50 protein-coding genes and 1 pseudogene (1 of these 51 only partly in view) are annotated in these 55595 nt (G+C 72.3%); 22 read left to right on the top strand and 29 right to left on the bottom strand.

Annotated elements, in window-relative coordinates:
• Positions 1-115 precede the first annotated feature (115 nt).
• Genes ABGB11_RS17905 through ABGB11_RS17885 form a run of 5 tightly spaced genes read left to right on the top strand, consistent with a single transcriptional unit; the run spans position 116 to position 5691 of the window.
• Positions 116-1417 (top strand): extracellular solute-binding protein, encoded by a 1302-nt coding sequence (locus ABGB11_RS17905; protein WP_347634094.1) that lies wholly within the window; start codon positions 116-118, stop codon positions 1415-1417.
• On the top strand, positions 1414-2385 hold the full coding sequence (locus ABGB11_RS17900) for a sugar ABC transporter permease (protein WP_347634092.1): 972 nt from the start codon (positions 1414-1416) through the stop codon (positions 2383-2385). Before ABGB11_RS17905 ends, ABGB11_RS17900 begins: the two co-directional genes overlap by 4 nt.
• The gene (locus ABGB11_RS17895; protein WP_347634090.1) at positions 2382-3263 is read left to right on the top strand and encodes a carbohydrate ABC transporter permease; all 882 of its coding nucleotides are present in this window, start codon (positions 2382-2384) and stop codon (positions 3261-3263) included. Before ABGB11_RS17900 ends, ABGB11_RS17895 begins: the two co-directional genes overlap by 4 nt.
• A 38-nt stretch (positions 3264-3301) precedes the next feature.
• Positions 3302-4702, top strand: a complete 1401-nt coding sequence (locus ABGB11_RS17890; protein ID WP_347634088.1) for a GH1 family beta-glucosidase — start codon at positions 3302-3304, stop codon at positions 4700-4702.
• On the top strand, positions 4699-5691 hold the full coding sequence (locus ABGB11_RS17885; protein ID WP_347634086.1) for a LacI family DNA-binding transcriptional regulator: 993 nt from the start codon (positions 4699-4701) through the stop codon (positions 5689-5691). The genes ABGB11_RS17890 and ABGB11_RS17885 overlap by 4 nt, the downstream gene beginning before the upstream one ends.
• 17 nt (positions 5692-5708) lie before the next feature.
• Here ABGB11_RS17885 and ABGB11_RS17880 read toward each other — a convergent pair whose 3' ends face one another.
• Positions 5709-6710, bottom strand: a complete 1002-nt coding sequence (locus tag ABGB11_RS17880; RefSeq protein WP_347634084.1) for a hypothetical protein — start codon at positions 6708-6710, stop codon at positions 5709-5711.
• Positions 6711-6806: 96 nt separating this feature from the next.
• Here ABGB11_RS17880 and ABGB11_RS17875 point away from each other — a divergent pair, with 96 nt between their 5' ends.
• A complete protein-coding gene (locus tag ABGB11_RS17875) occupies positions 6807-7448 on the top strand; it encodes a TetR/AcrR family transcriptional regulator (RefSeq protein WP_347634082.1) in 642 nt (213 codons plus the stop codon).
• A gap of 12 nt (positions 7449-7460) precedes the next feature.
• On the opposite strand, the gene ABGB11_RS17870 is transcribed toward ABGB11_RS17875, so the two are convergent.
• Positions 7461-8480: a LacI family DNA-binding transcriptional regulator gene (locus tag ABGB11_RS17870; RefSeq protein WP_347634080.1), complete on the bottom strand. Its 1020-nt coding sequence runs from the start codon at positions 8478-8480 to the stop codon at positions 7461-7463.
• Between the two features lie 129 nt (positions 8481-8609).
• Here ABGB11_RS17870 and ABGB11_RS17865 point away from each other — a divergent pair, with 129 nt between their 5' ends.
• Entirely contained in the window at positions 8610-11861 is a 3252-nt protein-coding gene (locus tag ABGB11_RS17865) for a GH92 family glycosyl hydrolase (RefSeq protein ID WP_347634078.1), read from the top strand.
• An 89-nt stretch (positions 11862-11950) separates the two neighbouring features.
• Here the strand turns inward: ABGB11_RS17865 and ABGB11_RS17860 are convergent, their stop codons facing one another.
• A complete protein-coding gene (locus ABGB11_RS17860; protein ID WP_347634076.1) occupies positions 11951-12865 on the bottom strand; it encodes an ROK family protein in 915 nt (304 codons plus the stop codon).
• A gap of 36 nt (positions 12866-12901) precedes the next feature.
• A complete protein-coding gene (locus tag ABGB11_RS17855) occupies positions 12902-14143 on the bottom strand; it encodes an ROK family transcriptional regulator (protein ID WP_347634074.1) in 1242 nt (413 codons plus the stop codon).
• Between the two features lie 271 nt (positions 14144-14414).
• On the opposite strand from ABGB11_RS17855, the gene mmsA reads away from it, so the two are divergent.
• The 4 genes from mmsA to ABGB11_RS17835 all read left to right on the top strand — a co-directional run bounded on the left by mmsA (position 14415) and on the right by ABGB11_RS17835 (position 19405).
• Positions 14415-15998 carry a multiple monosaccharide ABC transporter ATP-binding protein gene (mmsA, locus tag ABGB11_RS17850; RefSeq protein ID WP_347634072.1) on the top strand — a complete coding sequence of 528 codons (1584 nt, stop codon included), beginning with the start codon at positions 14415-14417 and terminating at the stop codon, positions 15996-15998.
• A complete protein-coding gene (gene mmsB, locus ABGB11_RS17845; RefSeq protein WP_347634070.1) occupies positions 15995-17314 on the top strand; it encodes a multiple monosaccharide ABC transporter permease in 1320 nt (439 codons plus the stop codon). Before mmsA ends, mmsB begins: the two co-directional genes overlap by 4 nt.
• Before the next feature lie 86 nt (positions 17315-17400).
• Positions 17401-18504 (top strand): sugar-binding protein, encoded by a 1104-nt coding sequence (locus tag ABGB11_RS17840; protein ID WP_347634068.1) that lies wholly within the window; start codon positions 17401-17403, stop codon positions 18502-18504.
• Positions 18505-18637: 133 nt separating this feature from the next.
• A complete protein-coding gene (locus ABGB11_RS17835) occupies positions 18638-19405 on the top strand; it encodes an AfsR/SARP family transcriptional regulator (protein WP_347634066.1) in 768 nt (255 codons plus the stop codon).
• 27 nt (positions 19406-19432) lie between these two features.
• Here the strand turns inward: ABGB11_RS17835 and ABGB11_RS17830 are convergent, their stop codons facing one another.
• Genes ABGB11_RS17830 through ABGB11_RS17795 form a run of 8 tightly spaced genes read right to left on the bottom strand, consistent with a single transcriptional unit; the run spans position 19433 to position 26547 of the window.
• Positions 19433-20059, bottom strand: a complete 627-nt coding sequence (locus ABGB11_RS17830) for a TenA family protein (RefSeq protein WP_347634064.1) — start codon at positions 20057-20059, stop codon at positions 19433-19435.
• The gene (locus tag ABGB11_RS17825; protein WP_347634062.1) at positions 20056-20802 is read right to left on the bottom strand and encodes a glutamine amidotransferase; all 747 of its coding nucleotides are present in this window, start codon (positions 20800-20802) and stop codon (positions 20056-20058) included. Before ABGB11_RS17825 ends, ABGB11_RS17830 begins: the two co-directional genes overlap by 4 nt.
• Before the next feature lie 60 nt (positions 20803-20862).
• Positions 20863-21939, bottom strand: a complete 1077-nt coding sequence (locus ABGB11_RS17820) for a phosphotriesterase-related protein (RefSeq protein WP_347634060.1) — start codon at positions 21937-21939, stop codon at positions 20863-20865.
• On the bottom strand, positions 21936-22952 hold the full coding sequence (locus ABGB11_RS17815) for an ABC transporter permease (RefSeq protein ID WP_347634058.1): 1017 nt from the start codon (positions 22950-22952) through the stop codon (positions 21936-21938). The genes ABGB11_RS17820 and ABGB11_RS17815 overlap by 4 nt, the downstream gene beginning before the upstream one ends.
• Before the next feature lie 2 nt (positions 22953-22954).
• Entirely contained in the window at positions 22955-23710 is a 756-nt protein-coding gene (locus tag ABGB11_RS17810; protein WP_347634055.1) for an ATP-binding cassette domain-containing protein, read from the bottom strand.
• A complete protein-coding gene (locus ABGB11_RS17805) occupies positions 23710-24720 on the bottom strand; it encodes a substrate-binding domain-containing protein (RefSeq protein ID WP_347634053.1) in 1011 nt (336 codons plus the stop codon). Before ABGB11_RS17805 ends, ABGB11_RS17810 begins: the two co-directional genes overlap by 1 nt.
• A 1-nt stretch (position 24721) precedes the next feature.
• Positions 24722-25675: a carbohydrate kinase family protein gene (locus ABGB11_RS17800; RefSeq protein ID WP_347634051.1), complete on the bottom strand. Its 954-nt coding sequence runs from the start codon at positions 25673-25675 to the stop codon at positions 24722-24724.
• A complete protein-coding gene (locus ABGB11_RS17795) occupies positions 25672-26547 on the bottom strand; it encodes a BtpA/SgcQ family protein (RefSeq protein ID WP_347634049.1) in 876 nt (291 codons plus the stop codon). The genes ABGB11_RS17800 and ABGB11_RS17795 overlap by 4 nt, the downstream gene beginning before the upstream one ends.
• Positions 26548-26687: 140 nt before the next feature.
• On the opposite strand from ABGB11_RS17795, the gene ABGB11_RS17790 reads away from it, so the two are divergent.
• Both ABGB11_RS17790 and ABGB11_RS17785 read left to right on the top strand, forming a co-directional pair.
• Positions 26688-27722 carry a LacI family DNA-binding transcriptional regulator gene (locus ABGB11_RS17790; RefSeq protein WP_347634047.1) on the top strand — a complete coding sequence of 345 codons (1035 nt, stop codon included), beginning with the start codon at positions 26688-26690 and terminating at the stop codon, positions 27720-27722.
• 50 nt (positions 27723-27772) lie between these two features.
• Positions 27773-28879, top strand: a complete 1107-nt coding sequence (locus ABGB11_RS17785) for a M20 family metallopeptidase (RefSeq protein WP_347634045.1) — start codon at positions 27773-27775, stop codon at positions 28877-28879.
• Between the two features lie 663 nt (positions 28880-29542).
• On the opposite strand, the gene ABGB11_RS17780 is transcribed toward ABGB11_RS17785, so the two are convergent.
• From ABGB11_RS17780 to ABGB11_RS17760, 5 genes are all read right to left on the bottom strand, one after another.
• On the bottom strand, positions 29543-30778 hold the full coding sequence (locus ABGB11_RS17780; RefSeq protein WP_347634042.1) for a cytochrome P450: 1236 nt from the start codon (positions 30776-30778) through the stop codon (positions 29543-29545).
• Positions 30775-31416: an ATP/GTP-binding protein gene (locus tag ABGB11_RS17775; RefSeq protein WP_347634040.1), complete on the bottom strand. Its 642-nt coding sequence runs from the start codon at positions 31414-31416 to the stop codon at positions 30775-30777. The genes ABGB11_RS17780 and ABGB11_RS17775 overlap by 4 nt, the downstream gene beginning before the upstream one ends.
• Positions 31397-31759, bottom strand: coding sequence for a DUF742 domain-containing protein (locus ABGB11_RS17770; RefSeq protein ID WP_347634038.1), 363 nt, complete (start codon positions 31757-31759; stop codon positions 31397-31399). The genes ABGB11_RS17775 and ABGB11_RS17770 overlap by 20 nt, the downstream gene beginning before the upstream one ends.
• Positions 31756-32160, bottom strand: a complete 405-nt coding sequence (locus ABGB11_RS17765) for a roadblock/LC7 domain-containing protein (protein ID WP_347634036.1) — start codon at positions 32158-32160, stop codon at positions 31756-31758. The genes ABGB11_RS17770 and ABGB11_RS17765 overlap by 4 nt, the downstream gene beginning before the upstream one ends.
• Positions 32161-32293: 133 nt before the next feature.
• The gene (locus ABGB11_RS17760) at positions 32294-33931 is read right to left on the bottom strand and encodes an ATP-binding protein (protein WP_347634034.1); all 1638 of its coding nucleotides are present in this window, start codon (positions 33929-33931) and stop codon (positions 32294-32296) included.
• A 552-nt stretch (positions 33932-34483) separates the two neighbouring features.
• Here ABGB11_RS17760 and ABGB11_RS17755 point away from each other — a divergent pair.
• Positions 34484-35371, top strand: coding sequence for a lytic polysaccharide monooxygenase (locus ABGB11_RS17755; protein ID WP_347634032.1), 888 nt, complete (start codon positions 34484-34486; stop codon positions 35369-35371).
• A 21-nt stretch (positions 35372-35392) separates the two neighbouring features.
• Here the strand turns inward: ABGB11_RS17755 and ABGB11_RS17750 are convergent, their stop codons facing one another.
• On the bottom strand, positions 35393-36127 hold the full coding sequence (locus tag ABGB11_RS17750; RefSeq protein WP_347634030.1) for a glucose 1-dehydrogenase: 735 nt from the start codon (positions 36125-36127) through the stop codon (positions 35393-35395).
• 27 nt (positions 36128-36154) lie between these two features.
• Entirely contained in the window at positions 36155-37240 is a 1086-nt protein-coding gene (locus ABGB11_RS17745; protein WP_347634028.1) for a dihydrodipicolinate reductase, read from the bottom strand.
• A 123-nt stretch (positions 37241-37363) separates the two neighbouring features.
• Between ABGB11_RS17745 and ABGB11_RS17740 the strand changes: the two genes are divergently transcribed.
• Positions 37364-38629, top strand: coding sequence for a hypothetical protein (locus tag ABGB11_RS17740; RefSeq protein WP_347634026.1), 1266 nt, complete (start codon positions 37364-37366; stop codon positions 38627-38629).
• Positions 38630-38651: 22 nt separating this feature from the next.
• On the opposite strand, the gene ABGB11_RS17735 is transcribed toward ABGB11_RS17740, so the two are convergent.
• On the bottom strand, positions 38652-39791 hold the full coding sequence (locus tag ABGB11_RS17735; protein ID WP_347634024.1) for an FAD-binding oxidoreductase: 1140 nt from the start codon (positions 39789-39791) through the stop codon (positions 38652-38654).
• A gap of 105 nt (positions 39792-39896) precedes the next feature.
• On the opposite strand from ABGB11_RS17735, the gene ABGB11_RS17730 reads away from it, so the two are divergent.
• Complete coding sequence (locus tag ABGB11_RS17730) at positions 39897-40274, top strand: helix-turn-helix transcriptional regulator (RefSeq protein WP_347634022.1); 378 nt, start codon at positions 39897-39899, stop codon at positions 40272-40274.
• 8 nt (positions 40275-40282) lie between these two features.
• Here ABGB11_RS17730 and ABGB11_RS17725 read toward each other — a convergent pair whose 3' ends face one another.
• Both ABGB11_RS17725 and ABGB11_RS17720 read right to left on the bottom strand, forming a co-directional pair.
• On the bottom strand, positions 40283-40885 hold the full coding sequence (locus tag ABGB11_RS17725; protein ID WP_347634019.1) for an ATP-dependent Clp protease proteolytic subunit: 603 nt from the start codon (positions 40883-40885) through the stop codon (positions 40283-40285).
• Positions 40882-41511: an ATP-dependent Clp protease proteolytic subunit gene (locus ABGB11_RS17720; RefSeq protein ID WP_347634017.1), complete on the bottom strand. Its 630-nt coding sequence runs from the start codon at positions 41509-41511 to the stop codon at positions 40882-40884. Before ABGB11_RS17720 ends, ABGB11_RS17725 begins: the two co-directional genes overlap by 4 nt.
• An 89-nt stretch (positions 41512-41600) precedes the next feature.
• Between ABGB11_RS17720 and ABGB11_RS17715 the strand changes: the two genes are divergently transcribed.
• Positions 41601-42080: a DUF4279 domain-containing protein gene (locus ABGB11_RS17715; protein WP_347634015.1), complete on the top strand. Its 480-nt coding sequence runs from the start codon at positions 41601-41603 to the stop codon at positions 42078-42080.
• Positions 42081-42153: 73 nt separating this feature from the next.
• Here the strand turns inward: ABGB11_RS17715 and ABGB11_RS17710 are convergent, their stop codons facing one another.
• The 6 genes and pseudogenes from ABGB11_RS17710 to ABGB11_RS17685 form a co-directional block, all read right to left on the bottom strand.
• The gene (locus ABGB11_RS17710) at positions 42154-42843 is read right to left on the bottom strand and encodes a polysaccharide deacetylase family protein (RefSeq protein WP_347634012.1); all 690 of its coding nucleotides are present in this window, start codon (positions 42841-42843) and stop codon (positions 42154-42156) included.
• Between the two features lie 21 nt (positions 42844-42864).
• A pseudogene (locus tag ABGB11_RS17705) lies at positions 42865-43554 on the bottom strand (glycoside hydrolase family 11 protein); the annotation flags it as partial.
• Positions 43555-43882: 328 nt separating this feature from the next.
• On the bottom strand, positions 43883-45562 hold the full coding sequence (locus tag ABGB11_RS17700) for a TerD family protein (protein WP_347634010.1): 1680 nt from the start codon (positions 45560-45562) through the stop codon (positions 43883-43885).
• A gap of 6 nt (positions 45563-45568) precedes the next feature.
• Entirely contained in the window at positions 45569-46138 is a 570-nt protein-coding gene (locus tag ABGB11_RS17695) for a TerD family protein (RefSeq protein WP_347634008.1), read from the bottom strand.
• 116 nt (positions 46139-46254) lie between these two features.
• On the bottom strand, positions 46255-46800 hold the full coding sequence (locus ABGB11_RS17690) for a G5 domain-containing protein (RefSeq protein ID WP_347634006.1): 546 nt from the start codon (positions 46798-46800) through the stop codon (positions 46255-46257).
• 138 nt (positions 46801-46938) lie between these two features.
• Positions 46939-48258, bottom strand: a complete 1320-nt coding sequence (locus ABGB11_RS17685; protein WP_347634004.1) for a S1 family peptidase — start codon at positions 48256-48258, stop codon at positions 46939-46941.
• Between the two features lie 180 nt (positions 48259-48438).
• On the opposite strand from ABGB11_RS17685, the gene ABGB11_RS17680 reads away from it, so the two are divergent.
• The 3 genes from ABGB11_RS17680 (at position 48439) to ABGB11_RS17670 (ending at position 52359) form a co-directional block, all read left to right on the top strand.
• Positions 48439-48945 carry a beta-1,3-glucanase family protein gene (locus tag ABGB11_RS17680; RefSeq protein ID WP_347634002.1) on the top strand — a complete coding sequence of 169 codons (507 nt, stop codon included), beginning with the start codon at positions 48439-48441 and terminating at the stop codon, positions 48943-48945.
• Positions 48946-49414: 469 nt separating this feature from the next.
• On the top strand, positions 49415-50719 hold the full coding sequence (locus tag ABGB11_RS17675) for an alpha-glucosidase/alpha-galactosidase (RefSeq protein ID WP_347634000.1): 1305 nt from the start codon (positions 49415-49417) through the stop codon (positions 50717-50719).
• The gene (locus ABGB11_RS17670; protein ID WP_347633998.1) at positions 50716-52359 is read left to right on the top strand and encodes a hypothetical protein; all 1644 of its coding nucleotides are present in this window, start codon (positions 50716-50718) and stop codon (positions 52357-52359) included. The genes ABGB11_RS17675 and ABGB11_RS17670 overlap by 4 nt, the downstream gene beginning before the upstream one ends.
• A gap of 1 nt (position 52360) precedes the next feature.
• Here ABGB11_RS17670 and ABGB11_RS17665 read toward each other — a convergent pair whose 3' ends face one another.
• Entirely contained in the window at positions 52361-53413 is a 1053-nt protein-coding gene (locus tag ABGB11_RS17665) for an amidohydrolase family protein (protein WP_347633996.1), read from the bottom strand.
• Between the two features lie 99 nt (positions 53414-53512).
• Between ABGB11_RS17665 and ABGB11_RS17660 the strand changes: the two genes are divergently transcribed.
• On the top strand, positions 53513-54802 hold the full coding sequence (locus ABGB11_RS17660) for an ABC transporter substrate-binding protein (protein WP_347633994.1): 1290 nt from the start codon (positions 53513-53515) through the stop codon (positions 54800-54802).
• A gap of 1 nt (position 54803) precedes the next feature.
• Positions 54804-55595 carry the 5' portion of a sugar ABC transporter permease gene (locus ABGB11_RS17655; RefSeq protein ID WP_347633992.1) on the top strand. It continues 156 nt past the right edge of the window, so 792 of the gene's 948 nt are visible here — the first part of the coding sequence; it begins with the start codon at positions 54804-54806; the stop codon falls past the right edge of the window.

The raw sequence follows: 55595 nt of genomic DNA, 5'->3' as shown, positions 1-55595 counted from the left end.
CCGAGCTGGGCGAGAGAGTCGCTCTCTTGACAGTCCTCCCTGGTGAAGCCATTCTCTGCGAGAGCGCTCTCTCAACCGATCCCGGTTGACCCCCACACCACCCCCGAGGACAGCCATGCGCAGATCCCACCGCCGCCTCGCGTCCGGCCTCGTCTCCGTCGCCGTCCTGGCGCTCGGCCTTTCCGCCTGCGGGAACGCGGACTCCGGAACCGGCTCGGACGGCTCGGTCACGCTGACCGTCGACACCTTCAGCACCTTCGGCTACGAGGAGCTGTTCAAGCAGTACGAGGCCTCCCACCCCGGCATCACGATCAAGCACCGCAACGTGGTGCAGCTCGACGAGTACCTGCCCCGCCTGGAGCAGTGGATCGCCGCGGGCAGCGGCGCCGGCGACGTCGTCGCCATCGAGGAGGGGATCCTCACCAAGTTCATGGCCAGTCCCGACAAGTTCGTGAACCTGCTCGACCATGGGGCGGGCTCGCTCAAGGACGGTTTCCTCGACTGGAAGTGGAAGCAGGCGCTCAGCCCCGACGGGAAGTACCTCGTCGGCCTCGGCACCGACATCGGCGGCCTGGCCATGTGCTACCGCACCGACCTGTTCAAGAAGGCGGGCCTGCCGACCGGCCGCGAGGAGGTCGGCAAGCTCTGGCCGACCTGGGACGCCTACATCGCCACCGGCCAGAAGTACGCCGCCAAGGCGAAGGACTCCAAGTTCGTCGACGGCTCGGTGAACCTCTACAACACGATCCTCGCCCAGACCGCGAGCCAGAGCGTCGGCCACACGTTCTTCGACCCCTCCGGCAAGCTCGTGGCCGGGAGCAACCCCGCGGTCCGGAGCGCGTGGGACACGACCCTGAAGATCCAGCAGGCCGGGCTGTCGGCCGGGCTGAAGTCGTTCGAGCCGAGCTGGGGCTCCGGCTTCAAGCAGGCCAAGTTCGCGACCATCGCCTGCCCGTCCTGGATGCTCGGCGTCATCAAGGAGAACGCCGGCGCGGAGGCGTCCGGCAAGTGGGACGTCGCGGCGATCCCGGGCGGCTCGGGCAGCCGCGGCGGCTCGTTCCTCGCCGTGCCCAAGCAGAGCCGGCACGCCAAGGAGGCGGCCGAGCTGGTCAAGTACCTCACCAGCACGAAGAGCCAGATCGCCGCGTTCAAGGCGCGCAACAACCTTCCCTCGTCCCCGCAAGCACTGGACGACCCCGCGGTGACGTCGTTCAAGAACGAGTACTTCAGCGACGCCCCGGTCGGGCAGATCTACGCCCGCGGCGCGAAGGCGATCAAGCCGCTTCACCTGGGCGCCGACACCAACCCGGTGCAGCAGCGCTTCGAGGACGCGCTTCTCGCGCTGGAGCAGGGCCGGCTCTCCCCCGACGCGGCGTGGAAGAAGGCCCTCGACGACGCCGAACGCGAGGCTCGATGACGGTCTCCATCGGTTCCCGCGCGGAGTCCCGGGCGGCGCTGCCGCCCGGGACCCCGCCCCGGCGCCGCGGGGCGCGCACCATGCTCGCCAGGTGGGACGTGAAGCTCTCGCCCTACCTGTTCATCTCCCCGTACTTCCTGCTCTTCTTCCTCTTCGGGCTCTTCCCGATGGGCTACACGGTCTGGGTGGCCCTGCACGACTGGGAACTGCTCGGCACGCACGAGTTCGTGGGGCTGGAGAACTTCGAGCTCGTCCTGACCGACCCGCAGTTCTGGAACGCGGTCCGCAACACCGTCGGCATGTTCGTCCTCGCCACCGTCCCGCAACTGCTGCTCGCGCTGGTGCTCGCGAACGCGCTCAACCAGCGGATGCGCGCGCGGACGCTGGTGCGGATGGGCGTGCTCGTCCCGATGGTCACCTCGATCGCCGCGGTGGCCATCGTCTTCGGCCAGCTCTTCAGCCGGGACTTCGGCATGGTCAACTGGGTGCTCGGCTGGTTCGGGGTGGACCATCTCGACTGGGCCGCGCGGCGCTCGACGGCCTGGATCGCGGTCTCGGTGATGGTCGACTGGCGGTGGACGGGCTACAACGCGCTGATCTACCTCGCCGCGATGCAGTCGATCCCGCGCGACCTGTACGAGGCCGCGGCGATCGACGGGGCGTCCCGCGCCCGGCAGTTCTGGTCGATCACGCTGCCGATGCTGCGGCCGACCATCATCTTCACCGCGATCGTCTCCACGATCGGCGGGTTCCAGCTGTTCACCGAGCCGCTGCTGTTCGGCAACGGCGACATGGCCGGGGGATCGCTGCGGCAGTTCCAGACGGTCACCATGTACATGTTCGAGAACGCGTTCCGGCGGTTCGACTACGGCTACGCGTCCGCCGTCTCCTGGATGCTCTTCATGCTCATCCTCGTCGGATCCCTCCTCAACTTCGTGTGGCTGCGCCGGGTGGGAGGGACGAAATGATGATCCAGAGGACGCCCGGCAGGCCGCGGGCGAAGCGCGGCGGTACCGTCGCGGCGCTGTGGGACGCCGGCCCGCTCACCCGCATCACGCTGCTGGCGACGATCGTGCTGTCGGTGTTCCCGCTCTACTGGATGCTCGTCGTCGCGACCCGCACCAACGACGTCGTCGGGTCGACGCCGCCGCCGCTCCTCCCGGGCGGCGAGCTGGGCCGCAACCTGTCCCGGCTGTTCGGCAACGAGCAGGCGCACTTCACCCTCGGGCTGGTCAACTCCGCCATCGCGGCCACGGCGGTGACCGTCTCCACGCTGCTGTTCGCCTCGCTCGCCGGGTTCGCCTTCGCCAAGCTGCGCTTCCGCGGCCGCGGTGCGCTGCTGCTGGTCATGCTGGCGACCATGATGGTGCCGGTGCAGATGGGCATCATCCCGCTGTACATGCTGATGGCCGAGATCGGCTGGACGGGCAAGCTCCAGGCCGTCATCGTGCCGTTCCTGGTCACCGGCTTCGGCGTGTTCATGATGCGGCAGTACACGATGCAGGCCGTCCCGGACGAGCTCATCGAGGCCGCCCGCATCGACGGCTGCTCGACCTTCCGCATCTACTGGAGCGTGGTCCTGCCCGTCCTGCGGCCCGCCATGGCCGTCCTCGGCCTGTTCACCTTCATGCAGACCTGGAACGAGTTCATCTGGCCGCTGGCCGTGCTCAACCCCGACAACCCCACCGTCCAGTACTCGCTCAACCTGCTGAACGGCGCCTACTACACCGACTACTCGCTGATGTTCACCGGCACCGCGGTGGCGACGCTGCCGCTGCTCGCCGTCTTCGTGCTGTTCGGCCGGCAGATCATCAGCGGGATCATGGACGGCGCTCTCAAGGCATGACGACCCACCCCTCACCAGCGGAGAGAACAGCCAGGACGATGACGGCCACCACGCTCCAGACCGACCACCGGCCCCTCACCTTCCCGCCCGGCTTCGTCTGGGGGGCCGCCACCGCGGCGTACCAGATCGAGGGCGCGGCGCGGGACGACGGCCGCGGCCCGTCGATCTGGGACACCTTCAGCCGCGTCCCCGGCAAGGTCGCGAACGGGCACACCGGCGACGTCGCGTGCGACCACTACCACCGGTTCCGCGACGACGTCGGCCTGATGGCCGGCCTGGGGCTGAGCGTCTACCGCTTCTCGGTGGCCTGGCCGCGGGTGCAGCCCGACGGCTCCGGCCCGGTCAACCCCCGCGGCATCGGCTTCTACGACCGGCTGGTCGACGAGCTGCTCCAGGCCGGGATCACCCCGTACGCCACCCTCTACCACTGGGACCTGCCGCAGACGCTGGAGGACCTCGGCGGGTGGACGGCCCGCGACACCGCCCTGCGGTTCGCGGACTACGCCGGCCTCGTGCACGACCGCCTCGCCGACCGCGTCGACACCTGGACGACGATCAACGAGCCGTGGGTGGCCGCGTACCTCGGCTACGGCGCGGGCGTGCACGCCCCCGGCCGGACCAGCGCCGCCGACGCCTTCCGCGCCGCGCACCACCTGCTCGTGGCGCACGGCCTGGCGACCCGGCGGCTGCGCGCCGGCGGGGCCGCGCGGATCTCGCTGACCCTCAACCTCGCCCCGATCGTCGCCGCCGGGGGCTCCGAGCCGGACGCGGCCGCCGCCGACCTGGTCGACGCGCTGCTCAACCGGCAGTTCCTCGACCCGGTGCTGCGCGGCGCGTACTGCGAGCCGGTGCTGGCGGTGGCGTCCCGCGACGGCGGGCTCGACCACGTCCGCGGCGACGACCTGGCCGTGATCGCCGAGCCGATCGACTCGGTCGGCATCAACTACTACAACCCGACCTACGTGGCGGCCGTCCCCGGCACCCCGCCGAACCCCGCCTACCCCGGGTCCGAGGGCATCGCGTTCCCGCCGGCCGGGCCGCCGCTCACGGCGATGGGCTGGCCCATCGTGCCGGACGGCCTGGGCGACCTGCTGGTCCGGCTCAGCCGCGACTACCCGGGCGTGCCCCTCGTCGTCACCGAGAACGGCGCCGCGTTCGACGACGTCCCCGACGAGGACGGGCGGGTGCGCGACGACGCCCGCATCCGCTACCTGGACGGGCATCTGCGCGCCGCGCACGCCGCGCTGACCGCCGGTGCGGACCTGCGGGGGTATCTCGTATGGTCGCTTCTGGACAATTTCGAATGGGCCGAGGGCTACGGCAAGCGGTTCGGGATCGTCTACGTCGACTACGCCGACCAGCGCCGCCTGCCCAAGGACAGCGCGGGGTGGTTCCGCGACGTCATCGCCCGTAACGGACTCGGGGGAAAGCCTGTATGAAACGTCCCACGCTGGAGGCCGTGGCGGCCAGGGCCGGGGTCTCCCGCGCCACGGTGTCGCGCGTGGTCAACGGGGCGGACACCGTGAACCCCGACATCCGCACGGCCGTACTGCGGGCGGTGGAGGAACTCGGCTACGTCCCGAACTCGGCGGCCCGCAGCCTGGTCACCCAGCGGACGGGGTCGATCGGGCTGGTGGTCTCCGAGCCCCCCGCCCGCGTCTTCTCCGACGACCCCTTCTTCTCCCAGGTGATCCGCACGGTGAGCCAGGAGCTGGAGGCCGCCGACCGGCAGGCCGTGCTCATGATGCCGTCCTCGCCGGGAGGGCAGGCCAGGGTCGAGCGGTACGTCGCGGGCGGCCACGTGGACGGCGTCATCCTGCTGTCCCTGCACGGCGCGGACCCCCTGCCCGCGGCGCTCCTGCGGACCGGCGTGCCGGTGGTGTCGCACGGCCGCCCGGTGTCCACGGCCCGGCCCCCGTACTGCGACGCCGACAACGTCGGAGGCGCGCGGGCCGCCGTGCAGCACCTGCTGTCCCGGGGGCGGCGGCGCATCGCCACCATCACCGGCCCGCCCGACATGTCCGCGGGGCTGGACCGGCTGGCCGGCTACCGCGACGTCCTCTCCGGCACCGCCCGCCGGTCGCTGGTCGCCATCGGCGACTTCACCCGCGAGTCGGGGGCGGCCGCGATGACCCAGCTCCTGGAGGACGATCCCGACCTCGACGCGGTGTTCGCCGCGAGCGACCTGATGGCGACCGGCGCCCTTTACGCGCTGCGGAAGGCGGGCCGCCGCGTCCCCGACGACGTCGCCGTGGTCGGCTTCGACGACATCGACGCCGCCCGCTTCACCGATCCTCCGCTGACCACCGTCCGCCAGCCGATCGCCGAGGTCGCCCGGACCATCGTCCAGATGCTGCTGGACGGGGTGGCCCCGAAGGCCGACCCGGTGATCTTCCCCGTCGAGCTCATCGTCCGCGACTCCACCTGACGTCCCCCAGCGGCGGCTCAAGGGGTGCCGAGCAGGCTGGGGACGAAGATGTCCTCGGAGGTGAGCAGCGGCTTGGACAGGCCCTGCTCGTAGTGGTAGCGCAGGAAGGTGTCGACGGCTTTGCGGTTGGCGTCGACACCGTAGGGCCACCAGTCCTCGCCCAGCAGCGCGCGGTTCTCGGCGAACAGCCTGCTGAACCAGGGAGTGATCACGGCCATGTGCTGCTTCGCCGCGATGGCTCGGTAGTGCTCCTGCACGAGCTCCTTGGCCTGGGAGAACGCCCGGTAGACCGACTCCGCCAGGCCGGGCACCCCGGCCAGCTCCCGGCGGATCGCGACGAGGTGCATCATCGGGAAGATGCCGGTGCGACGGTAGTAGTCCCGTTCGACCGCTTCGTAGTCGACGAAAAGCCGCCGGATCTTCTTCGTCGAGCCGTCGATCAGGCTTTGCGGCACGTCGACGGACAGCAGGGCGTCGATCTCACCCGTTTCGAGCAGGGCGCTCAGGGTCTGGGCATCGTCGAGGTGGCGGACGCGAACGCCGTCCGGGACGGGCTGAGGGATCCAGTCGAACGGCGGGACGGGGTGGTCGGTGCCGCCGATCACCCACTCCATCTGGTCGGGCGTCACGCCGTACTCATCGGCCAGGACGCCCTTCATCCATACACCCGGATCGTGGCCGTACAGCGCGAACTCGCCGACCGTCCTGCCCGCCAGATCCTCAGGCCGCTCGATCCCGCTGTCGGCGTTCACGAACAGCGCCGAGTGGCGGAAGTTGCGGTTCGGGAAGATCGGCAGGGCCAGGAAGGGCGGATCGGCCGGATCGAACATGCGCAGGAAGTAGGTCAGCCCGAACTCGGCGACGTCCAACCCCCCCTGGGCCATGCGGCGGAAGATGTCGGAGATCAGCGGTGAGGTCTCCAGGGTGGCGTCGACGCCGTCCATCGTGACCCGCCCGTCGAACAGCGGCTCGGTGTGCTCGTACCGGTAGACGCCCACCTTGAGCTTCGGATCGGCCATGACAGGGCCTCCTCTCGTCACGGCGCTTCCGTGAATGACCTTTCACTTTAATAGTATCGCGAATGACCGTTCATTCACGGAGAAAGGGTGTGCCCCGTGCCGCGCATCACCGACGACCGCCGGGCGGCGAACCGGGCGCGGATCGTGGCGGCGGCCCGTCGCCGCTTCTCGCGGGACGGCTTCCATCGGACCTCGATGCCCGACATCGCCCGTGAAGCGGGCGTGTCGGTCGGCGCCCCCTACCGCTACTTCGCCGGCAAGGAGGAGATCATCGTCGAGATAGCGAGCGGCGCCTTCCGGGTGATGTTCGATCCCGTCGAGCGGCTCGTCGACACCGCCGGCGACGTGACGGTCGGCAATCTGGTCGCGGCGGCGATCGAGCCGGTGAGCGGTGAGGTCGCCGTGGACGGGACGGGTGAGGCCGTGCCCGTTGACGAGCTTCTGCGCTGCGCCGTCCAGGCATGGGGCGAACTGCTGCGGAACCCGGGGCTCCGGCAGCAGGCCGAAGCGGGCTTCGAGCACGTGCGCAGACGCATCGCGGACGCTCTCCGCAATGGCCAACGGGCAGGCAGCGTGCCGGCCGACCTTGATCCCGATCGCGGAGCGCGGGTGGTGATGGCGCTGCTGCACGGCTTCGTCCTGCAGTACACGACGTTCGGACTCGACGACACCGCCGGCTTCACCCGCGACGTCCGCATCGCGCTCAACGACGCCGGCCTACTCCGCGATCACCGCTGAGAGAGGGGCGGATCAGGCCGGCTCGCGGGGGATCTCTCCCGAGCCCCGCTCCACCAGGCGTGTGGGGTTCAGGACGTGCTCGGGCGGGCCCGCGTACCCGCCGATGCGGCGCTCCAGCAGCTCGGCGGCGCGGCGCCCCATCGCGGCGGGGTCGTGCGCGACGACCGTGACCGAGAGCAGGTCGGCCAGCTCGAAGTCGTCGAACCCCACCAGCGCGACCGGACCGGCCGCGGCCCGGATCGCCCGCAGCGCGCCGGCCGTCAGCAGGTTGTTGCCGGTGAGGACGGCGGTCGGCGGATCGGGCAGGCCGAGCAGCCCGGCCATCGTCCGCTCGGCGCCCGCGGCGTCCTGGATCATCATGCGGGCGATGGCCGGGTCCTCCGCGATCCCCTGCTCGGCCAGCGCGGCGACGTAGCCGCGGTGGCGCTCGCGGGCGGTGAAGACCTCCGTGCGGTCGAGCAGGCACGCGATCCGGCGGTGGCCGTGCGCCAGCAGGTGCCGGACGGCGGCCTGCGCCCCGCCGGCGTTGTCGGTGAGGACGGTGTCGACGTCGAGCGGACCGGGCTGGTCGATGTAGACCACCGGCGTGCCGTACTCGGCGAGCCGGCGGTCGGCGGCGCCCGACGAGACGATCAGCAGGCCGTCGACCCGGCGCTCGCAGAGGGACGCGGTGAGCTCGCGCTCCCGCTGGTACACGTGCTCGCGCACGTGGCCGTCGCCGGAGCTGCCGAGGATCACCAGCCGTCCGGCCTCGCGGGCGACGTCCTCGACGCCGCGCGCCACCAGCGAGTAGAAGGGGTTGGCCACGTCCTGGATGACCAGGCCGACGGTGCCGGTCGGGCCGCCGCGCAGGGTGCGCGCCAGGTCGTTGCGGTGGAAGCCGAGGAGCGCGATGGCGTCGCGGACCGCCGCCCCGGTCTCGGGCCGGACGCCGGGCTCGTTGTTCACCACGCGCGACACCGTCTTGAGGCTGACCCCCGCCGCCGCGGCCACATCGCGCATGGTCGGCCGCGGCGTCCCCCTGTTCGTCATGACAACGATGTCACCATGACCGGGGCACGGTCCGCCATGGCCGGATCCGGTCGTTGACGCGCCGGTGCCGGGCGATCACCATCCTGACAACGTTGTCATACGTCCGTGCGTCCCACTGAGGAGACACTCATGCTCAGACGCCGGCTTGCGGGCGGCCTCGCCGTCCTCCTGCTCCCCCTGGCCTCCGCCGCGGTCCCCGCCGCCACGGCGCAGGCGGCCCCGGACCTCACCTCCTACGTCAACCCGTTCGTCGGCACCAAGGACGGCGGTCCCGACTTCGGACACGGCGGCGGGGCCGGGATGAACTTCCCCGGCGCCGCGGCCCCGTTCGGGATGATGCAGTGGAGTCCCGACACCGTCCGCACGTCCGGAGGCGGCTACAAGTACGAGGACAACAGGCTGCGCGGGTTCTCGATGAGCCACATCTCCGGCCCCGGCTGCACGGGCGCGCAGGACTTCCCCGTCATCCCGATCTCCGGGACGATCGGCGCCTCCCCCGCCACCCACGGTTCGGACTACGTCCAGACCTTCAAGCACGAGAACGAGCAGGCGAGCCCCGGCTACTACGCCGTCACCGCCGACTCGGGGGTCAGGACCGAGTTGACGGCCTCGACGCGCGGAGGCGTCGGCCGCTTCACCTTCCCCGCGGGCAAGCCGGGCACCCTGCTGCTGAACGTCACCGGCTCCATCAACGGCGTCGACGACGCCGAGGCGACCATCAGCGGCAACACGGTCTCGGGCTGGGCCAGGACGGGCGGGTTCTGCGGGACGTCCACCAAGTACTACGTCTACTTCCACGCCACCTTCGACCGCCCGATCACCGCGTCCGGCACCTGGAAGGACGACTCGGTCAAGCCCGGCAACGAGCGCGTCCGGGGCAAGTCGCCCGCCGACGTCCCGCAGACGCCGCGCAAGACGAGCGGCCGGGTCAACAACGGCCGGGACGGGCGGCCCCTCGTCCCGTCACAGCGGACCTTCGCCGGCGACGTGACCGTCAAGGGCCCCGGCTCCGGGGTGTACCTCCAGTTCGACGGCGGCAAGCCCGTCCAGATGCGCGCGGGCCTGTCGTACGTGAGCATCGACGGCGCGAAGAAGAACCTCCGGGCCGAGATCGGCCGCAAGCCGCTCGACGCGGTGCGCACCGCCACGCGCGCCGCCTGGCAGCGCCGCCTCGGGCAGATCAGGGTCGAGGGCGGCACGCCCGACACCCTCCGGACGTTCTACACCGCGCTCTACCACTCCTTCCTCCAGCCGTACGTGTTCGACGACGTCGACGGCACCTACACCGGGTTCGACTACCGCACCCACAAGGCGCCCAAGGGGCGCCACCACTACGCGACGTTCTCCGGCTGGGACATCTACCGCAGCGAGATCCAGCTCCTCGCGTTCCTGGCCCCGGACGTGGCGAGCGACATCGCGCGGTCGCTGCATGAGAACGCCCGCGCCATCGGCGACGTCTGGGACCGCTGGTCGCACCAGAACACCATCACCGGCGTGATGAACGGCGACCCGTACCACTCGATGATCGCGAGCGCCTACGCGTTCGGGGCGCGCGACTTCGACGCCAAGGGCGCCCTCGCCTCGATGGTGGCCGGGGCGGAGCGCGTCGGGGCCAAGTCCGGGTACACCGAGCGGCCCGGGAACGCCTCCTACCTCAAGATCGGCTACGTGCCGGGCGACCCCGCCACGACCATGGAGTACAACCTGGCCGACTTCGGCATCGCCCAGATGGCCGAGCGGCTCGGCGACAAGGCCACGGCGGGCACGTTCATGGCGCGCTCGCACGGCTGGCAGAACCTTTACAACCCGCTCAACGGCTGGATCCAGCCGCGGTTCGCCGACGGCTCGTTCCTCAGCCCGTTCGACCCCGCGGACTCCAACTGGTACGTGGAGGGCAACGGCGCCCAGTACCACTGGATGACCTACGCGGACGTGAAGAGCCTGTTCAACGCGATGGGCGGGCGCGACGCCGCCGCCAAGCGGCTCGACGCGTTCTTCGCCGAGCTGAACGCCGGCCCGCACAAGCCGCTCGCCTACCTCGGCAACGAGCCCTCGCTCCAGTCGCCGTGGCTGTACGCGTGGGCGGGCCGCCCGTACCGCACACAGGACGTCGTGCACCGGGCGCGCGCCGAGCTGTTCAAGCCGACCCCCGACGGCCTGGTCGGCAACGACGACCTCGGGACGATGTCCGCCTGGTACGTGTGGGCCTCGCTCGGCGTGTACCCGGCGATCCCGGGCCGGGCGGAGCTGATGGTGAACGGGCCCGCCTTCTCCAAGATCGAGGTGCGGCGCTCTTCCGGCCAGAAGGTGACGATCAAGGCGCCGGGCGCGGAGACGTCCCGCTACATCCAGGCGCTCAAGGTGAACGGGAAGGCCACCACGAAGGCCTGGCTGCCCGAGTCGTTCGCGCGGTCGGGCGGGACGCTCGACTTCACCCTCGGCACGTCGCCGAACACCGAGTTCGGGGCGGCCGAGTCGGACGCGCCGCCGTCGTTCACCGAGGGCGGTAAGAGCTATCTCACGGCGGTCGACCCGGGCCTCGTTCCGGTGGAGCCCGGCGGCAGCACCACCACGACGCTGCGCGTCCAGGCGCTGGCGTCGGGAGGCGAGGTCGAGTGGAAGGCCACGCCGCCGCAGGGTGTGACGCTGACGCCGTCGTCCGGCACGCTGCGGGTCCCGGCGTCCGGGCACGCCGACCAGAAGATCACGGTCTCGGTGGCCGCCGACGCGAAGCTCGACTACCACACGGTGCCGATCGCGATACCCGGCGCCGGCGACGCGGGGCTGACGATCAACGTGGCCCGCAGGGGGACGATCGCGTGGTACCAGAACAACGCCGGCGTCTCCGCGGACGGCGCCACCGGTCAGGCCAACTTCGACGGCGGCGGCTGGTCGTACTCGGCCGAGGCGCTCGCCGCGGCCGGCCTGTCCCCGGGCAAGCAGGTGTCGTGGAACGGCTTCACGTTCGACTGGCCGTCGCGCAGGCCCGGCCAGATGGACAACGTGCACGCGCAGGGTCAGACGATCGAGCTGCCCGACGGGCCCAAGGCGTCCAAGCTCGCGTTCCTCGGCGCCGCGGGCAACGGCGACGCGCCGTCCACGGTGACGATCACGTACACCGACGGATCGACCCAGCGCAGCGAGCTGGCGTTCAGCGACTGGGCGCTCGGCGCCGACGCGTATCCCCCGCGCTTCGGCAACGAGATCGTGGCCAAGACCCCCTACCGCAACGGGGACGACGGGACCAAGGACGAGATCAACGTCTACGTCTTCGGTGCCACCCCGATCGACCTCGACCCGGCCAAGCAGGTGAAGAGCATGACGCTGAACACTCCCGAGAGTAGAGGGTCCCTCCACGTCTTCGCGTGGGCGTTCGCATGACCGGGTGACCCCTTGAGGCGACGGGCCGTGCCACCGCGGGTGGCACGGCCCGTCGCCGTCGCCGTCGGCGCGGATCGCGGAGGCCGGACCTAGGCGGCCGCGGGGTGGGAGGCCGGGAGCGCGCTGCGGGCGGCGCCGAGCAGGCCGGCGGTGCGGCCGAGCTCGGACGGGACGACGGTCAGCCGCTTGACGTACTCCAGCGTGAGGAAGCCGGCGAGGTGCGCGCGCAGCGGCGCGAACAGCGGCTCGCCGGCCGCCGCGACGCCGCCCCCGACCACGACGCGGTCCAGGTCGCACAGCGCGCTCGTGGCGGCGATGCCGCGGGCCAGCGCCCGGGTGCCCCGGTCGAACGCGGCGAGCGCGACGGCGTCGCCCTGCGAGGCGTCGGCGGACAGGGCGCGGGCGTCGGCGCCCGTCCACCCCTCGCCGCGGGCCCACCGGACCATGGACGGCCCGCTGGCGTACGCCTCGACGCACCCCGTCGCCCCGCATGTGCAGGGCGGGCCCGCGGGGTCGGCGACGACGTGGCCGATGTGCCCGGCGTTGCCGCTCGGGCCCGGGTAGGACGCGCCGGCGAGGACGAGACCACCGCCGACGCCCGTGGAGACGACGATCCCGAGCATCGATTCCACGCCGCGGCCCGCGCCGAGCCAGTGCTCGCCCAGCGCCGCCGCGATCCCGTCCCCGACCAGGACGGAGGGCACGCCGGGCACGATGGCGCCGACCAGGTCGAGCAGCGGGAAGTCCCGCCACGCCGGGATGTTCACCGGGCTGACCCGGCCGCGCGGCGGGTCGACCGGCCCCGCGGAGGCGAGCCCGACCGCGTGCGGGGCCGCGCCCTCGGACACCGAGGAGAGCAGCCCGCGCATCGCCTCCTCCAGGAGCGGTTCGGTGGCGGGGGTGGCGACTTCGGCCTGCCGGTGCACCTGCCCGTCCGCGCCGACCAGGCCGGCACTGATCTTGGTGCCGCCGATGTCCACCGCGAGCACGACGTCATGGTCCATGAACACTTCCTTGGTGGGAGCCCGGGATCGCTCCGGTCAGTCCTCGAGGAGCGCCGAGAGCTGGGGGGAGTAGGTGGCGTGCAGGACGAGCGAGGCCGCGCCGACCACGGCGGCGTCGGCGCCGAGGGGCGAGACCGCGGCCTCGGCGACCCGGACGTGGCGCGACAGCGGCCGGGACGCGAGGGCCTCGGTGACGGCGTCGAGGTAGAGCTTCTCGACGTGCCTGATCCCGTGGCCGCCCAGCACGATCAGGTCCACGTCGGCGATGTTGACGACGTTGACGGCGACGGCGGCGACGAGGTCGGCGGCGTCGCCGATGACCGCGGCGGCGAGCGGATCGCCCTGCGCGGCGGCGGTGAGGACCGCCTCGTGGTCGACGGCGTCCGGGTCGCGCCGGAACGGCTCCGCGAGCGCGCTGCCGGCGGGCTCCTCCTCCAGCCGGCGCCGCGTCTCGGCGGCGATGGCGGCGGGGCTGACCAGGCTCTCCAGGCACCCCCGGTTCCCGCAGTAGCAGCGCGGTCCGTCCAGCCGGACGGAGGTGTGCCCGAACTCCGCGGCGTTGAGCGAGCCGCCCCGGTGGACCTGGTGGCCGAGGATCAGCCCGCCGCCGATGCCGGTGCCGAAGAAGAAGTAGGCGAAGTTGGCCACCCCCCGCCCGGCGCCCGACCAGCGTTCGCCGATCGCGGCGGCGGTGGCGTCGTTGTCCAGCGTGACCGGCAGGCCGGTGGCCTCGCTCAGCAGCTGCTTCATCGGCACCCGCGTCCAGTGGGCGAGCTTCGGCGGGGCGACGACCATGCCGCTGTCCTGGTCGATCGGGCCGGGACTGGCGAGGCCGAGGCCGAGCACGCGCTCGCGCGGCACGTCGGCCTCGGCGAGGACGTCGCCGGCCAGGTCCGCCATGGCCGCGACGACCTCGTCCGGCCGGGCGCCGGCGGGCGTCGGGCGGCGCTTGAGCACCAGGGGATGCCCGACCAGATCGACGACCACGCAGGCGAGCTCCACCGGGTCGAAGTGCAGCCCCACGGCGCTGCCGGCGTCGCTGTTGATCCGGAGGGTCGTCCGGGGCTTGCCGAGCCCCTCGACGCGGCTGGATCCGTCCTCGCGCACGATCCCCTCGTCGAGCAGCTTGCGCGTGATCCCGGAGACGGTCTGCGGCGTGAGCCCCGTGCGCTCGGCGATCTCGGCCCGGCTGATGCCGTCGGCGAGCTGGATCTGGTCGAGCACCACCGCCCGGTTGTAGCGCCCGACCTTGGGAAGATTCGTGCCTGCTCGCCGCAACGAAGGTCCTTTCTGCCCGGCGCCGGTCCCCCTGACCGGCGCCGACTCTATTCTGGCCCGTGGCTTTGACTTTGTAAAACAATTGGATTTAAGGTGCTCTGGACGTAACGCGCGTCACACGCCGGCGGCCGCCGGGTCATGCCGGACCCTCCCGGCCCGCGTCCGCAGGCGACGCAAGACCATCGGAGAAGCTGATGTCAGAGGCACGCCGCGTCCCCCCGGGACCGGACACGCGCAGCCGTGGCGGGCTGCGGGGCAGGGGGCATCGGGCATGAACCCCGCCAAGGACACGCGCCCCGGCGAGGACGCCGGTTCCGCCCCGTACCTGCTGGAGATGCGCTCGATCACCAAGACGTTCCCGGGCGTGACCGCTCTGGCGGACGTCAACCTGGCGGTCCGCACCGGCGAGATCCACGCCATCTGCGGCGAGAACGGCGCCGGGAAGTCCACCCTCATGAAGGTGCTGAGCGGCGTCCACCCGCACGGCACCTACAGCGGGGAGATCATCTACCGCGGCGAGGAGGTCAGGTTCGGCGACATCCGGGCGAGCGAGAGCGCCGGCATCGTGATCATCCATCAGGAGCTCGCCCTGGTACCGGGGATGTCGATCACCGAGAACGTCTTCCTCGGCAACGAACCGCGGCGGGGCGGAGTGATCGACTGGAAGGGCGCGCGCCACCGCGTCCTCGAACTGATGGAGCAGGTGGGCCTCAAGGAGGACCCCGACGCGTTCGTCAGCGACATCGGCGTCGGCAAGCAGCAGCTCGTCGAGATCGCCAAGGCGTTCGCCAAGGACGTGAAGCTGCTGATCCTGGACGAGCCGACCGCGGCCCTGAACGAGACCGACTCGCGGCACCTGCTGGACCTGCTGCGCGAGTTCAAGCGGCAGGGCATCACCTCGATCATGATCTCGCACAAGCTCAACGAGATCGCGGCCGTCGCCGACTCGATCACGATCCTGCGCGACGGGCGGACCATCGAGACGCTCGACGTCCAGGCCGACGGGGTCGACGAGGACCGCATCGTGCGCGGCATGGTGGGCCGCGAGCTGAGCGGCCGGTTCCCCGAGCACACCCCCGACATCGGCGAGGTGTTCTTCGAGGTCCGCGACTGGACCGTGCGCCACCCCGTCTCCGCCGAGCGGCTGGTGTGCCGCAACTCCGGTTTCACCGTTCGCCGCGGTGAGATCGTCGGCTTCGCGGGGCTCATGGGCGCCGGGCGCACCGAGCTCGCGATGAGCCTGTTCGGCCGGTCCTACGGGGTCTGGGAAGGCGGGCACGTCTACAAGGACGGCAAGGAGATCCAGCTCAAGACGGTCGCCGACGCCATCGAGCACGGCCTGGCCTACGTGAGCGAGGACCGCAAGGCGATCGGGCTCAACCTCCTCGACGACATCAAGACCTCGGTGGTCGCCGCCAAGCTGTCGAAGATCGCCCGGCGCGGCGTGATCGACCGGGTCCGGGAGCACCGGGTCGCCGACGAGTACCGGCAGAGCCTGCGGATCAAGACGCCGACGGTCGACGAGGGCGTCACCAAGCTGTCCGGCGGCAACCAGCAGAAGGTCGTGCTGGCGAAGTGGATGTTCACCGACCCCGACCTGCTGATCCTCGACGAGCCGACGCGCGGCATCGACGTGGGCGCCAAGTACGAGATCTACGGGATCATCCAGCGGCTCGCCGAGCAGGGCAAGGGGGTCATCGTCATCTCCTCAGAGCTGCCCGAGCTGATCGGCCTCTGCGACCGGATCTACACGGTGTTCGAGGGGACCATCACCGGCGTGGTGCCGCGCGACGAGGCCGACCCCGAACTCCTCATGAAGCAGATGACCTCGACCAAGAAGACGGCGACGCCATGAGCCGATACCAAGAGCTGAAGAAGAACCTCTTCGGGGGTACCACGTCCAACGCCCGGCAGTTCGGGATGATCTTCACACTGGTGGCGATCATCCTGCTGTTCCAGTTCCTCACCGAGGGCCTCACCCTGACCTCGGGCAACCTCATCGCGGTCGTCAGCCAGTACTCCTACATCCTGATCCTCGCCGTCGGCATGCTGATGGTGATCGTCGCCGGGCACATCGACCTGTCGGTCGGCTCGGTCGCCGCGTTCACCGGCATCATGGTCGCCAAGGCGATGCAGGAGTACGACCTGCCATGGCCCGCGGCAATCGTGTTCGGCCTGCTCGTCGGCGCGGTCATCGGCGCCTGGCAGGGATTCTGGGTCGCCTACGCCGGGGTGCCGGCGTTCATCGTCACGCTGGCGGGGATGCTGCTGTTCCGAGGCGCGAACCAGTACGTCGGCAACGCCGACACGGTGCCGGTCCCGGAGGGCTTCCGCAAGATCGGCGCCGGCTACCTGCCCGAGGTCGGGCCCGACACCGGCTACAACAACCCGACCCTGCTGCTCGGCCTCGCCGCCTGCGTCGCGGTCGTCTGGCGGGAGTGGCGCGCCCGGCAGGTGCGGCAGCAGATGAACGCGGAGCTCACCCCGCTGTGGGTCTCGGGGGTCCGGCTCGCGGTGATGCTCGGCGTCATCATCTTCGCCACGCTGCGCTTCGCCGGCGGACGGGTCGGCACCAGCCTGCCGATCTCCGGCATCATCCTGGCCGCCCTGGTGATCGCCTACTCGTTCTACACCCGCAACGCCGCCGGCGGCCGGCACATCTACGCGGTCGGCGGCAACTCCCGCGCCGCCGAGCTGTCGGGCGTGAAGCTCCGCCGGGTCAACTTCCTCGTGATGACGAACATGGGGATCCTCGCCGCGCTGGCCGGCATGATCTTCGTCGCCCGGTCCGCCGCCTCCGGACCGCAGGACGGCCTGAACTGGGAGCTGGACGCGATCGCGGCGGTGTTCATCGGCGGCGCCGCCGTCTCCGGCGGCCTCGGCACCGTCAGCGGCTCGATCGTCGGCGGCCTGGTCATGGCCCTGCTCAACAACGGCCTGCAGCTCGAGGGCGTCGGCTCGGACCGGGTGCAGATCATCAAGGGCCTGGTGCTCCTGCTCGCCGCCGCCCTGGACGTCTACAACAACCGGCAGGGCCGCTTCTCGGTCATCGGATCGGTCATGCGCCCGTTCCGGCGGGACGGCGGTCCGACGCCGCCGCCGAGCGCGGCGCCGCCGGACCGCGAGCCCGGCACGGCCGACAAGGCGGACCAGGCCGCGGCCGCCGGCTGACCCTCCGCGGCCGGCCGGCGGGCTCCACCGCCGCCGGCGCGGCATCCACCCCCCCCGGGCACGACACCGAGAAAGGTCATCCGACAATGCGCTCACTCTTCACCAAGGCCCTGGCGGTGGGCGCGGCGGTCACGCTCGCGCTCTCCGCCGCGTCCTGCTCCAACGAACGGGAAGGCTCCAGCGGCGGCGGCGACGGCGAGAAGGGCTTCCCCAAGGACTCCCTCATCGGCGTCGCGCTGCCCGCCAAGACGTCCGAGAACTGGGTCCTGGCCGGCGACCTGTTCACCAGCGGGCTCAAGCAGGCCGGGTTCAAGGCCGACGTCCAGTACGCGGGCGCCTCGACGACGGTGGCCGACCAGCAGGCGCAGATCTCCTCGATGGTCACCAAGGGCGCGAAGGTCATCGTCATCGGCGCGACCGACGCCGCGCAGCTGTCCACCCAGGTGGCGCAAGCCAAGCAGTCCGGCGCGATCGTCATCGCCTACGACCGGCTCATCACCAACACCAAGGACGTCGACTACTACATCGCGTTCGACAACTTCAAGGTCGGCCAGTTGCAGGGACAGGCCCTGCTGGACGGCATGAAGGCAAAGAAGGCGAAGGGCCCCTGGACCATCGAGCTGTTCTCGGGCTCCCCCGACGACAACAACTCCGCGGTCTTCTTCGAGGGCGCGATGAGCGTCCTCAAGCCGCTCATCGACAAGGGCGAGGTCAAGGTCGGCTCCGGCCAGACGGACATCAAGCAGACCGCGATCCAGGGCTGGAAGGCCGAGAACGCGCAGCAGCGCATGGACTCGCTGCTGACCTCCACCTACAGCAAGACGAACGTCGACGGCGTGCTGTCGCCGAACGACACCCTGGCCCGCGCGATCCTCACCTCGGTCAAGGGCGCCGGCAAGCCGCTCCCCGTCGTCACCGGGCAGGACTCCGAGGTCGAGTCCGTCAAGTCGATCATGGCCGGTGAGCAGTACTCCACCATCAACAAGGACACCCGCAAGCTCGTGGCGGAGACCGTGAACATGGTCAAGTCCCTGCAGAGCGGCGAGAAGCCCCAGATCAACGACACCAAGTCGTACAACAACGGCGTCAAGGTGGTGCCCGCCTTCCTGCTCCCGCCGGTCATCGTGACCAAGGAGAACGCAGGCCAGGCGTACGCCGACGACCCCAAGCTCGCCCCGCTCACCAAGTAGACGGCCGGACGGTCCGGCGGGGCCGACGCCCCGCCGGACCGCACCCGGAGAGGCCGGGCACCGCCCCGTCCGATCTCGTCCGAATTCGTCCAGCCGGTTGCTGAGAGGGGTGGAACGCGCGTTCGATGCCGCCATGGTCGAGTTCGCGAGATCGAGCCAAGGCACGGGCGCAGCACAGGTCATTTCCGTCGGTCTGCTGGGCCCGTTCTCCGTGGCGGTGAATGGACGGCCGACGGCGCCGACGGCCGGACGGCTGCGCGTCCTGCTGGCCGTCATGGCCCTGTCGCCGGGCCAGGCGGTGACGGTCGACCGCCTCGCCGCGGCGGCGTGGGGCGAGGAGGACCGCCCGCACAACGTGCGGCGCAGCGTCCAGACGTACATCGCCCGGCTGCGGAGCCGGTTCGGCGCGACGGCGATCGGCTCGACCGCCGACGGCTACGTCCTGTGCGCCGAGCCGGAGAACGTCGACTCGCTCCGGTTCCTCGGCATCCTGAACAGAGCCGGCACGGCGGCCACCGCCGAGGAGGAGCGCGCCCTGCTCTCCGAGGCACTCGATCTGTGGCGCGGAGAGCCCCTGGAGGGGGTGCCGTCCGCCCGGCTCCGGGAATCGGAGGGGCCCTGGCTGCTCGAACGCTACCTCACCGCTCTGGAACGGCGGATCGACCTGGATCTCGCCGCCGGACGGCACCGGGAGCTGATCGTGGAGCTGAGCGAGCTGGCGGCGCGGTACCCGCTCCGGGAACCCCTGTGGTCGCGGCTGCTCATCGCCCTCGGCCGGTCCGGGCGCCGCGCCGACGCGCTGACGCGGTACGAGACGATCCGCACGCGGCTCTCCGGCGAGCTGGGCGTCGACCCGGATCCGGACCTGCAGCGCACGTACTTCGAACTGCTGGCGCGGTAGCCGCCCGGCATCGGCAGGGCGCCGGACTCAGGCGTAGACGGCGTCGTGGAAGGCGATCTCGGCCTCCAGCATCCCCGCGAACCAGCGGGCGAGCCGGTCGTCCGGGATGCCGGCGGGCAGGCCGTCCACCTCCCGGGCGAGCGCGTCCACGCCCGCGCGGAACGCCTCGTCCGCGTGCATGGCCACCCAGTCGGCGACCGGGCCCGCCGGGACGCGGCCCTCCCGGCGGGCCCGGCTGCACCAGGTCGAGTAGAGGCTCTCGGCGGCGAACAGCACGGTCACCACCGCCGGGTACCCGCCCTCGCGGGCGCTCGCGAGGGCGAACTCCGACAGGACCGCCGCCCGCCGCGCCGCGTCCTGGCGCGCGGGGACGGGCCACGCGGCCCGCGCGGCGTCGAAATAGGCGGCCTGGTCGGTCATCAGCGCGTGGACGGCGCGGGCGTTGCGCTCCATCGCCCGCCGGCCGGGCGCGTCCCACACCGCGAGGCCGTGCAGCCGTGCCGCGGTCTCGACGAAGGACGCCTCGATGGCCAGGTAGTCGGCGTACGCCTGGTCGCCGATCACGCCCGTGCGGACCTCCTCGGCGAACCGCATGCCCAGCGCTCGCCCCATCGGCTCCGCGCACGCCTCCCGCAGCCGGTGCGAGCGGCTCATCGCGCCAGCCACTCGACGAGCCCGCCGAACACCCGGGCATAGCCGTCCCATTCCTCGCAGAACGGCGCGGGCGCCCAGTGCGGCGAGCAGTCGGAGGTGAACACGGCCGAGCGGCCCGCCCCGTACGGCCCGACGGCGACCAGCGGGTCGGCGCCGAGCGTGGCCAGGACCTCGGTGCCGGGCCTCGGCAGGACGCGGTTGTACCCGAGCAGGAGCGGCCATTCGCCGGTGACGCCGCCGAGGGCCGGGTGGCCCGCGACGGTCACCTCGGCGCGCGCCCCCGCGGGAAGCTCCACGCGGTCGTCCTCGGGGAGCAGCTCCACGGGCAGCACCTCGTGCAGGACGGTGTTGCGGAAGGCGGCCTTGGCCTCGAAGCCGGTGAACGACAGGTAGCCGCCCACCATCAGGAGGCCGCCGCCGTCCCCCACCCAGCCGCGGAGCGCGCCGAGCCGGTCCGCGCCCGGCACCGCTCGCTCGAAGACCTCGGGAGCGAGCTGCAGGGAGTTCGCGCCGATATCGGAGAGCACGACCACGTCGTAGGAGGCGAGGGCGTCCGCGTCCGCCGGGAACCGCGCCGGGACGAGGTGCGCGGGCAGGTGGGTCACCTGGTGGCCGCGGCTCTCCAGGGCGCGCCGCAGCGGCTCGACACCGACGACGTAGGAGCTGGTGGTGAACGAGTCCACCCCCTTGATGTGGGTGGACTGGGTGATCCAGCTCTCGCCTGCGATCAGGACGCGGCTCACGTGTGATCCTTTCTGGTCGTTTCCGGGTGGGTGACGCCGGACCGGTCCCGGCCGGCGTGGTCAGGCCGCGGCGTCCTCGAACAGCCGGGCGGGGTTGGCCCGCAGGAGCCCCTGCGCGACGTCCGCGGCGACGCCGAGCGCGGTCAGCCGCCGGACGAACAGCTCCGGCACGTAGCGGAAGCCGTTGCCCCCGTACGCGGTGAGCATGCTCTTGAGGAACACGTCGTGGCTGAGCAGCAGGCGGCCGGCATGCCCGCGCCCGATCAGCCGGGCGATCGCGCGCGCCGTCTCGTGCGGGGCGGGCGACCGCCCCTCGCCCGGGTAGGTGAACGGCATGCCGATCATGTCGAACTCCAGCCAGACGCCGCGCTCGGCGACGGCGTTCTGGTAGCCGGGGTCGTCGTGGGACGGGTCCATGTGGCACAGCACGACGGCGCCGGGCGGGACGCCGCAATCGCCCAGGACGATGTCGAGCACCTCGTGCGCCCGGCGCTGCCAGCCCGGCAGGTGCACGTAGAGCGGGACGCCGGTCTCGCGCTGCGCCCGCGCCGCGGCGCGCAGCGCCGTGTGCTCGCCGGGGGTGAAGTCCGGTGAGACTCCGATCTCCCCGATCACGCCCGGCCGGACGCCGGTGCCGCCGGCGCCGTCCGCGAACTCGGCGACCAGCCCGGCGGCGAGGGTCCTCTCGTCCGCCTGCGCCAGGTCCGCCGGGTGGTGGCGCTCCAGGTACCAGCCCGAGCCCATCACGATCCGCAGCCCGCTGCGCTCGGCCAGCGAGCGCAGGGCGAGCGGGTCGCGCCCGATGCCGTCCGGGGTGACGTCGACGACCGTGCCGCCGCCGGCGCCGGCGAACGCGCGCAGGTCCGCGAGCATCGCCGCGTCGTCGTCCAGCCGGCAGTGGTCGAGGCAGGCGTAGGGCTGCTCCCGCAGCAGCCACGCCAGACCCGGTTCGGTGCGGGCGTCGCGCAAGAAGGCCAGTGACGGGTCCTCCGGCTCCGTGACCGCCGCGCGGAGGTCGTTGCGCAGGTGCTCGTGGGTGAGGGTGAGCCCGAGCCCGGCGCTGGAGACCGGGCCCGTCACCGTCGTCACCGCGACCGCGCCCCCGGCGGCCGGCGTGGTCCCGCCGTCCGCCGTCATGGCCCGCGGACCAGGTGGGACGCCAGGTCGGCCAGCGAGCGGCCGCGCAGGTTGACCCAGATCGCGGCGAGCAGGACCAGGCCGGTGACGATCGGGGTGAGGAACGGGCTCACGTTGAGCAGGGTCAGCCCGTTGGCGATCACGCCGGTGATCACCGCACCGATGATCGTGCCGGTCATGGTGCCCCGGCCGCCGAACAGGTCGGTGCCGCCGAGCACGACCGCGGCGATCACGGTGAGCTCGAAGCCCTGCCCCGAGTTGGCCGATCCCGAGCCGAGCCGGGCCGCGGTGAGCAGGCCCGCCACGCCGGCCGCCAGCCCGGCCAGCATCAGCGTGATCATCTTGATCCGGGCGGTGTCCACCCCGGCCCGGCGCACCGACTCCTCCTGCGACCCGATGCCGTTGACGTAGCCGCCGAACCGCGTCCGGGCGAGCAGCACCGCGCCGATCACGACGGCGGCCAGCGCGATCCAGGCCAGCGCCGAGAAGCCGAGGAAGTCCGCCTCCCCGATCTTGGCGACGTACAGCCGCCGGTCGATCGGGACGGAGAAGCCCTGGGTCCACAGCTGCGCCAGCCCTCGGATCACCGACATCGTCGCGAGCGTGACGATGAACGGCGGGATCTTCTGGTAGGCCGCCAGCCAGCCGTTCACCGCGCCCCAGAACAGCCCGGCGAGCAGCGCGGCGACGATCACCAGGGACGAGTCCCAGCCGGCCTTCAGCATCTCGGCGGTGCCGACCGCGACGAAGGCCACCGTCGAGCCGACCGACAGGTCGATCTGCCCGGTGGTGATCACGAACGTCATCGCCACCGCGACGATCAGCGTGATCGCGACCTGGGTGGCGAGGTTGGAGATGTTGTCGAAGCTCAGGAAGTTGTCCGCGCCGATGCCGAAGCCGGCGAACAGCAGGACGGTGACGGCGGCCATGGCCAGGGTCGCCTTGTTGGCGCGTTCCCACCAGCCGGGCGTCTCGGCCAGGACGGTGGGCGCGGGGGCTGCCGGGGCGCTCATGGTCAGGCCACCTCCTCTGCGGTGCCGGTCCCGGACCGGGTGATCATGGCGACGAGCCGCTCGATGTCCAGGGCGGACACCGGCTCGTCCTCGACGCTGCGGCCCTCGTACATCACGGTGATGCGGTCGCAGACCTCGAACAGGTCCTGCAGCCGGTGGGTGATCAGGATGACCCCGACGCCGCGGGAGGCCACGTCCCGGATCAGGGCCAGCACCTGGCGGACCTCGGCGACGGCGAGGGCGGCGGTCGGTTCGTCCAGGATCAGCACCCGCGGCTCGAACGACACGGCACGGGCGATCGCGACCGCCTGCCGCTGCCCGCCGGACAGGTGGCCGATCTCCTGGTAGGTGGACTTCACGCGGACGTGCAGTTCCGACAGCGTCTCGGCGGCCCTGCGGTGCATCGTCCGGCGGTCCACGAACGGGCCCCGGCGCGGTTCGCGGCCGAGGAACAGGTTGCTCGCGACGTCGAGGGTGTCGCACAGCGCCAGGTCCTGGTAGACGATGCCGATCCGCTCGCGGCGGGCGTCGGCCGGGCTCGCGAACCGGACGTCGCGGCCGTCCAGCGTGATCTGGCCGGAGTCGTGCTGCACGGCGCCGGCCAGCACCTTCATCAGTGTCGACTTCCCGGCGCCGTTGTCGCCCACGAGGCCGAGCACCTCGCCGGGCGCCAGCGTCAGGTCCACCCCGCGCAGCGACTGCACCGCACCGAACGACTTGGTGATGCCGCGCAGCGCGACCAGTGGTCGATCGCCCATCACTTCTCCAGGTAGTACAGGTAGCCCTTGACGTTGGCCGGGGTCACGATCTGGGTCGGGACGGGCACGTCCTTCGGCGCCGTCCGCTTGCAGGCCAGGTCGACCGCGGCGTTCATCGCCTCGTAGCCGAACCGGAAGGTGTTCTGCTGGACGACGCCGGTGATCCAGCCGGCCCGCAGCCCGTCCACCGCCTGCTGGGACAGGTCCCAGCCGACGACCTTCAGGCCGTCGGTGCGCTGCTGCCCGACCACCGCGGCCGCCAGGCCGATCAGGGCGGGCTCGCCGGTGGCGTAGGCGTAGGGCAGGCCGGGGTTGCCGGTGAGCAGGTTCTCGGCGGCCGTCTGGGCGTTCTCCTGGATGTTGCGGCCGTCCACGACTGTCTTGATCTTCATGCCGCCGGCGGTGACCGCGTCGGCGAAGCCCTTCTGCCGCTCGTTCTGGATCGTGCTGTTCAGCGCGCCCACCACGCCGATCTCGCCCTTGCCGCCCGACTGCTTCACCAGCGCCTCCCCGAGCTGCCGGCCGCCCTCGGCGTTGGCGGTGCCGACCTGGGTGGCGACCGCGGGGTCGTCGACGGTGGCGTCCACCGCGACGACCGGGATCCCGGCCGCCTCGGCCCGCCGGATCGCGGGCTTGATGCCCTCGGTGTCCACCGCGTCCACGATGATCGCGTCGTAGCGGCCGGCCACCATGTCGTCGATCGCGTTGGCCTGGGTGGTGGAGTCGTCGTTGCCGTTGACGATCTGCACCTGGGCGCCCGCCTTGCGGGCCACGGTCTGCGCGCCGGTGTTGATCTGGTTGAAGAACAGGGCCTGGAGGTTGATCGGCACGATCCCGATCTTGGGTGCGCGGCCCTGGACCTTGCAGGCCTGCGCCACCCGCGCGGGCGGCGGCGGGCCCTGCTCGGTCGCCTTCTTCTCGGCCTCGATCTCGCGGCGGGCCTGCACGTCGCAGCCGACGGCCGTGAGCAGCAGGACCGCCGCCGCCGCGGCCGTCACCGTTCGTCGCATCTCATCTCCTCTCGGCGGGGCCGGGCGAGTGCGGCGCCCCGCCCGCGGGGGCGTCGGTACGTGTCGGTTCTGTCGGGGTCGCTCGGATGTGGGCGAGGACGGCCTCGCGGCGCGGCAGGCCGTCGCGGGCGCCGGGCCGGGTGCACGACAGGCCCGCCGCGACGGCGGCGACCCGGGCCGCGTCCGGCGGGGACGCGCCCAGGTCCAGCTCCGCGCAGTAGGCGCCGGCGAAGCAGTCGCCCGCGCCCGTGGCGTCCACGGCGGTCACCTCGATCGCGGGTCCGCCGTGCCGCCCGCCGCCGGGCGTGAACAGCGTCCAGCCCCGGGCACCGTCCGTGACCACCAGGTGTACCCGATGCTCGGACGCGGCCGCGGCGAACGCGCCCGCGTCCGCGCCGAGGAACGCCGCGGCCTGGGCCCGGCCGACGATCGCGTGGTCGGCCGCGTCCAGGGCGGCGCGCATGGCCCGCGGGCCGTCGCAGCCGTCCAGGTCGACCACGAGCGCGGGGCCGCCGGGACCGCCCGGCACGGCCGCCGCCGCGGGGAACCGGTAGCCGTCGAGGTAGAGCCAGTCCGCGCCGGCCGCGCGGGCGCGGCCCGCGACGTCCGCGACGTGACCGGGGGTGACCTGGTCGTCCTGGCTGATGATCGAGCGCTCGCCGTCCGGGGTCAGCAGGACGACGGCCGTGGTGAGGACGCCCGTGCGCGACGTCCAGTCCGTGCGGACGCCGTCGGCGTCGAGGGTCCGCAGGAACTCCGTGCTCAGCGGGTCGGGGCCGACCGCCCCGGCGAACCGGGCGTCGGCGCCCATCCGGGCCGCGGCCACCGCCGCGTTGGCCGCCATCCCGCCGTCGCCCCGGCGGACGGCGGTCGCCTGGACGCGCGCGGCGGGGCCCGGCAGCACCGGAACGGCGACCGTAAGGTCGGCGTTCGCGTAGCCGCAGAAGACGATCACGGCAGGTCCACACCGGCCTTGGCCGCGGCGGCGGTCAGCTCGCGCACCTTCGCCGCGTCCACGCGGCCCCACCACCGGCCGTTGTCCTTGACCGAGGACGCGACGATCACCCCGTCGCACGCGGCGACCAGTCCCCCGACGTTGCCCGCGGTGATCCCGGACCCGATGACCACCGGCAGCGCGGTGTGCGCGGCGATGCCCTCGACCTCGTCCAGGGCTGCGGCGTCCCCGGTGCGCGAGCCGGTGGCGATGAGCACATCGGCGCCGAAGAACTCGGCGTCCTCGGTCTGCTCGGCCAGCGTGCGGTCGGCGACGATGGCGTGCGCGCCGTGCTTGACGTGGACGTCGGCGAAGACCTTCACCGGGCCCGCGCCGATCCGGCTCCGGTAGCGAGCGGCGTGGGCGGCCTGGCCCTCGATGATCCCCTCGTTCGCGACGTAGGCGTTGGCCCACTGGTTGACCCGGACGAAGCCGGCGCCGCCCGACCAGGCCGAGGCGATCGAGCACTCGGCCGCGTTCGACAGCACGCTCACGCCGAGCCGCCCTCCGGTGGCGTGCCGGACCCTGTCGGTCACCACGGCCATGGCCGCCGCGGTCTCGTACCCGTGCTCGCCCGGCTTGAGGAACGGGATGTCCCAGTGGTTCTCCACGATGAGTCCGTGGCAGCCGCCCTCCAGGTAAACGCGCGCCTCCCGCACCGCGAACGCGCAGATCTCGTCCAGCGGGACGCCCTCGTAGTGCGGGCTGCCCGGCAGCGGCGGCAGGTGCACGACGCCGATGACGACCTTCGGGGTGCCGAACAGCTCCACCAGCGCGTTCGGCCGCGCCGGGAACACCCCCGGCGCCCGCTCGCTCCCCGCCGACTCCGCCATGGCACCTCCATGTAATCGATTACAGTGCGATTCACCGAACCGTAGATAGCGACCAGCCCGACCGTCAAGGGTCTATGCTGCGGTAAGTACGTTGCTGACCACGAAGATCAGCCGTTGAATCGGTTCGGAGAGGTAAACGATTGCAGCGACCCACGATCGCCCAGGTCGCCGAGCGCGCGGGGGTCTCCACCGCGACGGTCTCGCGCGTGCTGTCGGGCCGCGGCCCGGTGTCGGCCGGGGTCCGGCGCAAGGTGCGGCGTGCCGCCGAGGAGCTCGGCTACCAGGTCAACCCCATCGCCCGCGCGCTGCGCAACAGCCGCACCGACACCGTCGGCATGGTCGTGCCGAGCATCTCCAACCCGTTCTTCACCTCGCTGGTGGAGAGCGTCGAGCACGCGCTCGGGCGCGAGGGCAAGGAGCTGTTCCTCTGCGACGCCCGGTCCGATCCGGAGATCGAGGCGCGACGGCTGGCCACGCTCGTGGCGCGCAACGTCGACGGCATCATCGTCAGCCCCTGCCACGGCACCGAGAGCGGCCCCGCCGTCCAGGCCACGGCCGACCGGCTGCCGCTCGTCCAGCTCGACCGGTTCGTCGGCGGCACCAGCACCGACTGGGTCGGGGTGGACGACATCGCCGCGATGCGCCAGGTCATGGACCACCTCCGGGAGGGCGGGGCCCGCTCGGCGGCGTTCGTCGGCTCGCTGCTCACCAACTCCTCGACCGAGCAGCGCTTCGCCGGGTTCCGGCGCCGCGCGGAGGAGCTGAGCATCGCCGTGGACCCCGACCACGTGCTCCTCGGCGACTACAGCGTGGCCTGGGGGGAGACGGCCGCCGCGCGCCTGATCACCGAGGGCGGCCCGCCCGACGCGATCGTCTGCGCCGACGACCTCATCGCCCTGGGGGTCACCCGCGCCTGCCGGGCGCACGGCGTCGGCGTTCCCGGGACGGTCCAGGTCACCGGGTACGACAACATCGAGTTCGCGCGGCTGGGCGAGCCCGCGCTGACCACCGTGGACCAGCCGCGCGAGCGGATCGCGGCCGAGGCGGTGCGGCTGCTGGCCGCCGCGGCGGCCGCGCAGGGCGAGGAGGGCGGGCGCGGCACGTCCGCCCGCGTCGCGCTGGTGCCGTCCCTGGTGGTCCGCGAGAGCACGCGGGCGGGTGCCCCGGCACCCTGACGCCGAGCGGCCCGCGCACGGGCGGGCCGATCCGAAGCGGGAGGACGGAGATGGGCGAGGTACTGGACGCGCTGGAGCTGGCGCGGCGGCTGGTGCGGCTGGACACCCGAGGCGGCGGCGAGCGCGCGGCGGCCGACCTCGTCGCCGGAGTGCTGGACGACGCGGGGTTCGACGTCGTGCTGCGGGAGCCGGTGCCGGGCCGGGCCAACGTGACCGCACGGACGGGCCCGGCCCTTCCCCGGGTGCCGGTGACGTTCACCGGGCACCTCGACACCGTGCCCGCCGACCCGTCCGGCTGGTCGTTCGACCCGCTGGGCGGCGAGGTGCGCGACGGGCGGCTGCTGGGCCGCGGCAGCAGCGACATGAAGGCCGGGGTCGCCTGCCAGGTCGAGGCGGCGGTGCGCGCCTCGCGCGACGGCGGGTGCCCCGTCCAGCTCGTGTTCACCTTCGGCGAGGAGACCGGCTGCGAGGGCGCCGCCCGGCTCGGCGCGGACGCGACGGCGCCGGCGGACCTGCTCGTCGTGGCGGAGCCGACCGGCAACCGGACCGTCCTCGGGCACAAGGGCGCGCTCTGGCTGCGGGCGACCGCCCACGGCGTCTCCGCGCACGGCTCCCGCCCGGAGCTGGGCCGCAACGCCCTCGCGGCGCTCGCCGCCGCGGCGACGCGGGTCCACGGCCACCCGGACTGGCCCGTCAGCCCGACCCACGGGCCGGTGACGGTGAACGTCGGCACGTTCCACGCCGGAGTGCAGCCGAACCTGGTCCCCGACCACGCCGAGATGGGCATCGACGTCCGCACGGTCCCGGAGTTCGGCTCCGGCGACGCCGTCGCCGCGATCGCCGGTCTGTGCGGCGCGGAGATCGCGGTCGAGCGGCTGGTGGACCTGCCCGGCATCGCGACCGACCCCGCAGCGCCGGGCGTCGCGGACGTCATGGAGATCCTGGAGCCGGAATCGTCCGCACACCGCCCGCGATACGCCACGTACTTCACCGACGCCTCGGTGCTGGCGGCGAAACTCGGCGACCCCGCCGTGGTGGTCTTCGGGCCCGGCGACCCGGACCAGGCCCACGTCACCGACGAGACCTGCTCCGTCGCCGGGATCGCATCGGCCGCCGAAGCCTTCTACGCCCTCCTCCGCCGGCTCGCAGCCGCCTGACGGGTCCCGAGCGTCCGAGCCGTGCCGGGAGCCGCACGGCCAGGTGGTCGACCAGGGCGCTGACGCGCCGCGGGACGTGCCCGTCCTCTCCGACCAGGGCGTAGATGCCGGCGGCGGGGGTCGGCGCGTGCGGGAGGACGTGGACGAGCTCGCCGCGTTCCGGATGCGGTCCGACATGCCATTCCGAACGCATGTCACACCGCGGCCCTCCAGCGCCCAGCCGGTCACCACGTCGCCGTCGTTGCTCGACAGGCTGCCCCGGACGCGCACATCCCGGGCGCGGTCCGCGTCCCCGAAGCGCCAGAGCGCGAAGTCGCTCTCGTTCTCCCGCAGCAGGATGCAGTCGTGGCCGTCCAGGTCCTCGATGGTCTCCGGGGTGCCGTGCTCGGCGAGGTAGGACGGCGACGCGCAGGGCACGCGCCGAGCGTGGCCTCGACGACCACGGCCCTGCGCAGGCCCCCGGCCTCGTCGGCGATCATGTCTTCGAGCTCGCGCACCTGGTCCAGGAGCGCCTCCACGCGCGCGGCGTACAGCTCGCCCTCCGAGGTCGGCACCAGCCGCCGGGAGCCGCGCCGGACGAGCCGCACGCCGAGGCGGCGTTCGAGCGCGCTCAGCCGCTCGCAAACTGGAGGTCGTCCACCGGCGAACGGCTCCGGTGACGCCTCAGCGGGGCGTCATGGCCGGGCTGAATCTGACCGGCAGGGAGGCCAGGCGGCGGACCCAGAATGACGGGAGCCACAGGAGTTCGTCGGGTTCGACCGCGAGCTCGATGTCGGGCAGCCGGTCGAGGAGCACCTCGATCGCCGTCCTGGCGATGACCTCGGCGAGCTCGGGGGCCGGGAAGGGGCATCCGTGGTCGCCGTGCCCGAACGACAGGTGGGCGCGGTTGCCCGCGCCCGTGCCGTGCGCCGGCGGCTGGACCTGGGGGTCGGCGTTCGCCGCGGCCCACCCCAGGATCAGCATGTCCCCCGGGCGGATCCTGCGCCCCGCCAGCTCGCAGGCGTGCACGGCGAAGCGGCCGATGTTGTTCTGGGACGGCGTGTCCTCCCACAGCACCTGGTTGAGCGCCTGCGCGACGCTTCCGCGGCCGCCCTGGAGCGTCACGGCGAACTGCTCGTCGACCAGCATCAGCCGCAGCGTGTTGCCGATCCAGTGGCCGGTGGGCAGATGGCCGGCGCTGATCATGGGGATCAGGTCGCTGACCAGCTCGTCGACGGTGTAGTTCGCGGAATGCTGGAGCAGGCGGGACGTGACGTCCGGCCCGGGATACGCCCTGCGGGACTCCGCCAGCCTCGCCATGGTCTTCTGGAGCCGCTGGTACGCCGCGACGGCGTTCTCGTCGGTGCCCGCCACGGCCTGGACGTCGCGCATCATGTCGGCCGCCTCGGAGTCGGGCACGCCGAAGAGCCCGACCATCACCAGCGGCGGGAGCAGGTCGGCGAACTGGCTGCCGAGGTCGGCCTCGCCGTCCCCGGCGAACCCGTCGATCAGCTGGTCGGCGATGCGCTCGCAGCTGTTGCTCAGCTCGGTGCGGTCGACGGCGTCGAGCGCGTCGCTGATCGCCGCGCTGCGGCGCTTGTGGTCCTCGCCCTCGGCCATCATCACCGACGGGTTCCAGCCCACGAACGGCAGCAGGGACCAGTTCTCGGGCACCATGTCCCAGGCGTTCCAGCGGCGGGTGTCGCGGGCGAACAGGCCGGGGTTGGAGGTGACGTGGTTGACCTCCCGGTACCCGATCACGTACCAGGCGGGGATGTCGCCTTCGAGCAGGACGGGCACGACCGGGCCGTGCTCGCGGCGCATGCGCTCGAAGAAGTCGCTCGGCCGCTGGTCGAACTCCGCCCCGTACAGGCGGACGGCGTCCTCCTCGGCGGGCGGCCGGCGGGTCTCGTCGGTCACTGCGCTGCCTCCTGGAGTGCGGCGGGATCGTGGAGCGTGGTGAGGTGCCGGACGAGCGAGATCAGCACGCCCTTGCAGGAGTCCCGGACCCGGGCGTCGCAGTCGATCAGCGGGACGTTCTCGGCCAGCGACAGCGCGTCGCGGACCTGGCCGAGCGTGGGCTTCGGGCCGGTGTCGTCGAAGCGGTTGACCGCCACGACGAACGGCATCCGGTGGTGCTCCAGCCGGTCGAGCGGGTAGAAGGAGTCCTCCAGGCGGCGCGTGTCCACCAGCACCACCGCGCCGAGGCTGCCGGAGAACAGCTGGTCCCAGATGAACCAGAACCGCTTCTGGCCGGGGGCGCCGAACAGGTAGAGCACGCGGTGGTCGTCCAGCGAGATCCGGCCGAAGTCGAAGGCGACCGTGGTGGTCCGCTTGTCGGCGACGCGGCTCGGGTCGTCGATGCCGACCCCGGCCTTGGTCATGACCTCCTCGGTGCTCAGCGGGCGGATCTCGGAGATCGAGCCGACCATGGTGGTCTTCCCGACGCCGAACCCGCCCACGATCACTATCTTCAGGGCGTCCCGTGCGGTGCTGCGCAGCGGCACCCCGCCGGCCGGTCCGGTCCCCTCCGGGTGGTCAGAGTTCTTGGAGTCCAACGAGCACCTGCTTCAACGTTTCCGGGTCGGCCAGGTGGGTCGTCGCGGTGGCCGAGGTCGGATGGCGGACGGTGATGTGGCCGGTGTCGCGCAGGTCGAGCAGCAGGATCTTCACCACGCTCACCGGAAGTCTCAGATGGGAGGACAGCTCGACCACGGCCATCGGCCGGTGGCGGCACAGCCGCAGGATCACGACATGCTCGGACTGCATGCCGCGTGCCGGGTCGTTCTCGGCGATGACCAGCGTGACGAGGTCGAGGCCGTCGCCGTCGACCCTGCTCCGCCCCCCGGTGACGGTGTAGAGCCGGTCGGGATCGTCGAGGTCCAGGTGACGCGGGTTCATCTCGATGCGGCTGTGCGCGGTGCCGCGGTCAGATAGCCGCCGATCTGCTCCACGAGCTCGTTCATGCTGTGTCCGACGAGCCCGACGTCGGCGTCGTCGCGGGCCACCACGGCCAGGTGGGCCCCGTCGCCGGCGGGGATGATCAGCAGCAGCCCGCCGGCGAACTCCACCATCGACTGCCCGGCGCCGACGCCGGTGCCGAACTCGTGGGAGGCGGTCAGGGACAGGCTCTGGATCCCCGAGGCGATGGCCGCGAGCTGGTCGGCCTTGTCGTTGTCCAGTCCGTCGGTGTGGCAGATCTTCAGGCCGTCCCTGGACAGCACCAGGACGTGCACGATGCCGGGGGCGCGGTCCACGAGGGACGCCAGGAGCCAATCGAGTTGGCGCTCGTCGCTGCTCATCGAGATCACGGGGCGGCACCGGCCGCAGATGCGCGCCCCTGCCTCCTATCTGTCGGTGCTGCGGTCCGGGCGAGGATGCCGGGACCGGGCCGGCCCGGCGATCCGTCCGCCGCGCGGGCCGGGGCCGTGGGCCCTACTGGTCGTGTTCTTGTGTGGACGTGGTGTCGTGCTCCCCGGAGTCGCCCGAGGAGCCGCCGGTCGTCCGGTGGCGCCCCGAGGCGGACTCGCGAAACGCCGCGAACCGCGCGCCCGGGTCGCGGGGCCGGGGAGCGGGGGACGCCTGCTCCGGGACCGTCCCGGCGAGCGTGGCGCCGCGGCGGCGCTTAGGCAGGTGCACCTTGCCGTCGGCGCCCTCCGGGCCCGGCGCCCCCGCCGTGGCCATGGCGGGTTCGCGAGCTTTGGAGGGGGCGTCCCTCGGTGCGCTCCGGAGGGACTCGGCGAGGGTTCCCGCAGGAGCGGTGTCCAGGGGCTGGGTGATGAGCTGGCGCGGGATCAGCACGACCACGCCGACGCCGCCGCGCGACGAGGGCCGGAAGCTGACCTTCAGGCCGTGCTTGCCCGCGAGCCGCCCGACCACCGCCAGCCCGAGCCGGGTCCCCGGCAGCGACGAGAGGTCGGCGGCCTCGGAGACCAGCCGCTCGGCGCGCTCCCGCTCGCGCTGGCGCATCCCGAGCCCGCTGTCCTCGACGGTGACGACGACGCCCGCGTCCTCCTCCTCGGCGTACACGTGGACGGCGGTGCCGTGCGGGGAGAAGTTGGCGGCGTTGTCCATCAGCTCGCCCAGCGCGTGCATGACCCCCTCGGCGGCGAAACCGGCGACGGCGGCGGTCGTGGTCGAGTGGTACTGGACGCGCTGGTACGAGGCGATCCGGCCCATGGCGCCGCGGATGACGCTCTCCATCACGATGGGCTTGGTCCAGCGCCGCCCCGAGCGGCCCCCGCTGAGCAGGGCGATGCTGTCGGCGAGGCGTCCCATCTGGGAGACGTGGTGGTCGAGGTCGAGCAGGTCGCCGAAGACCTCGTCCTCGCTGTACTGGTCCTCCAGCTCGCGCAGCTGGGCGAGCATCCGCGTGGTCTGCGCCTGGATCCGCGCCGCCGCGCTCGCGCAGGCCGCCATGGCGGCCGCCCTGGTGCGCTCCCCCGCGGCGAGGCCGCCGGCGAGTTCGCGCAGGAGCCGTTCCAGCGCCGCGTGCGAGGGCGCCGCGATCTCGGCCAGCACGGAGTCGGCCGAGGCGCGGTCCTTGCGGATCCGCTCGATGAGGAGGGGCAGCGTCGTGTCGGCCAGCCGCGCGACCTGCTCCTCCAGGGTGGCCAGCTCGGCCCTGGCCTTGGCGGCGCCGCGCTCGCTGGTCGCGACCCCCTCCGCCACCATGTGCACCAGGCGGCCCAGCACGTGGTCCGGCTGCCGCCCGGTGAGCGTCTCGTCCGGAGCCGCCCCCTCGTGGAGGCGTCCGATCAGCGAGGGCAGCGGCCCGTCGAGCAGTTCCTGGAGCCTGCGCTCCAGCCGGTCGCCCTCGCCCTCCATCCGGGCCAGCCGGTCACGGAAGCCCCGCGCGCACTCGAAGTAGTAGGCCGCCGCGCCGATCGCCAGGCTGACGGTCAGCGCCGCGACGCCGCCCCCCAGCGCGACCAGCGCGCGGGACCCCCCGTCCACCGCGAGCAGCGCGCCCAGCCAGGCGCCGCCGACGACGATGGCCGCGAACGTCCAGATCCAGAACGCGCGTTCCAGCGCGGCGCGTTCGAGGCGTGCGAGACCTGCTGGTGTTGCCATCCATCGTGTCCCTGTGAGCGGTGGCGACGCGCGCGGGGCTCCATCGACCCGTCGCTCGGCGCCCATTACGGACTTAAGGCGTGATCAGAATGCACCATAGATCGCACGCGCACAGGCTTTCCCGGAAACCCGAGCGATCTTCGTCTTGGCGGCCTGCGCGCTCCGGACCGAGTGACCAGCCGGTCGCTGACCAGGGGATGCCCGCTCAGGGCCGGACGGTGCCGAGGGTGACCGGCCGTCCCTCCAGCCGGGCCAGTGCCGCGCCGATGCAGTACCTGGGGCCGTGGCGAACACGAGACGCTGGTTCTGCTCGCGGGTGAAGTCGAATCTGTCCGCGGTGTCGCCGTACTCCTCCGGGTCGAGGCCGCTCGCCTGGTAATCGGCCCACCGGTGCCCGGCCTTCCGTTGCCGGGAGAAACACTTTTCTCCTCGCAATTCACTTGCCGGTAATCGCGACGATGGCGCAGTTCCGGTGCTTAAGCCACGCGGATGAACCCACTCCCGGCCCGGTGCGTACTCCTGGGAGTTTTCCGATCTGAGGGGGAACATGACGTGGGCGTTCGCGTACCGGCCTTCGCGTCCGTACTCGGAATCCTGCTCGGGGCGGCGCTCCCGGCCGCTCCGGCCGGGGCGCACGGGGCGCTGGAGAACCCGGCGAGCCGCGCGACCGGCTGCGAGCCGGGGCGCGGCGCCGAGCGGTCGAGCGCCGCCTGCCGGGCCGCGGCGAAGGTGAGCGGAAGGGCGCTCGCCGAGTGGGACGAGCTGCGCGTGCCGAACGTGGGCGGCCGCGACCGCCGGATGATCCCGGACGGCGAGCTGTGCAGCGCGGGCATCGAGCGGTTCCGGGGGCTGGACCTGCCGCGCGCGGACTGGCCCGCGACGCGGCTGACGTCCGGCGCCCGCCACACGTTCCGCTACCGGGTGTCGATCCCCCACCGGGGCAGCCTGCGAATGTTCGTCACCCGCGCCGGCTACCGGCCCGACCGTCCGCTGACCTGGTCGGCACTGGAGGCCGAGCCGTTCCTGAAGGTCAAGGACCCGCCGCGGCGGAACGGGGCGTACGTCTTCTCGGGACGGATCCCCCGCGGCAAGACGGGGCGGCACCTGATCTACACGGTCTGGCAGACCTCGGACACGCCCGACACCTACTACTCCTGCTCCGACGTCACGTTCGGCGCCGTGCGGAAGAAGCCCGCGAAGCAGGCCCCCTCCCCCAAGCGCACCGACGACTCCCCCGCCCCTGGCGGGCAGGCGGCGGGCGGCTCCCCCGGGCCGGTGGACGTCTCGCCCAGCCCGGTGGCCGGCACGTCCCCGGCGGGGTCCGGCCGGAGCTGGGAGCTGCTCCTCGCGGCGGGCGGCGTCGCCGCGGTGGCGCTGATCTTCACGATCGGCGGTGCCGTCATGGCGGTCCGCCGGATGCGGCTCCGCCGGGAGCTCTGAGCCCCGTGCCGGGCGGCCGGGTCACTTGTGGGGGATCTGGTTGACGGTCCCCCCGTCCATGACGAACTCGGCGCCGGTGGCGTAGGACGACTCGTCGCTGGCGAGGAAGACCACGAAGGAGGCGACCTCCTCGGGACGGCCGGGGCGCCCGAGCGGCACGGGGATCATGTCGTCGGGGATGCCCTCGGTGATCGGGGTCCGGATCAGGCCCGGGTGGAGCGAGTTGACGCGGATGCCGTGCGGGGCGAGCTCCACGGCGACCGACTTGGTCAGGCCGCGCAGGCCCCATTTGGAGGCGACGTAGCCGTGCGCCCAGGAGGTGCCGCGCAGGCCCTCGATGGACGAGGTGTTGATGATCGACCCGCCGCCGGACGCGATCATCGCGTCGGTGGCCGCGCGGATGCCGAGGAACGGGCCGGTGAGGTTGACGTCGATGATATGCCGCCACTTCTCCAGCTTGAACCGGTTGATGGCCGCGCCGTTGGCGATCCCCGCGTTGTTGAAGAGCACGGTGAGGCCGCCGAACTCGCCGACGGTGGTCTCGACGGCCGACGCCCAGTCCTCGGGGCTCGTCACGTCGAGGTGCACGTAGCGGGCCGCGTCGCCCAGGTCGTCCGCGACGGCCTTGCCCTCGTCGTCGAGGATGTCGCCGATCACGACGGTGGCGCCCTCGGCCACCAGCGCCCGCGCGGACGCCTCCCCGATGCCGCGCGCACCGCCGCTGATCAGGGCGGTCTTCCCGTCCACTCGTCCCATCGCCGGGTCCTTTCTGCCGTACCGGTCTCAGTCGGACAGCGCCGCGGCGAACACGCCGCGGGCGGTGTTGAAGGGCAGGTCGAGCGGGGTCCGCAGCCCCGGCGGCGCCGCGACGACGTCGGGGATCGCGTTGACGATGCGGCCGGCGCCCGCGGCGATCGCGGCGTAGTTGTGGTCGCCCCTGGCGCTGGTCGGGCAGACGTCGACGCGGTAGGACGGCTCGCCGACGATCTCGACCCGGTAGGAGCCGCCGTCCTGCGCCGGCTGCGGCCAGTCGGGGCGCAGGTCGCCGCGGAGCCGGGTCGTGTGGTCGATGACGAGCACCTCCCTGCCGCCGGCGACGCCGCGGATCTGGAACCGCATGCCGGCGATCCCGCCCGCGGGGACGTGCCCGGCGGCCACGTCGAACGCCTCCGGCGCCGGCTCCAGCTCGTACCACTCGGTGATGTCGTCCAGCTCGAAGCCGAATCCGCGGGCCAGCATGCGGAGGCTGACGCCCCAGGACGCCGCCAGCATCCCCGGCCTGAACATCTTCGGCAGATCTCCGGGGGGACGGCCGAAGCCCATGAAATCGAACATGACCGGGCCGCCGTCGTAGGTCGCGTAGTCGGCGATCTCCGAGCAGCGCACCTGCTCCACCCGCTGGCAGGTGCTGGCGATCGCGAACGGCAGCAGGTCGTTGACCCACCCGGGGTCCACTCCGGTGACGAAGAGGCTCGTGTCGCCGGCGCGGCAGGCGTCCTCCACGGGCTCGATCATGCGGTCCGGCAGCACTCCCCACGGGTAGATGAGCGGCACCGGCGAGGAGGCGACGACGTTGCTGCCCGAGGCGAGGATCTTCTGGATGTCGCCGAGCGCGTCGAACAACCGGACCTCGCCGATCGCGCAGTAGGACGTGCACTCCGGCCGCGCGGCCAGGGCCGCGTCCAGGTCGCCGGTGGCCGCCACGCCCGTCACGGCGTCGAGGCCGGCGAGCTCGCCGGCGTCCCGCCCGACCTTCTCCGGGTTCGACACCACCAGGCCGGCCAGCTCGAAGCGGGGATCCTCGATCAGCTGTGACAGGGCGATGCGGCCGACGTTGCCGGTCGCCACGTGCAGGACGCGGATGGCCATGGCTCTCCTCGGTGGGCGGGCGCCGCCCGTCGGCCGGACAGGTGTCCAGTTATTATTCCAGAAATAGTAGAACGCGTTCTAGTGTGGTCCCGTCCGACCCGACGCGCACAGGGAGTCCCGCAGATGGTCCACCCGCCGGCGACACCTCCGAGCCGCTACGCCGCCCTCTCCCGGCCGGAGCTCGCGGTGGTCGTGCCCGAGCTGCTCCTGATCGGGCAGCTCATCGACCGGTCCGGGATGGCGTGGTGCATCTCGGCGTTCGGGAGGGAGGAGATGGCGCGGATCGCGATCGAGGAGTGGGCCGCTTCGAGCCCGATCTACACCAGGCGGATGCAGCGGGCGCTCGGCTATGCCCCCGAGGTCCCCGGGAAGGGCGACGTCCCGACAATCTTCAAGGGCCTCCAGCTCGACATCGGCGCTCCGCCGCAGTTCATGGACTTCCGCTACACCGTTCACGACCGGTGGCACGGCGAGTTCCACCTCGACCACTGCGGCGCCCTGATGGACGTCGAGCCGATGGGCGAGGCCTACGTCCGCTCGATGTGCCACGACATCGAGGACCCCACCTTCGACGCGACCGCGGTCGCGACCAACCCGAAGGCGCGGGTGCGGCCGATCCACCGGCCCCCGCGGACGCCGGCCGACCGGCACCCCCACTGCGCGTGGACCGTGACCATCGACGAGTCGCACCCGGACGCGCGGGGCATCCCGCTGCTGGCCGCCAACGAGCGCTCCCGGGCCGCGAACCTCGACCTGGCGCCGATCGACCCGTCCGACGACGGCCTCGCCGGCTACGCGGGCCCGCTGCTGTCCGACCTCGACTTCGCCGCCTTCTCGCGGTCCGCGCTGGCCCGGATCGCCGACGAGGTGTGCCTGCAGATGCACCTGCTCGACCGGGCCTTCGGCCTCGCCGTGGCCGAGCGGGCCGCCGACGCCGGCGAGCTGCTCCGGATCCGCCGCAAGCAGCTCGTGGGCATCGCCGGCATCGCCGCGGAGCGGCTCGCCCGCGCCCTGGACCTGCCGGCGGACGCGCGGGGAGCGGTCCGCCTGCTGGCGGTGCACCCGCTCCTCAACCCCTCCGCCTACGTCGATGCCGTCTTGGGGGACGGGAGCGTTGAGGTCCACCCTTCGCCCGCCCACGAAGACGGCGCCTGGATCTCCTTGTGCGGCCCCGCGTGGACGGCTCCGCTCCGGGCCGCCGTCCGCGCCGTGGCCCCCTGCCTCGACGTCGAGGCCACCGCGCTCGGGTCCGGCGGGGCATGGCGGCTGGACGTCGTCCGCCGCGACGTCCCGACTCCGGAGGCCGACGAGGTCGCCGTCGTCCGATTCAGCACAGGCGCCGGGTTCGCCTTCGAGCCCCGGCGCTCATTGCCGATCACTCCCGTCTGACGCCGGCGCAGGGCCCCGCCTTTTACGAGCGGTGGACCGCGCGGTCCGGCCGGTAGGCGTCGAGCGCCGGAGACGGACGGCCGTGGACCTCCTGGTCGATCAGCGAAGCAAGGTGGGGAGCGAGCGTGATCCCGCTGTGGGTGACGGCGGTGTACAGACCGGGCCGCTGGAAGCCGATGAGCGGGTACCCGTCGGCGGGCAGGGGACGGACGCACCGCCGCACCGCGGCGACCTCCGCGGTCAAGCCCGGGACGACGGCGCGCGCACGGGCGAGGAGCTCCGCGCCCACCTCCCGGACCAGCTCGGGGGAGGCCGACTCGTCGACCCCGGCGTCGAGATCGCCTGCCTCCAGCACGAGACCTCCGTCCTCCGACGGCCGGGCGGACAGGCCGGGAGCGTGCACGAGCCCGTTGAGGGCGGCGTCCGGCGCCGCGGTCGTGGTCGCGATGAGGCAGGGTGCGGCGGAGCCGGGTTCAGACGGATCGACCAGCGGAAGCGTCACGCCGGCCGTGGCCAGCAGCGCGGGAGCGTGCCGGCCCGCGGCGCAGACGGTGAGGTCGGCGTTCAGGTCCCGGCCGTCGTCCAGGCGCACGCCGGTGACGCGCTCGCCCTGGGTCGTGAGCGCGACCGCGCGGTGACCGGTGACGAACCGGGCGCCCGATTCACGCGCGCGCCGGGCCAGCGCCCGCGCGGCCGGGCCGCCGTGCACGTAGCCCTCGCCGGGGTAGTGCGCGATGAGCGCGTCCCGCGGGGCTCGGACGTGCGGTTCCAGCGCGCGCAGCCGGTCGGCGTCGACGAGTTCGGCGGCGTATCCGAGGCCGGCCAGGCGGGCGGTCCGGTCCGCCAGCCGGCTCCGGGCGTCCTCGTCGGCCGCCCACGTGACGCTGCCGGCCGGCCGGTACCAGGCCGGGGCGCCGAACCCGGCGGCCAGGTCACGCCACGCGGAAAGCGCCGCCGTCCGGAACCGGTGGTAGGCCGGGTCGCCGGGGTCGTTGGCGTTGAGCCAGGCGTAGCTGGTGCCGGACGCCCCGGCGCCGGGCTCCCGCTCCTCGACCACCGTGACCTCGTCCCGCGGGCGCGCTCGGCCGCCGGCTTCAGCACGGGTGAGCCGGTCCGCCAGCGCCGCCCCGACGATCCCCGCGCCCACGACCAGTATCCGCATGCCCTCCAGGATGACCGACCACGGGATTCCGGCGAGAGGGCGTTCCGGTTCTGCGGTGGGCGGAATGTCTGGGGGTGGGTGGGACCGCCGCCTTACCATGACGGCATGGCCGAGACCGCCCGCCCGCTGATGCCCGCCCCCGAGCCGCCGAACGAGCAGCCGCACGGGCCGACCGCGACACCCCAGCCGACGGAACCGCTGTGGCGGGACGCGCTCGGCCAGTGCCTGCGGCGGCTGCGCCTCGAACGCGGCGAGATCCTGGTCGAGACCGCCCGCCGCGCCGGCGTCTCCCCGCAGTACCTCTCCGAGATGGAGCGCGGGGTCAAGGAGCCGTCCAGCGAGATGATCGCGGCGGTGGCCGGCGCCCTGGACGTGACGCTCGGCGACCTGACGCTCGCGATCGCGACGAGCCTCCTGGCGATGCCCGCCGGAACCGCACCGGCGGGCCCCACCTGCCAGGTCGCCTACGCCCTGGCCGCATAGGCCGCCCCTCACATGGGGAGCGGCTGGCGCTCCTCGATCACGTGGTCGATGAGGCCATAGTCCCGCGCCGTGGTCGCGGTGAACACGCGGTCCCGGTCCGTGTCGGTGCGCAGCGTCGCGGTGTCCTGCCCGGTGTGCCGGGAGAGGATGTCCTCGATGTCGGCGCGGACGCGGACGACCTCGTCGGCCTGGAGGATGAGGTCCGGGATCGCCCCGCGCCCCTGCCCCACCGGCTGGTGCAGGACGACGCGGGTGTGGGGCAGCGCGGCGCGCATCCCGGGGGTGCCCGCGGCGAGGAGCACGGCGCCGACGGCGACCGCCTGCCCCACGCAGGTGGTCGCCACCTGGGGACGGATATAGCGCAGCGTGTCGTAGACGGCGAGCATCGCGCTCGGGTCTCCGCCCTCGCAGTTGATGTAGAGCTGGATGTCGCCGTCGGGGTTGTCGGCCTCCAGGTACAGCAGCTGCGCGACGAGGGCGTTCGCGACGCCCGCGTCGATGGCGGTGCCGAGGTAGATGATCCGCTCGGTCAGCAGGTGCGAGTAGACGTCCATGATCCGCTCGCCGCGCGGGTGCTGGGCGATGACGTTCGGGATCGTGTAGGTGCTCATCGGACGCCTCCTTCGGCCGGGACACCGAGCCCGACGGTGCGGTTGATCACGGGGATGACGTCGTCCAGGGAGCCGACGACGGAGTCGATGAAGCCGTATTCGAGGGCCTCCTGCGCGGTGTACCAGCGGTCGTGCAGCGAGTCCTCGAAGACCCGTTCGAGGGGTTGGCCGGTGTCCTCGGCGATGAGGCCGAGGACCGTGTCGCGGGTGTGCCGCAGGTCGTTGGCCTGCAGTTCGATGTCGACGGCGGCGCCGGCGATTCCGGCGGAGCCCTGGTGCATCAGCACGCGTGCGTGCGGCATGGCGCGGCGCTTGCCCCGGGTGCCGGACGACAGCAGGAACTGCCCGGCGCTGTAGGCGATGCCGAGCACCACCGTGGACACGTCGCACGGGATGAGCCGCATGACGTCGCGGATCGCGAGCATCGACGGCACCGACCCGCCGGGCGAATGGATCCACAGCGCGATGTCGGACGACGCGTCCTCCTTCGCCAGCGTGATCAGCTGCGTCGCCAGCAGGGTGCCGTTGTCGTCGTCGAGTGGGCCGTCGAGCACGAGAACGCGCTGCTGGTAAAGCTCGCGACGCACGCGCTCGTTGAACATGGGGATTCCTGGTTCCTCGCTCATGCCCTTCACTCTGCGCGGGGCCGTGGGGTGGTCGTAGCCTGATCCGCCCACGGCGGATCTGCTCACAGCAGCGGGGATAGGGTCACCGGATGCGCGTGTACCAGTACGTCTACTTCGCTCTGCAGTCGACGCGGGTGCCGGCCACCGAGATCAGCGCGCGGCTCGGGATCGAGGCGGACGAGCGCAAGGTGCGCGGAAGCCGCCGGGCGCGGCCGCCGCGTCCCGTCGCGCACACGTGGCGGATCGTCTGCCGGCGCCCCGGCCTCACCGTGGACGAGCAGATCGCCGAGGTCCTGGACCGGCTGTTCGAGCACGCGGAACGCATCGGCGCCCTGGCCCTCGAACTCGACGGCACCGGGGACGACGGATGGCCCGCGGCCACCCTCCAGGTGGTGCGGGTGTTCGAGCATCCGGACGGCGAGGAGGAGGAAAGGCCCGCCCCGGTCGGCGGCCTGGAGAAACTCCCCGGGCAGCACCAGCTGCTGGGCTGGCACCTGGACGGGCGGGTGCTGGAGTTCCTCCGCCTCACACACGCCTTGCTGGACATCGACGAGTACGCCTACGACTGAGCGGGCCGGTGCGGCACGGCGATGGGCACGGCGGCCTTGCGGGCCGCCGTGCCCGGCTCTCGCGGTGGTCCGGTCAGGCGGGGGCGACGGCACGCCCGGTCTGGGGCGAGATCATTCCTGCGCAGAGGCCGCGGGCGGCCAGTACCTGGGCGATCCGCGGAATGGCCGCGCGCGTGTTGGCGGGCCATTCGTGCATGAGGATGATCTGGCCGTCGGTGAGGCGGCCGGCGGCCTGCACGATCGCGCCGGTGCTCGCCCCGTTCCAGTCCTGCGAGTCGACGTCCCAGATGATCTCGGTGAGGCCGTGCCCGGCCTCGACCGACCGCAGGGTCGCGTTGGTCTCGCCGTAGGGCGGGCGGAACAACCGCGGAGTGCCGCCTCCGGCGGCGGCGATGGCCTGCTGGGCCCGGGAGATCTCCGAGTCCATCTGCGCCTGGCTCAGCTGGGTCATGTGCGGATGGGTGTAGCTGTGGTTGCCGACCCACATACCGGCGTTGACCTGGGCCCGGACCTGGGCCGGGTACGCGGCCGCGTGCTGGCCCTGGTTGAACATCGTCGCCCGCAGCCCGTTCTGCGCGAGCGCGTTGAGCAGGCTCGGGGTGTTGTCGTTGGACGGGCCGTCGTCGAACGTGAGCCCGACGTATCCGTTGCAGGCGGCGGCGTGGGAGGGGGCGGCGGTCACGGCGAGGGCCGCGGTCGCCGCCGCCGCGGCGGCCAGCGCCGCCGACAGCGAGCGTCTGGGCAGGGGTGATCTGGTGCGCATGGCGGCTCCTCCGGGTGCTCAGCCGACGGTGATGCTGGAGTTGCCGCTGCTCTGGTAGCCCTCCGTGGCCATGATCATGTAGTAGCGGAAGTCGCCCAGGTTCATGCCGGCGCGGGCCCAGGCGTCGAAGTGGTTGCCGGTGGTGATGGAGCCCCCGGTCCGCCTGGACTGGCGGACGCTCCAGTACTGGTCGAAGGTCCTGGTGCCTTCGACGGACGGGGCGTTGTACCGCGTGGTCTTGTAGATGTCGTAGGTGCCGCCGTCACTGGTGACGGTGCCCTTGTAGGTTCCGGTGGGCCGGTAGCTGCCCCAGTTGTCGACGATGTAGTACTCGACGAGCGGGTTCGACGTCCACCCGTAGAGGGCCAGGTACGCGTTGCCGGACGGGTTGAAGCTGCCGGAGTAGTTCACGGTCCTGCGGCCGCCGTTGCTCCAGCCCTTGCCCGCGACGAAGTTCCCGACGTTGGACCAGGAGGTGCTGTAGCTGCCGCCGCTCCTCAGCGTCATCGACACCGACCCGCCGCCGTCGGTCCAGAACGAGTAGAAGTACCCGTCGTGGGTGCCGGTCTGGTTGGTGGTGATGACCGTGTCGGCGGCCGCCGTGCCGGGCAGCAGCGCCGCGGACGCGACCAGGGCCGCGCCGAGAGCGCCCGCGCCGATGAGGCGCCTGCGGGTGATCGGGCGGGCGGTGGTGGTGTCGTGCTCGTACATGCTTCCTCCTCGGGAGCATCGGCGGGGGGCCTCGGCCGTCCCGCCCCCGATGACCGCGCCCCCGGAGGGGTGGATCCGGCGGCGGAGCCGGTGGCGGAACCGGCCGATCGGGTGCGAGTATGCGCGCGCTTTCCCGAGAGTGTCAACGATTCTTTTCGAAACCTTTCGCCCGACCGATCGAATATGGATCGTTCCATAGGGTGAGCGATCAGGTGAGACAGATATCGAATGGCACGACATTCGATTTCCGCGACATGTGATGAGGGCTCACCTGAACGCAATCCTCGAAAGTTTCGAGTGACGTTCTGGGCCGTTCAGCGGGCCTGGATCAGCCGTGGGAGGCGATGCTCCGGGCGTGCGCGCCGAGGACGTGGGTGAACAGGGCCGGAGGGCGGGTCCCGTCGCCGGCGTCCGGGAGGACCTCCGGAGTGAGGGTCCAGTCGACGCCCACCCAGGAGTCGCCGATGGCGTCCTCGCTGGACGGGAGGTTGTTGCACGACTGGCGGACCCGCATGGCGCGGACGGACTCGGCCGCCGGCGTGTCGGTCTCGACCAGGAGCACCGGGACACCGACCAGCGGGCCGTCCTCGACCAGGCGCAGCAGCCGGTCCGCGTCCTCGCCGTCGAGCGCGGCACCGGCGTCGAGGACCACCACCAGGCGCACCGGCGGGCCGCCCATCGGGTCCGCGAGCGACTCCTCCGCGCCGCCGATGCGGCGCAGGTCCACCAGGTCGAGGAGGCGGCGGAGCCGCTCGCCGGCGTGCGGGCCCGTGGCGACGCCGCCGCCCAGCAGGCGGGCGGTGGTGGCCGGGTCGAAGCCGTGCAGCCAGCCCGCGCCGGAGAGCCCGGCCGCGTCGATCACCTCCAGGCCGAGGACGCCGGGCGGCACGGCCGCGAGGAACCGGGTCGCGAGCGACCAGGCGTAGGCGGCCGCGTCGCCGGGCACCACGCCGCGCGAGATCCACACGGCGCGGCGCCAGGGCAGCCGCAGCACGAGCGGCACCCGCAGGCCCGGCAGCTCGGCGGTCGACAGCCGGCCGAGCAGCATCCCCTCGGCGAGGTCGACGCCGGGTCGCCAGGTCAGCCAGGACGGCGCGTCGAACGGCGCCACCTCCGGCGTGAGCTCCGGCTCCACCCTCGCCAGCTCGTCGCGCAGCTGGCCGGCGTCGGAGCGCAGGCGCTCGTCGGCCTCCCGCATGAGCTGCTCGAACCGCCCCCGCGGCTGCCGGCCGGCGATCTCCTCGTTGCGGAGGGTGAGTGCGTGCTCGGTGGCGGCGCGGAAGGCCGCCACCGAACGGCTGGCGTCCTCCCAGACCAGCCAGCAGCGTTCGATGTACCCGACCTCCGTGGACGGCGCCTGCTGCGGCGCGGGCTGGGGCTGCGCCGGCGGCGGCTGTGCGGGGGGCGGCGGCTGTGCGGCGGGCGGCTGCGGCGGCGCCTGCGCCGGCCGGGGAGGCGGCGGCGCGCCCACCGCGGGTCCCGGAGGCGGGGCGGCCATGGCGGCCTCCTGCTCGCCGGGGTCGTCGACCTCGACGCCGTGCGCCTCCACCAGCTCGGCCAGGCCGCCCGCGTAGCCCTGGCCGACGGCGCGCACCTTCCACGCCTCGGCGCGGCGGTAGATCTCCAGCCCGATGATCGCCTTCTCCGGGCCGAGCCCCCGGACGGTGAACTCGGCCGCGGGGTCGCCGCCGCCCGCGGTGAGGCGGAGCCGCGGCGGCGGCGCCGTCCCGAAGGAGCCGGGGCCCGCCAGGCTCACCGCGATGAGCACCGTGAGCCCGGCGGGGACCGCGTCGAGGTCGAGCTCGACGCGCTGGCCGGCGCCGCCGTCGGCCCAGCGGACGCCGGGCGCCTCGGGCGCGTTGAAGAAGACCAGGTCGGCGTCTGACCGCACCCGCAGGTCGGGGCCGACGAGCAGCGCGCTGACGTCGACGGGCACGGCACAGGACACGGTGGCGGTCACCCGCCGGGCGGGCAGCGGAGCGTTGCCGCCGCGTGGGAGGTCGACCATCGGCGGTCAGCAGTGCGCGGCGATCGTCGGCAGCATGTCCTGGAAGGTGCGGCCATGGCACGGCTCGCCGATCGCGTTCATCTTCCAGGCTCCGCCGTGCCGGTAGATGCGGGCCATCACCATCGCGGTGTGGGCGCCGCCGCCGGTCAGCGTGTACCGGGCCAGCTCGCCCCCGTCCACCTCGTTGACGAGGCGGCAGAAGGCGTTCTCCACCTCGTTGAAGGTCTGCCCGTTGAAGGAGCTGACGGTGAATACCAGCGAGGTGACGTGCACCGGAAGCCGCGCCAGGTCGACGATGACCGACTCGTCGTCGCCGTCGCCCGCCCCGGTCAGGTTGTCGCCGGTGTGCCGGACGGAGCCGTCGTCGCTGACCAGCTTGCCGAAGTAGACCACGTCGGCGAGGTTGCGGTCGGCGAAGAGCACGCAGGAGGCGTCCAGGTCGATCTCCCGCTCGCGGGACCCGAAGAACCCCTTCTTCTTGACCGCGTCCCAGCCGAGGCCCATCCGGACCATGCTCAGCGCGCCGCCGGGCTTCTCCAGCGAGATCCGCTGACCCTTAACCATCGAGACGGTCACAGCCGTCGCCTCCTCGCCATCCCCTTGCCGCGCGAACCCGTGAGCGCGTCGTGCGAGGAAAGCCTTTCAGCCGATCCACCCTGTTGTCACCTGATCCGCGACGTCCGGGCGACCTGTCAGGTGTCACAGGCGATGCCGTCGCCGTCCCGGTCGAGGTCGTAGATGTCGTCCCCGACGACGCGGACAGGTCCGGACACGTACCCGGGGCCGTCGCCGCTGCCTCCCGCGCAGTCGACGTCACGGGCGATCGGGACGCACCCGCTGTAGTTCGGGTCGCATCGGCGGGCCTGTTTGGTGCCCACCGCGATGACGCGGGTCACCGGGCGCCGGGTGACGGCTTCCCGGATCAGTTTCCGGGAAGTCTCGGCGCCATTGGTGAGGGTGACCTCATATGTCAGTTTCTTCAGACCGGTGGCGCCGCGCTTCACGACCTTGGTGTCGCCCTTGGCGAGGGTCGCGTCGTTCACCTTTCTCGTCTTGAACGGAATCTTCTGCGTCCTGGTGACCGTGCGTTTCTCGACCACCGGGCTCGCTCCGGCGACCGCTCCCGCGGACGCCGTACCCGGTGTGGTCTGCCCCGGTGTGGTCTGCGCCGGTGTCGCGGCGGACGGCGTGGCCGCGGGATCGCAGGCACCGGTCAGCAGGAGTCCCCCGGCGGCCATGACGGCAAGAATAACGCGCCTCATGAATTCCCCCTATATACAGGAAGGAATCGTGCGCCTCAGCCGTATTCCGGGTCAATGGGAAATGCGAAGGAAGCCCAGGCCGGATGTGGACTGGGCTTCCCTGGCCGTTCCTGGTCAGTAGCCCCGGGAGGGCTTGCCGCTTCCGGCGGGCTGACCGCCTTCGGGGGCCCCGCCGCCGGCACCTTCCTGGCCGCCGGCGCCTTCCTGGCCTCCCCCGGCTTCTTCGCCGCCACCGGCGCCTTGACCGCCACCGGCCTCCTCACCGCCGCCGGCGCCCTGGCCGCCGCCGGCCGCCCCGATCTCCGCGCCGAAGGCGTCGAGGGCCTCGGTGACGGGCTGGAAGAAGGTGACGCCGCCGGTCTGGCAGTCGCCGGAGCCGCCGGAGGTGAGGCCGAGGGCGGCGGTGTCGGCGAAGAGCGGGCCGCCGCTGTCGCCCGGCTCGGCGCAGACGGTGGTCTGGATCATCCCGGTGACGGTGCCCTCGGCGAAGTTCACCGTGGCGCCGGTCGCGGTGACGGTGCCGTCGGAGACGCCGGTGGTGCTGCCGCTGCGCAGGACGCGCTGGCCGACCACGGCCTCGGCGGCCTCGGTGATCTCCTGCGACTGGCCGTTGTAGAGGTTGACCGCGCTCTCGCCCGCGGCGCCCTCCGCGGTCTCCACGAGCGCGAAGTCGTTGCCGGGGAAGCTGCTCTGCACGGTGGTGCCGGCGGCCTCGGCGCCCTGGTCCGTCGTCCACTCCTGGACCTCGTTGCCGCAGTGGCCGGCGGTCAGGAAGAAGTCCTGCTGGCCGCGCTTGACGTTGAAGCCGAGCGAGCAGCGGGCGCCCCCGCCGAAGATCGCGTCGCCGCCGAGGGCGAACGTGCGGAGCTTCCCGGGGATGCGCACCATGCGGATCGCCGCGCCCATCTGCCGGGTCGCGCGCTGGACCTCCGCCATCCGCGTCCCGGCCGTCCACACCGTGACCTTGGAGGTGGCGGGGTCGACCGCCCATCCGGTGCCGGGGATGTCCGCCACCGACCGCTGGAGGGTGTTCGTGACGCGCTTCAGCGTCGCGGGACTGCGCTGCGTCATCTTGGGCACGGCCCCGGCGGACCGCACCGCGGCGGCGTCCGCGGCGTTGGTGACCGTGACGACGGGGCGTCCCGCGGAGTCGACGTAGGCGCCGGTCGTGCGGTCACCGAGGCGGTCGGCGATCCTGGCGGCCTTGGCGGCGGCCTGCCCGGTCGTCCGCGCGGCGCGCACCGCGTCCTGTCCCGCACCCTGGCGCCCGGCCCGCGCGTCACCCGCGAGCTTCGCCTCCTGGCCGCCCGACCGTCCCTCGGCGTGCACGACGTACAGCGAGCCGGCCACGAGCCCGGCGGATCCGGCGGCCACCGCGGTCGTCGTGACCACGGTGCGCAGCCGACTGTTCCTCACGCTCTTCCGGCGCCTCATGAACCCTCCTGGTTCCGGGGTGTCGATCTACGCGGAGGGGTACGCGCCCCGGCGGGCGGGAGTTCAACACGTCTCGGAGGGCTCTTGACGGCCCCATATTCCTGCCTTAAATCAGACTGTGAAATAACGCGTGATCGAAGGGGCCCGCTCAGTCACACCCCACCCCGAAGGAGATGCGCCATGCATCCCGTCCCACCCCCTGCGCCGCCGTACCTGGACATGCCCGTGAACTCCGCCGGGCGGATGTACTTCTACCTCGGCTCGCCCACCAGCCGCTACCAGGACTTCATCGAGTTCACGGTCGGCGCCGACGTCTTCAACGGCAACACCACCCGGGTCGACGGCTTCGGCCTGAAGCTCGCGATGCGCCTGCACGCCCACGACGGGTACGACGTGTCCGTCGGCGAGGACCAGGCCACCTTCGCCGAGGACCGGGCGGCCACGTTCCGGCGGTTCGCGGACGAGGTGCCGCCGGAGTTCGACTCGCTGGCGACCGTCGAGGCCCCGTACCGCATGCGCCGGGCAACTCGCCCGTCTTCCAGCCGGGCGGCGCGCAGGCGGGCTACTTCACGTCCTACGCCGCGTCCGCAGGCGTCTCGGTCACGACGCAGCAGGTCACCGGATGCTCCGGGCCGCTCGCGAACGACCCCGGGGCCGCCTCGGGCTGACCGGTCCCGGCCTCGATGAAGACGGTCTGCTCCAGGTGGGACGTGCCCATCTGGGCGGTCAGCGTCACGACCTCGAAATCGGCGACGTCGGCGGTGGTTCCGGAGAACGTCACCGAGGACGCGCCGGCCCGGCACGACGACCTCGGCGGGCACCCGCAACGCGGGGTTGTCGGTGCTCAGCGCGACCGTGGCCGGCTCAGTGGTGACGCCGCCCAGATGGACCGTCCCCTCGAAGCTCTGGCCGCCCGTCAGCCACGGCAGCTCGATCTCCTTGAGCCCCGGGCGGATCAGCACGGTATGGCTCGTGCTCCCGACACCCTCGATGGTCGCGGTGTAGGTGACACCTCCAGGCCTCCGTGCGGTACGGGATTGTTTCCGGCCATGGGCGAACGCGGGCGGCACCACACGGTCTTGTGCGGTGATGATTGTTTGTGGATGATTGGTGCTTGTTTCGAGCGTGAATGCGCATTACCGGGAGGACCGTCCGAATGACAAAGATCGTGTTCGTGGGGGCGGGGAGCGTGGTGTTCACGCAGGCGCTGCTCGCCGACCTGCTCGGCTTTCCGGAGCTGGCGGACGCCCGCATCGCGCTGCACGACGTCGACGCCGAGCGGCTGGCGACGGCCGAGGCGGCGGCGCGCAGGATCGCCGAGGCGCGCGGTGCCCGGCCGGCGATCACGGCGCACCTGGAGCGCCGGGAGGCGTTCGACGGCGCCGACTTCGTGATCAACATGATCCAGGTGGGCGGGCGCGGCTCGACGGTCACCGACTTCGAGGTCCCGGCGCGGTTCGGGCTCCGGCAGACGGTCGCCGACACGATCGGGGTGGGCGGGATCTTCCGGGCGCTGCGCACCTTCCCCGTCCTGGACGGGATCGCGGCGGACATGGCGGCGTGCTGCCCGGACGCGTGGCTGCTGAACTACACCAACCCGATGGCGATGAACGTCTGGTACCTCGCCGCCGCGACGCCCGTCCGCAACGCCGTCGGGCTGTGCCACTCGGTGTACTGGACGACCCGCGGCCTCGCGGAGCTGGTCGGCGTCCCGTACGAGGAGGTGTCGTACCTGGCCGCCGGCGTCAACCACCAGGCGTGGGTGCTCAGGTTCCAGCGGGGCGGCGAGGACCTGTACCCGAGGCTGGACGAGGCGATCGAGCGCGACCCGGAGCTGCGGCGCCGCGTGCGGGTCGAGATGTACCGGCGGCTCGGCCACTACCCGACCGAGACGAGCGAGCATTCGGCGGAGTACGTCCCGTGGTTCATGCGGCACGACGCCGAGGTGGCGCGGCTGCGCATTCCCGTGGACGAGTACATCCGGGTCAGCGAGGAGAACCTGCGCGAGTACGCCTCGACGCGGGCGGCGCTGGCGGCCGGCGAGCCGATCCCGGTCGAGGGGAGCATGGAGTACGCGCCGCAGATCATCCACAGCATGGTCACCGGCAGGCCCCGGGTCGTGTACGGCAACGTGGTGAACCGGGGCCTGATCGGCAACCTGCCGGAGGGGTGCGCGGTCGAGGTGCCGTGCCTGGTCGACGCGCAGGGCGTGCAGCCGACCGCCGTCGGGGACCTCCCGCCGCAGTGCGCGGCGCTCAACCGGTCGTTCGTCGGCGTCGGCGAGCTGACCGTGCGGGCGGCGGTGGAGGGGCGCCCCGACCACGTCCGGCACGCGGCCATGGCCGACCCGAACACGGCCGCCACGCTCACGATCGAGGAGATCTGGACGCTGTGCGACGAGATGGTGAAGGCGCACGGCGACCTGCTGCCCGAGCCGCTGCGCCGGACCGGCCTGTCATGAGGCGGGCGGCGGCCCTGGCCGCGATCGCGGTGCTGCTCCCGGTGGCCGGCGCGGGCGCGGCGGACGCGGTGACCGGGAGCGTGCGGGTGCGGGCGGGCGACGACTGGACGCTGCCCGGCTGGGTCCGGCCGTCGGCGAACTCCGGGTTCTTCTCCGAGAAGGCGGCGCCGGAGTTCGAGGTGGGGACGCGCGGTCTCGACCTGACCTGGCGGCAGCTCCAGCCGGACGGTCCCGGACAGTTGCGCACCGACACGACCGGCTCCGCTCAGGGCATGGACTTCGCACCCTTACGCGACCAGCTCGCGGACGGCCGGCCGTTCTGGATGCGCGTGTTCGCCAGCGGGGCTCAATGGGCTCCGGAATGGGCGGCCGACGAATGCGAGGTGCGACCGGTCGGCCCCGATTACGACGGTCAGTACCACCTGCCGATCTGGGACGAGTGCGTGTGGGGACGGCTCCTCGGCGTCTACCGGAAGCTGTTCGTCGAGAAGAACCTTCGCGCCGACCCGCGGCTGCGGTTCGTCTACGTCCCGGGCGCGTTCACATGGGCGGAGTTCGACTACGACATCATCAGCCAGGCCGCCGAGGAGGGTCTGACCTTCGAGAAGTACCGCTCGTGGCACCGGCACGCCTGGCGGGATCTGGTCGATATCTTCGGCCCCTACCGCACCAAGCTCGTGTTCACCGGCGAGGACTACCCCTGGGGGCCGTGGGGGTCGAAGACGGATCTGTTCGCCGAGCAGGCGGTCGACGCGGGCCTCGGCATCCGAACGGGCATCACCGAGGAGTTCAACTTCCATCTCAACGAGGCTCCTTCGTACGGAAGCCGTGTCGAGCGGAACGGGCACATGACGGTGGACGAACGCCTGCCCGTCCACGACGGGCGGCATGTCGTCGCCACCGAGAACGAGTGCTTCAACGATTGCGATTACAAGACGGACGAGCCGTACTACGCCGTCCGGCAGTCGAACCTGAAGGCTCTGCAACTGAGAATGAACTGGATATACGTGGTCCCGGGCCCGTCCTACATGAAGGAGTACCCGGACCACTGGAACTGGCTACGGCTCAGCATCGGCAAGACCGCGTCCGATTCACCTGACGCGTGGGCGGCATTGCGCGACGCGGAGGACACCTACTGGAAGGACCGGACCGGTCCCTTCACCGGTGCCCGGAAATGGGCGAGCCGCCCGTGGGTGCGCAACCTCGAACGCTGGCTCGTCCAGCGGGACGTCTCGCCGGACGGCAGGGCACGCCGATCCACGGCCGACGTCCACACGCATGTCCTGACGGAGGAGAACGGCACGGCCTACGAAGGGCTGCGCACCGACCGTGCGAAGGGGCAGACGTCGCTGTACTTCGACCTCGACGACCGCTTCCTGGCCGGACGGCGCGAACCGGTTCAGATCAAGGTGACGTACTCGGACGCGGGCGCAGGCGACTGGTGGATCGAGCATGAAGGCGGGCGCTCACCGGCCGTCCGCCGTACCGGTGACGGGGCGTGGAAGACCGCGACCGTCCGGCTGCCCGGGCCGGTCCTCGCGAACGGGCTGAACGGCCGCACCGACTTCCGGATCGCCACCGGCCGCGGAGACGACCTCGACGTCCGGTTCGTCCGGCTCGTCCGGCAGAAGGCGCCGTAGGTCACAGCGGAAGGAGGCGCCGCGCGTTGCCCGCGTACACCTGCTCCAGAACGTCCGGCGGCAGGTCGAGGGCGGAGATCGCCCAGCGTCCCTGCGGCGGCACCTCCTCGTCCGGCGCGTAGGGGAAGTGCTCGTCGTCGGTCTCCAGGAACCGGAAGTGCGTCGGGTAGGACGAGGCCGACAGCGGGAACGCGTCGGTCCCGAACAGCACGCGGCCGGGGTGCCGCGTCATCAGCGAGCGGGCCGCCCGGGGGCGGCGGCCGAGCTCGGCGAGCCGTCCGGCGATGTCGACGTGCAGGTTGGGGTGCTCGTCCAGCATCCGTGACACCCACCGGAGATCCTCGGCGTAGCAGGCGACGTGCGCGCCGATGAACGTCGTGTGCGGGTGGGACGAGACCAGGTTCTCCAGGGCCTCCATGAGCCGGGGGAACGACGGCAGGCCGGGTCGCCCGAAGTGCCAGTCGGGGTGGGCGAGCAGCTCCTCCAGCCGCTCGTTGCGGCGGTCGACCGGGGCGAAGAAGGCCACCGGATCGGCGGTGTGGATCAGAACGGGCAGGTCGAGCGCGCCCGCCGCCTCGAAGACGGGGGCGAGCCTCGGGTCGTCCGGCAGGACGAGGCGCCCGTCCGCGTCGGTGTGGTGCAGGCCGAGGGTCTTCCAGACCTTCAGGCCGCGGGCGCCGAGCGTCCGCGAGTTCTCCAGGCTGCGCACGAGCCGGTCGATCCCGCCGCGTTCGCGCAGCAGGTTCCAGTCGAGCTGGCAGAAGGTGAGGAACCGGCCGGGGTGGGCGCGGTCGTAGCGGTCGAGGTTGACCGACAGCTCCCCGCCCCACATGCCGTCCAGGTTCACGATCGCGTCGACGCCGTGCGCGTCCATCAGTGCGAGGAGCCGCCCCACGTCGGGGGCCATCCATCCGCCGTCGCCGGTGAGCCAGCGGCCGAGGTGGTTGTGGGCGTCCACGCACCGGAACCGCGGGCGCGGGACGTCGCTTCCCGGGATCTCCACGCTCGGGCGCGGAACGTAGTCGGACAGCCGCAGGTCGCCGATCTCGGACATCTCACCCCGTCCATTGATGATGTTTTCTGCTCTGTTCTCTTCTATTCCGAGCATAAGTAAGCATATGGTTTCGAACCACACCCAACTTCGGGAGGGCCGATGGGCAACGGACTGCGCGGTGCGGTCGCGCTGGCGGCGGCGGCGCTGCTCGCCCTGACCGCGGCGGGCTGCGGCGGCGACGACGCGGACGGCGGGAAGGTCAAGATCACCTGGTGGCACGGGCAGTCGGCGCCGTACGACGAGCCGCTCAAGAAGCTCGCGGCGGAGTACTCCCGGGCGCACCCGGACGTGGAGATCGTCCCCCAGCTCGGGACCAGCAACGTCGACGACATGCTGCAGAAGGTCACCGCGGCGCTCGCGGGCGGTGACGCCCCGGACATCGCGTACATGTACGGGTCCTGGACGGCGTCCCTCGCCGAGAACCGCAAGGTCGTCGACCTGTCCGACACGGTCAAGGACCCGTCGTTCGGCTGGGCCGACTTCTGGGAGTCCGAGCGCGCCGCCGCGACCGTGGACGGCAAGGTGGTCGGCGTCCCCGCCGTGGTCGACAACCTCGGCGTCGTCTACAACAAGAAGCTGTTCGACGCCGCCGGCGTCCCCCACCCGAAGGCCGACTGGACGTGGGACGACTTCCGCGCCGCGGCCAAGAAGCTGACCGACCCGGGCAAGAACGTCTACGGCACCGCCTACCCGGTGAGCGGCGGCGAGGACACCGTCTGGCGGCTGTGGCCGATGCTGTGGCAGCAGGGCGGGAGCATCCTGACGCCGGACGACAAGAAGGCCGCGTTCAACACCCCGCAGGCCGCCGCCGCCCTCGACCTCTGGCGCGGTATGGCGCGCGACGACAAGTCGGTGTACCTCGACCAGAACGGCGAGAAGTTCCTCCCGCTCTTCCAGTCCGGCAAGGTCGCGATGGTGGTGACCGGGCCGTTCGCCCTGCTGGACTTCAAGGAGCACGGCATCGACTACGGAGCGGTGCAGCTGCCCGGCTACAACGGCAACCACGAGACGATCTCCGGCCCGGACTTCTGGGTGCTGTTCGACAACGGGTCGCGGCGCGAGAGGGCCGCCAGGGAGTTCACCGCCTGGCTGTCCAAGCCGGAGCAGGACGCCCGCTGGTCGCTCGCGGCCGGCAACCTGCCGCTGCGCAAGGCCACGACGCAGCTCCCCGAGTACAAGAAGTACGTCGCCGACTTCCCGGGAGCGGCCGAGTTCGTCGCGAACCTCGCCAACGCGAAGAAGGCCCGCCCGAGCAGCGCGGCGTACGCGAAGTTCTCCGAGGCGATCGGCGACGCCATCACCACGTCGCTCATCGCCGGGGACCCCGCGAGCAAGACGCTGGGCGAAGCCGCCAAGGAGACCGACGACCTGCTCGCCAAGGAAAAGTGACATGACGGTGGGCACCGCTCCGCCGCCTCTCGCGCGGACGACGCACGCGGCACGGCGCCGGCGGACGGCGCGCCGGCGCCTCATGCCGCACCTGGTCGGCTGGGGGTTCGTCGGGCCCGCGACCCTGGTGGTCGTCGGCCTGGCGATCTTCCCCGCGGTCTGGGCGCTGTGGCTGTCCTTCCACGACAGCGACCTGATCTCCAGCGGCGAGTTCGTCGGCCTGGCGAACTACCGCGAGATGGTGCACGACCCGGCGCTGCGGGACGCGGCATGGCACACGATCGTCTACACCGTCCTGTACGTACCGGGATCGGTGCTGATCGGGCTGCCGCTCGCGGTGGCGCTGAACCAGCGCATCCGCGGGATCGCCCTCTACCGGACGTGCATCTTCGTCCCGTACGTCACCTCGGCGGCGGCCGTCGGCATCCTGTCCAACTTCGTGCTCGATCCCGAGTTCGGCATCGTCAGCGGAGGCGTGAAGGCGCTCGGGCTGCCGGCCGCGGGCTTCCTCCAGGACCCCGGCCAGGCGCTCTACACGCTGGTGGCCGTGTCGCTGTGGTGGTCGGTCGGGCTGCCGGTGGTGGTGTACCTCGCCGCGCTGCAGGACGTCCCGCGCGAGCTGCGGGAGGCGGCGCTGGTCGACGGCGCGACCCCCTGGCAGGCGTTCCGGACCGTGACGCTGCCGCAGCTGCGGCCGGCGACCACGTTTGTCGTGATCTGGCAGATGATCATGTCGCTGCAGCTGTTCGACCTCGTGTACACCACCACCAAGGGACAGCCGCTGGACTCCACC

Source organism: Actinomadura sp. B10D3 (assembly GCF_039871695.1).
Taxonomy (GTDB): domain Bacteria; phylum Actinomycetota; class Actinomycetes; order Streptosporangiales; family Streptosporangiaceae; genus Spirillospora; species Spirillospora madurae.
The sequence above is the reverse complement of the archived record's forward strand: the minus strand, read 5'-3'. Positions and strand labels throughout refer to the sequence as shown.

Bases quoted from the DNA above. Each gene is read 5' to 3' on its own strand.
- ABGB11_RS17715 (WP_347634015.1), top strand. From the start codon at position 41,601: ATGCGCGTGTACCAGTACGTCTACTTCGCTCTGCAGTCGACGCGGGTG.
- ABGB11_RS17870 (WP_347634080.1), bottom strand. From the start codon at position 8,480: ATGACGAACAGGGGGACGCCGCGGCCGACCATGCGCGATGTGGCCGCG.
- ABGB11_RS17835 (WP_347634066.1), top strand. From the start codon at position 18,638: ATGGTCGAGTTCGCGAGATCGAGCCAAGGCACGGGCGCAGCACAGGTC.
- mmsA (WP_347634072.1), top strand. From the start codon at position 14,415: ATGAACCCCGCCAAGGACACGCGCCCCGGCGAGGACGCCGGTTCCGCC.
- ABGB11_RS17770 (WP_347634038.1), bottom strand. From the start codon at position 31,759: ATGAACCCGCGTCACCTGGACCTCGACGATCCCGACCGGCTCTACACC.
- ABGB11_RS17700 (WP_347634010.1), bottom strand. From the start codon at position 45,562: ATGGTCGACCTCCCACGCGGCGGCAACGCTCCGCTGCCCGCCCGGCGG.
- ABGB11_RS17760 (WP_347634034.1), bottom strand. From the start codon at position 33,931: ATGGCAACACCAGCAGGTCTCGCACGCCTCGAACGCGCCGCGCTGGAA.
- ABGB11_RS17685 (WP_347634004.1), bottom strand. From the start codon at position 48,258: ATGAGGCGCCGGAAGAGCGTGAGGAACAGTCGGCTGCGCACCGTGGTC.
- ABGB11_RS17895 (WP_347634090.1), top strand. From the start codon at position 2,382: ATGATGATCCAGAGGACGCCCGGCAGGCCGCGGGCGAAGCGCGGCGGT.
- ABGB11_RS17885 (WP_347634086.1), top strand. From the start codon at position 4,699: ATGAAACGTCCCACGCTGGAGGCCGTGGCGGCCAGGGCCGGGGTCTCC.
- ABGB11_RS17830 (WP_347634064.1), bottom strand. From the start codon at position 20,059: ATGAGCCGCTCGCACCGGCTGCGGGAGGCGTGCGCGGAGCCGATGGGG.
- ABGB11_RS17865 (WP_347634078.1), top strand. From the start codon at position 8,610: ATGCTCAGACGCCGGCTTGCGGGCGGCCTCGCCGTCCTCCTGCTCCCC.
- ABGB11_RS17900 (WP_347634092.1), top strand. From the start codon at position 1,414: ATGACGGTCTCCATCGGTTCCCGCGCGGAGTCCCGGGCGGCGCTGCCG.
- ABGB11_RS17750 (WP_347634030.1), bottom strand. From the start codon at position 36,127: ATGGGACGAGTGGACGGGAAGACCGCCCTGATCAGCGGCGGTGCGCGC.
- ABGB11_RS17880 (WP_347634084.1), bottom strand. From the start codon at position 6,710: ATGGCCGATCCGAAGCTCAAGGTGGGCGTCTACCGGTACGAGCACACC.
- ABGB11_RS17820 (WP_347634060.1), bottom strand. From the start codon at position 21,939: ATGACGGCGGACGGCGGGACCACGCCGGCCGCCGGGGGCGCGGTCGCG.
- ABGB11_RS17670 (WP_347633998.1), top strand. From the start codon at position 50,716: ATGAGGCGGGCGGCGGCCCTGGCCGCGATCGCGGTGCTGCTCCCGGTG.
- ABGB11_RS17725 (WP_347634019.1), bottom strand. From the start codon at position 40,885: ATGAGCACCTACACGATCCCGAACGTCATCGCCCAGCACCCGCGCGGC.
- ABGB11_RS17815 (WP_347634058.1), bottom strand. From the start codon at position 22,952: ATGAGCGCCCCGGCAGCCCCCGCGCCCACCGTCCTGGCCGAGACGCCC.
- ABGB11_RS17765 (WP_347634036.1), bottom strand. From the start codon at position 32,160: ATGAGCAGCGACGAGCGCCAACTCGATTGGCTCCTGGCGTCCCTCGTG.
- ABGB11_RS17730 (WP_347634022.1), top strand. From the start codon at position 39,897: ATGGCCGAGACCGCCCGCCCGCTGATGCCCGCCCCCGAGCCGCCGAAC.
- mmsB (WP_347634070.1), top strand. From the start codon at position 15,995: ATGAGCCGATACCAAGAGCTGAAGAAGAACCTCTTCGGGGGTACCACG.
- ABGB11_RS17905 (WP_347634094.1), top strand. From the start codon at position 116: ATGCGCAGATCCCACCGCCGCCTCGCGTCCGGCCTCGTCTCCGTCGCC.
- ABGB11_RS17740 (WP_347634026.1), top strand. From the start codon at position 37,364: ATGGTCCACCCGCCGGCGACACCTCCGAGCCGCTACGCCGCCCTCTCC.
- ABGB11_RS17805 (WP_347634053.1), bottom strand. From the start codon at position 24,720: ATGCGACGAACGGTGACGGCCGCGGCGGCGGCGGTCCTGCTGCTCACG.
- ABGB11_RS17795 (WP_347634049.1), bottom strand. From the start codon at position 26,547: ATGGCGGAGTCGGCGGGGAGCGAGCGGGCGCCGGGGGTGTTCCCGGCG.
- ABGB11_RS17680 (WP_347634002.1), top strand. From the start codon at position 48,439: ATGCATCCCGTCCCACCCCCTGCGCCGCCGTACCTGGACATGCCCGTG.
- ABGB11_RS17690 (WP_347634006.1), bottom strand. From the start codon at position 46,800: ATGGCCGCCGGGGGACTCCTGCTGACCGGTGCCTGCGATCCCGCGGCC.
- ABGB11_RS17785 (WP_347634045.1), top strand. From the start codon at position 27,773: ATGGGCGAGGTACTGGACGCGCTGGAGCTGGCGCGGCGGCTGGTGCGG.
- ABGB11_RS17710 (WP_347634012.1), bottom strand. From the start codon at position 42,843: ATGCGCACCAGATCACCCCTGCCCAGACGCTCGCTGTCGGCGGCGCTG.
- ABGB11_RS17665 (WP_347633996.1), bottom strand. From the start codon at position 53,413: ATGTCCGAGATCGGCGACCTGCGGCTGTCCGACTACGTTCCGCGCCCG.
- ABGB11_RS17860 (WP_347634076.1), bottom strand. From the start codon at position 12,865: ATGGACCATGACGTCGTGCTCGCGGTGGACATCGGCGGCACCAAGATC.
- ABGB11_RS17720 (WP_347634017.1), bottom strand. From the start codon at position 41,511: ATGAGCGAGGAACCAGGAATCCCCATGTTCAACGAGCGCGTGCGTCGC.
- ABGB11_RS17745 (WP_347634028.1), bottom strand. From the start codon at position 37,240: ATGGCCATCCGCGTCCTGCACGTGGCGACCGGCAACGTCGGCCGCATC.
- ABGB11_RS17735 (WP_347634024.1), bottom strand. From the start codon at position 39,791: ATGCGGATACTGGTCGTGGGCGCGGGGATCGTCGGGGCGGCGCTGGCG.
- ABGB11_RS17840 (WP_347634068.1), top strand. From the start codon at position 17,401: ATGCGCTCACTCTTCACCAAGGCCCTGGCGGTGGGCGCGGCGGTCACG.
- ABGB11_RS17660 (WP_347633994.1), top strand. From the start codon at position 53,513: ATGGGCAACGGACTGCGCGGTGCGGTCGCGCTGGCGGCGGCGGCGCTG.
- ABGB11_RS17890 (WP_347634088.1), top strand. From the start codon at position 3,302: ATGACGGCCACCACGCTCCAGACCGACCACCGGCCCCTCACCTTCCCG.
- ABGB11_RS17810 (WP_347634055.1), bottom strand. From the start codon at position 23,710: ATGGGCGATCGACCACTGGTCGCGCTGCGCGGCATCACCAAGTCGTTC.
- ABGB11_RS17675 (WP_347634000.1), top strand. From the start codon at position 49,415: ATGACAAAGATCGTGTTCGTGGGGGCGGGGAGCGTGGTGTTCACGCAG.